We start from the raw sequence: 51,552 nt of genomic DNA, 5'->3' as shown, positions 1-51,552 counted from the left end.
GCAGATTTCATTCTCCTCACCCTACACTGATGAATTTCCAGCTTGATTATATCGGGTGAGGGAGAATCAGGGAATTCGTGTTCAAGATTATTTCGTGTTTCTTGTTAATTTTATTTTAGCGGTTACATGCTGGCCTGGCAGCATCGGCAAAGCACGGACGTGCGTTCGCTCGGCGGCCTGTTTTATTTGCTTTGTGACGAAATCGGCGCGGTGGACTGGGTCGCAGCGTTACAGCAATTGGTCGATTTGATCCATGAAGTCGCTGCAAAAGCAGGCAAAAAGCTTTCGGCGTTTATTCAGCGTCAACTCAAGGAGTGGATTGCTGCTCTGCCCAATTACATCAAGGCTTATCTGCCTATTTCATGCTGCGAAAGTTGAGTCATAAACATATAAATCTTTTCTCGGGGTTTCTGAAATGCGCTGATTGTGGTCATGGTATGGTTGCTCTTAACAAGGAGGGCAAACATAAGTCCTACATCTGTGGGACTTATAGGAGAGTCGGTAAAATTGCCTGTTCAACGCACTACATCTTGGATCGTACTCTTGTGCCTGCAATTAAAGCCCATCTTACTGTGCTTCGATAAAAGTTATCAAGCGCAATCGCGGCGTTTGATGCTAAACTGAAAGATCGCGTTGAACGAGAAGATAATTTTGAGGTATCCTTAAAGAGGTTAAATAAAGAACTTCAGCAACTTTCAGATGAACTCAAAGTTACATTGTCGCAAAAAATTAAGGACATTGCCAAAAATCCTGACATGGCGGATATTATCTCTGAAACCTACGCTGAGCTAGAAGCTGAAAAACGCCAACATATTAATACTGTTTCAAAGCAGATTGAGGAATTGACCGCTGTTAGAGAGAAGTCGAGTATGTTCAAGGAAGGCGCAAGAACGGATGATATCATAGCAAAGGATACACTAAATCGTAAAGACCTTGAGATCCTTATTGACAAAATAATCGTCAGTAAAGATGGGGAACCTACAATATACTTGAAAGCCAATATTGAGCAATTACTTAATTACGATGGAGGTGATGATCTAGATGGTTCCGGTGGCGGGGACAACAAAGCCACCGTTACCTACAAGGCAGGGGCTGTGACGAAATCATTCGTATCAATTGTAGCTATGGAGAATAAAGCGGGGCATTCTGCTACGGTAATGTCAATAAATGGTGGTTTTCATCCCTCAAAAGAACCATTTAGCACTACAAAGCAGGCGCTTACGGCATCCAGGGACTGGCCGCCGGATTCGTGGAAAGAATCGAAGGCTGTTACTTCAATGTCGTCGGTCTGCCGCTTTCGCTGCTTGGCGACCTGCTGGCCGAATTCGGTGTGGAGACCATTTGACGTCAAGCTGCGGCCGGTTCGGCATTGACGGAGGGTGCAGCCCAAGGAGGATTTGAATCACATGGACTCACGTGTCATTCTGCTGCGCGACGTCCCCAAGGAAGACCGGCCGAGAGAGCGCATGATGATCGATGGGGCGGAAGCGCTGAGCGATGCGGAACTGCTTGCGATATTGCTGAGGACCGGAACGCGCAATGAATCCGCCATCAATCTCGCAAACCGGATTTTGCGCGAATGCGGGGGCTTAAGGCAGCTGGTCGACATGAGCATCGCCGAGTTGACCAACATCCACGGCGTCGGTCCGGCCAAAGCCGTGCAGCTCAGGGCAGGCATCGAGCTTGGCCGCAGGCTGGCGCGCAGGGCCGCATCCGACCGGCCGGCGATCCGGAAGCCGGAAGACGCGGCGAAGCTGGTGATGGAAGATCTCCGCTCCGAGCTCAAGGAACATTTCGTCTGCCTTTTTCTGAACACGAAGAACCAGGTCCTCGCGCGCGAGACGCTTTCCGTCGGCACGCTCAACGCGTCGCTCGTCCATCCGCGCGAAGTGTTCCGGGCCGCGATCAAGCGGGGCAGCGCGTCGATCATCTGCCTGCACAATCACCCGAGCGGCGATCCGACGCCGAGCCCCGAGGACATTGCGCTGACCAGGCGCCTGCACGAAGCGGGGGCGCTGATCGGCATCGACGTGCTGGACCATATCGTCATCGGCGACGGACGGTTCGTCAGTTTGAAGGAGCAAGGATACCTGTAATATAATGAGAAGGATTGTCTGACGACAGAAGGGAGCAAGACGATGTTCGGAACGAAAGATCTGGGCATTGACCTGGGAACAGCCAACACTCTGGTCTATGCCCGCGGCAAAGGCATTGTCGTCAGGGAACCTTCCGTGGTCGCCCTGCGCACCGATACGAAGACGATCGAAGCGGTCGGCGAACAGGCGAAACGGATGATCGGTCGGACGCCGGGCAACATCCGGGCGGTCCGGCCGATGAAAGACGGGGTTATCGCCGACTTTGACACCACCGCGACGATGATCAAATATTTCATCCGCCAGGCGCAGAAGAAGCGCTCGATCTTCTCGCGCAATCCGAATGTCATGGTCTGTGTGCCTTCGGGCATTACGGCCGTCGAGAAACGCGCCGTCGAAGACGCGACGCGGCAGGCGGGCGCGCGCGAAGCCTATACGATCGAGGAGCCGTTCGCCGCGGCGATCGGCGCCGATCTTCCGGTATGGGAGCCGACGGGGAGCATGGTCGTCGACATCGGCGGCGGCACGACGGAAGTCGCGGTTATTTCGCTCGGCGGCATTGTGACGAGCCGCTCGATCCGGGTCGCCGGCGACGAGATGGACGAAGCGATCATTCAGTATATCAAGCGGACTTACAATCTGCTGATCGGCGAGCGGACGGCGGAGCAGCTCAAGCTGGACATTGGCTCGGCGCTGCCGCTTGATCATGAGCAATCGGTCGAGATCCGCGGACGCGATCTCGTTACCGGGCTGCCGAAGACAATTCCGATCTCGTCCAATGAAATTACCGAGGCCCTCACGGATACGGTCGGTTCCATCGTCGATGCGGTGAAAGTAACGCTTGAGCGGTGCCCGCCCGAGCTGTCGGCCGACATCATGGACCGCGGCATCGTGCTTACGGGCGGCGGCGGTCTGCTGCGCAATCTGGACAAGCTGCTGGCGCGCGAGACCGGCATGCCGGTCATCGTGGCCGAGAACGCGCTCGATTGCGTGGCGGTCGGAACCGGACGCGCGCTGGAGAACATCCATTTGTTCAAATCCCGCGGCTCGGCGGTGGCGCGTTCCAGCCGTTAACGACGGCCAACCGGACGAGAACCGGATACACGGATGGGGCGGGTGAGCGAACTGTTTCGCATATTTCGCAACAAAAAGCTGTTCGTTCTCTTGATCGTCCTGATTGTGTTCGCCGCGATCATGGGATTCTCGCTCGGACAGCGGGATAAATTGACATGGCCCGAAAATTTTGTCGGCGATACGGTCACCTTTGTGCAGCAATGGTTCTACAAGCCCGCCGGTTACCTGGCGGGCTTGTTTGAAGACATTCGCAAGATGCGCGAAATTTACCGGGAGAACGAGGAACTGCGCACGACCGTCGCACGGTATGCCCGGGACCGGGTGACATACAACCGGATCGAACTGGAGAATGAAAGGCTCAAAGAAGCGTTGGAGTTCAAAGAACGCCAGAAGCGGATGTTCGACTATGAATATGTGATTGCGCAGGTCGTGGCCGTCAGCCAGGACCCGCTCAATCCGACGTTCAAAATCAATCTGGGGTCGACCGACGGCATCAGGCCGGACATGGCGGTCGTCACGACGGACGGTCTGGTCGGGCTTGTGAGCCGCGTGTTCCCGCTCTATTCAACGGTGATGCCGATCACGCAGCTGGACAGCGAGTCCAGCGGGGCGCGGGCCATCTCCGCGACGGTCATGGAGCACAAGGAATCATTCGGCGTTATCGAAGATTATGATACGCAGCGGGGCATGCTGGTCATGAACCGGATCGCGGAGAACGATCCGCTCTCCAAGGACGACGTGGTCATCACATCCGGACTCGGCGGCGTCTACCCGTACGGGCTGGTCATCGGGACGGTGGAATCCCGGCAAGTGGGCGATTTCGGCCTGACACATACGGCGTATATCAAACCGGCTGCCGATTTCGACCGGCTCACCGAAGTGTTCGTCGTCGTGCCTCCGGATATCGAAGAGGCGGCACCATGAACAAGAAGCTGGTCATTCCGCTGATGGTGCTGCTGTTCATGCTGGAGACGACCGTCGTGCCGTGGCTCATTCCGGAGCCGATGTACGGACGGATCGCTCCGCATTTCGTTTTCGTCGCTGCGTTGTATGCCGGCTTGTACGCAGGCCGGCATCAGGCGTTGCTCCTTGGATTTTTCTTCGGCTTGGTGCAGGACATCGTGTTCTACGGCCACCTGCTCGGCGTCCACTCGCTCCTGATGGGCGTGATCGCCTATCTGACGGGCCTCTTGCTTGAAGGCAAGCGCATTCCGATGCTGGCGGCGCTCGCCGTCATCGGTCTGGCCTGCTTCCTGTACGATGCGGCCGCATACGGCGTCTACCGCATTTTCCGTGTCACGCACGAAACGTTCGAATTCGTCCTGCTGCACTCCATCGCGCCGAGTCTGTTCCTGCAGATCGGATTTGCGCTCGCGGTGTACGTGCCCGCCCGCCGGCTTTTCGAAGCGAAGGCGAAGAAAAATGCGGATGAAGCAGAATAACGTCCGCCAGGCAGGATTTCGGGCTGTCGAAACCGAATCGTTTAAGGCAGCCCCTTTCGGGGAGGGAACGGCTTGACCGGCAAGCAACGAATCGTGATCAAAGGCGTGAAGGACGGCCTGGTGTTCCTGCTCGACGACCGCTGCGGGATGGACGAACTGCTGGCCGAGCTGAACGACAAGCTGGAACGGTCCCATCACAAGCTGCTCACGGGGCCGCTGGTGCACGTCAAGCTCAAGCTCGGCAGCCGGCGCATTTCGGAAGCGGACAAGGAGCGCCTGGTTGACGCCATCAGGCAACGAGGCAATCTGATCGTGCAATCGATCGAAGCGGATCCCGACCCTGCCGAACAACCGGCCGGCGCCGGCAACCTGCACGTCATGACCGGCGTCATCCGTTCGGGCCAGACGGTTGAACGGGACGGACATCTGCTGTTGCTCGGCGATGTCAACCCGGGCGGGTCGGTAAGCTGTACGGGCGACATTTTCATCATGGGCGCACTTCGGGGAACGGCGCACGCGGGCTGCCGGGGCAATACGGATGCCGTCATCGCGGCTTCCCTGATGCGGCCGACCCAGCTTCGCATCGCGGACTGCATCAGCCGGCCGCCGGAGGAATGGATGACGGATGACGCCCAGATGGAATTCGCATACCTGGAGGATGGCCGGATGAGGATCGACAAGATTTCCCGGCTGAGCCGCTTCCGTCAAGATCCGATCGTGTTCAAAGGAGTGTAAGGCATGGGAGAAGCGATAGTCGTAACTTCGGGGAAGGGCGGCGTCGGCAAAACGACGACATCGGCGAATCTGGGCACCGCGCTCGCGCTGCAGGGCAAGAAAGTGTGCATGGTGGACACGGACATCGGTCTGCGCAACCTCGATGTCGTGATGGGACTCGAGAACCGCATCATCTATGACATCATTGACGTCGCGGAGGGCAGGTGCCGGCTCGCGCAGGCGCTGGTCAAGGACAAGCGCTTCGACGAGCTGTACATGCTGCCGGCTGCCCAGACGAAAGACAAGCACGACATCTCGCCGGATCAGGTGAAGCAGATCATAGGTGACCTGAAGCGGGATTTCGACTATATCATCATCGACTGTCCGGCCGGCATCGAGCAAGGATTCCGCAACGCGGTGGCCGGCGCGGATGCTGCGATCATCGTGACGACGCCGGAGAACGCGGCCGTGCGCGACGCCGACAGGGTGATCGGGCTGCTTGAACAACACCGCATTCCTGCGCGGCTCATCATCAACCGCATCCGCGCGAACATGGTGAAATCCGGCGAGATGCTGGATGTCGACGAGATCGTCCAGGTGCTCGCCGTCGATCTGCTCGGCATCGTGCCGGATGACGAGAAAGTCATCAAGGCGGCGAACTCCGGCGAACCGACCGTCATGGACCCTTCATCCCGCGCCGCGATCGCCTATCGCAACATTGCGCGCCGCGTGCTCGGGGAGAAGGTGCCGCTCATGCAGCTGGACGACAAGACCGGGATGATGCAGCGATTCCGCAAGTTTTTCGGAATAGGATGAGTGCCGTGTGCTGAACAAGCTGAAGCGAATCGACTTTGGCATCATGCTCATATTGGGGCTGCTCATGGTCATCAGCGTCCTGGTTGTCCGGAGCGCGACATACGGCAACCCGATGTATCCCAATTATGACCTGAAGCAGCTCATTTTCTTTCTGGCCGGATTTGCCGTTGCGGTCTTCGCAACGCTGTTCGACTACCGGTTTTTCCTGAAATACTGGTATGTGCTCTACGGCTTCGGCGTTCTGCTGCTGGTGCTCGTCTATTTCTTCGGCGTAGAGATCAACGGCGCTCGGAGCTGGTTCAAGCTGGCGGACGGATTGCTGTTCCAGCCGGCCGAATTCATGAAAATCCTGCTGATCATGACGGTGGCGAGCATTCTCGCCCGCCGGGACGGCGATCCGCTCTCGTTCAAGTCCGATCTCCTGCCGGTCGCCGCGATCTCGCTGCTGCCGTTCGCGCTCGTCATGATTCAGCCTGACCTGGGCAACGCGATCATCTACATCGTCATCTTGCTCGGCATGCTCTGGATCGGCCGGGTCAAATATTGGCATGTGCTGACCGGCATTGCCCTGATGGTCGTCAGCCTCATCCTGTTCGTGGCAATGTTCAACACGTACAATGAGGAGATCGAACAATTCCTGAGCGACAAAGGAAAACATCACTGGTACGAGCGCATCAATACGTTCATCAATCCGGAGACGGCATCGGACGACGCGAAGCACCAGTCGGAGAAATCGCTGATCGCGATCGGCTCGGGCGGGCTCACCGGGGACGGGTACATGAAGGGCGACATGAAGAACCGGCGGTTTATTCCGTATCCGTATTCGGATTCGATCTTCGTCGTCATCGGAGAGGAGTTCGGGTTCCAGGGAGCCGCGCTGCTGCTGCTCCTGTACTTCCTGCTGATCTACCGTATGATCATGATCGCGTTCCAGTGCACCGATCTGAAAGGTTCATACATCATCGTCGGGATCGTGTCGATGTTCGTGTTCCAGATCTTCCAGAACATCGGCATGATGATCGGCCTGATGCCGATCACCGGCATCACACTGCCGTTCATCAGCTACGGCGGCACGTCGCTGCTCATCAACATGGTCTGCATCGGACTGGTGTTCAGCATCCGGGCGCATCAGCAGGATCCCGAACAGGCAACGTGAAGAAAATTGAACGGGCTGTTTACCCAAAGCCGCTTGCGGCTTCTGTGGGAAACAGCCCGTTTCGCGTTTCAGGCGAGCAAGCGGAGCGTAATCACGCCGCCGACCGTGAGCAGGATGCCGGCCGCCTCGCGCGGTGAGAACCGCTCGCGGACGACGATGCGGGTGTACAGCAGGATGAGCAGCACGTTCAACGCGACGATCGCCGAGACCAGTCCGGTGATGCCGGTCTCGAACGCCGTGACGATCAAGATCATGCCGACGGCGTTCGTCAGGCCGACAAGCATGCCGACGCCGAACGTGCGCCGTTCGGTCCATGCATTGGCTGGTGGTTCCGCACCCGCGGGACGGACGAGCGCATCCGCGGAGCGCCGCTTCCCGGCCCGGCGGGACAGGAGGAACAGCACGGTGCCCGTGCCGAACATGCAAGCGAGCACCGGGTACAGGTCGGCGCCAAGCATCGTCGACCATTTGCTGGACAGGTCGTTGAAGCCGAAAAACAGCATCGTCACGAGCCCCCATTTCGCGCTGTTCCAATGGGCGAGCGTGAAGTCCCGCGCATACCGGATCAGCACGACGCCGGCGACGATCAGCAGAAACGCCGCTGACTGTCCGAAGTTCAGCCGCTCGCCCCAGAGCAGCCACGCGACGAGCACCACAACGACCGGAGGCAGCGCGGACAGGACGGCGACGATCGACGGCTTCCCGGCGGCAAACCCCCGGTACATGGCCATGTTCGCCACATACGAGCACACCCCCATCTGAATGCCGACGGCCGTTTCGATCTCCCATGCCTGCCCATTCAGGAAGGCAAGCGTGAGGGAGATCAGAAATCCGGTAAAGAAAACGCCTGACAGCAGGACGTTCCGGTCAAGCGGAAGCGGCGAGAGCCGCTGGTACAAAATGCCGCGCAGACCGAATGCCACGGCGGAACAAGCCGCATACACAAGCCACATTTCCGAACAGTCCTCCTCGACCGCGAGCGGCCGCAAGCCGCGATGTTCAATCACACCTTACTATATCACCGGTCCGAACGGCTGTCTGCCGTATTTTCAAAGACGGCATATTCGCTTGCTCCCGCTCATAACGTGGTAGTGAACAAGCCTGCCGGGCATCGGAACCGGCCGGATGATGCGCATCGGGGAGGAATCGTCATGGCAAGGGTCAGCGGCGTCAAGCGCCGAAGAGCGGAACGGATACGCGCCATTCTGGAAGCGAATCAAAGCGAAACGGATGCGGACGGCATCCGGCCAGCATCGGTGAATCCGGACGGCATTCCCGTGACCGGGGGCGTCACAGGCGACCGCGTCTCCGTGCACGGGAGCGTCTCCGGCGGCCGCGCCTCGGCGCCGCGCCCGGCGGCTCTGCCGCAAGACCGCGCGGAACGCGATCCGGAGACGGAATGGAAGCAGCGCTCCCGCGAATGGCTGGCTGCGTCGGGACGGGGCCGCGCACCCGGTCTGATCGACGGGGAGGAACCGCGGCAGCGCGGCGGAATGATCCGCAGCCTTATGGTGAGACTTGCGGTTGCGGCTGTGCTGTTTGCGGCGGTATGGGGACTGTTCCGGCTGGACGAGCCCTGGGCTTCGGCGCCGCAGCGGCTGATCGCGCGGGCGCTGACGGAGGATATGGATACGCGGGCCGCGGCGGAATGGTACCAGAGAACGTTCACCGGGTCGCCTGCCTTTATTCCCATTTTCGGACAGGAGGGTGAGCGGACGGAGGTCGGCCCCGGCCTTCCTGTCGCCGCGCCCGTGGCGTCGGGCGAGATCGTCCGCTCGTTCGCGGAGACGCTTGCCGGCATCGAGATCGCGGGTAAGCCCGGATCGATCGTGACGGCGGCGGAGACCGGCCGGGTGACCCATGTGACGGGCGGCGAGAACGAAGGCTACAGCGTCGTCATCCGGCACGCCGGCAAACGGATGACCGTCTACGGCCGGATGAAATCGGTCTTCGTCGCGCCGGACGACTGGGTGGAAGCGGGCGACCGGATCGGCGTGCTGCCGGAGACGGAGGACGGATCGCGGAGTCTGCTCTACTTCGCCGTGCGGGTCGACGGCAAATATGTCGACCCCGCGGACGTGGTTCCGCTTGATTAGGTGCTTCGGCATCCGGTGGACCTTCCATCCGCTGTTCGTCTTCGTCATGCTCGCCTCCGCGGCCACCGGATACATCAGAGAACTGGCCGTCCTGTTCACGATCGTCATCGTCCATGAACTCGGCCACGTGATGGCGATGCGGGCCTTCGGCTGGCGCGTCCGGGAGATCCGTCTTCTCCCGTTCGGGGGAGCGGCCGAGACGGAGGAAGCGGGCTCCGTCCCGGCGGCAGAGGAAGCGGTCGTGGCGGCCGCCGGTCCGCTCCAGAATGTCTGGATGGGGACGGCGGCGCTGCTCTGCACGCGGTTCGAAGGCATCGATCCCGGATGGGCGATATACATCGCGCACGCGAACGCGATCATCGCTTTGTTCAATCTGCTGCCGATTCAGCCGCTCGACGGCGGCCGGCTGCTGTCGGCATGGATGACCGCCAGGATGCCCTACCAGTCCGCGCTGAAATGGAGCGTGCGGATCGGACTCGCGCTCAGCCTGGCGATGGTAGCCGTGGCGTGCATCCCGTTGTTCGGCGGCGTGCAGCTCAACCTGCTGCTCGTCGGATTGTTCCTGCTTGCTTCGAATTGGCGGATGATGCGGGATATTCCCTACCTGTTCATGCGTTTTCTGGTCAGGCGCGAAGCGGACTCGGCCAGGGACAGGGCGAAGGGGACGCTTGCGCTGCCGATTGTCGTACAGCCGGCCTGCCGGGTGGGGGACATTCTGCGCCTTTTTCGCAAGGGGCGGTATCATCTCGTCTATGTTTTGGGCGAAGGCGGACGCATCGAGGGCGTCGTGCCGGAGGAGCGTGTGATCGGGACCTATTTCTGTTCCGGCGGACAAAATCGTGCAGTTTCCGAGCTTTTCGGGTAAAATGGAACGGCAGGGTGCAAACATTTACGTTCCGGGCAGGTGATGATGCAGATGAAAGAGATCCTGGTCCACGTCGGCCGCCAGACGATCGAGACGGCGGTCATGGCGGACGGTCGGCTGATCGAGTACGACATCGAGGAAGCCGCGGGAGGCAAGCTGGCCGGGAACCTGTACCTCGGCCGGGTCGAGAACGTACTCCCCGGCATGCAGGCGGCTTTTGTCAATATCGGCCTGGCCCGGAACGCTTTTCTGTATATCGACGACGTGCTGCATCCGCACCTGGAACGTCAGCCGAAGATGAAGCCGTCCATTGCGGAGCTGCTTCGCCCGGGACAGGAGCTGATCGTCCAGATCGCCAAGGAGCCGCACGGCGGCAAGGGCGCCCGCGTGACGACGCATTACACGCTGCCCGGACGGTATTTGGTTTATATGCCCCATGCGGACTACGTCGCCGTGTCCAAGAAAGTGGCGGACGACCGGGAGCGGGACAGGCTCAAGGAAGCCGGCGAACGCATCCGCCAGGGCGAAGAAGGCATCATTTTGCGGACGGCGGCCGAAGGGGAATCTTATGAACGGCTGCGCGAAGACGTTGAATTCCTGCGCGGGCTCTGGCGGGAGATTGAAGTGAAGGCGTCAGCGGCGGCCGCGCCTTGCGAATTGCACCGCGATGCCGGCCTGATGTACCGGCTCGTCCGCGACATGCTGGACGCCGGAACGGACCGCATCTGGATCGACAACGCGGCCGCACTCGAGGAAATGCGGGCGTTGATCGGGAGCATGGCGCCCGCGAAGCTGGAATGCGTCAGTCTGTACGGTTCGCGGGAGAAAGGATTGTTCGAACAGCACGGCGTGCGGGTTCAGCTGGAGCAGGCCTACGGACGGGAAATCCGGCTCCCGAGCGGCGGATCGCTCGTGTGGGACCAGACGGAGGCGCTCACGGTCATCGACGTGAACACCGGGCGCTACGTCGGCACGACGGATCTGGAAGACACGGTGTTTGCGACGAATATCGAGGCGGCCGAAGAAATCGCCAGGCTGCTCAGACTGCGCGATACAGGCGGCATCATTCTGATCGACTTCATCGACATGGGGGATGAACGGCACCGGACGCAGGTCGCGGAGCGGCTCGAAATGCTGGCGCGGCAGGACCGGACGGCCTGTCACGTGCTCGGCTGGACCCGGCTCGGGCTGATGGAAATGACGCGCAAGAAGGTGCGCCGGGACGCGACGCTCCGGTTGTATGAGCCTTGCGCCGCGTGCGGCGGCCGGGGCGTGGTCTACGCCGGCGCCGGTCGCATGCGGGACGGTGGCTGACGGACGTCAAAGTCCCGGATGACGGATAAGTGAAGCGATTGAAATCGGCGGAAATGGCGAGAATAAGCGAAGCATTTTCTTCTGTTTCGGAGGGTTTGCCCCGACTTTCCGGATTGGAGGAAAAATCTTCGCTTGTTTGCTTCGGTCACGGTCTGGCCGCAGCACGGTCGACATCGCCGCCGGCCGCCTGCACCGCCGGGCAATTACATCCCTGTTGAACTGCGGCCGAAAGTATGCTAGAATCACTTCATGTGTGTCCTTCCTGCGACACACCGGCTACAACCGCTCGGAACGGGCTGGCAAGCGCGCCCGCGGATGCGGACGCCGCCTGGTTCAGGCGAGTCTTAGATCAGGGAGGTGCAGGAAATCCATGTACGCGATCATCGAAACTGGCGGCAAGCAATACAAGGTGCAAGAAGGCGACGTCATCTACGTTGAGAAGCTGGACGCGAATGAAGGCGACAGCATCACGTTCGACCGCGTTCTCGCCGTATCCAAGGATGGCGGTTTCGTAACGGGCACGCCCGTCGTCGCCGGCGCCAAGGTGACGGGAACCGTCGAGAAGCACGGCAAGGGACGCAAGATCATCGTCTTCAAGTACAAGCCGAAGAAGAACTACCGCCGCAAGCAAGGCCATCGCCAGCCGTACACGAAAGTGACGATCGGCAAGATCGAGGCGTAAGACCAAAGCCATGATTACGATCACGATCGTCCGGAGACCGTCCGACCGGCGGATTGTCTCGTTCGCGGCCGAAGGCCACGCGAACTACGCGAAACGCGGCGAGGATATCGTGTGCGCCGGCGTGTCCGCCGTGACGGTCGGCACCGTCAACGCCATCGAGACGCTGACGGGAATCCGGCTTCCGTATTCGATGCGGAACGGATGGCTTCAATCGGCGATCCCGGAGACGGGAACGCCAGCCGCTGACGACAAGGTTCAGCTTCTGCTCGAATCCATGGTCGTCATGCTGGATACGATTCAACAATCATACGGCAAATATGTCGTTGTTCGGGAAACCTGTGAAGAAGGAGGGAAACAACATGATTAGACTCGATCTTCAGCTGTTCGCCTCCAAGAAGGGCGTAGGCTCGACGAAGAACGGCCGCGACAGCGAATCGAAACGACTCGGCGTGAAGCGTGCCGACGGCCAAACGGTCAAAGCCGGCAACATCCTGGTGCGTCAGCGCGGCACGAAAATCCACCCGGGCCGCAACGTAGGCATCGGCAAGGACGACACGCTGTACGCCAAAATCGAAGGCGTCGTGAAGTTCGAACGCTGGGGCCGCGATCGGAAGAGAGTCAGCGTATATCCGGTGGAAGTTGCGCCTGTGGCGGCGGCAGCAGAGTAATGTACAATCCCGGTCTGGCGACAGGCCGGGATTTTTGTTAACGGGAAGAAGAACTTGCATTTGAACGGTTTACCGCAAAACGGATGCGTCGGCAGGACGAGGCGGCGCGGGACGTTTTGCTTGAAAGACTTGAAAGATAAGAACGTATAAGTATCGGGCTTATACCGGCTTATCTTTCGACGCAATCGGACATGCCGCTGGGATAAGGCGGCATGAACCGTTTTACTTGTGCCGGGAGAGAGGACGGTCACATGAATCGCTATCGCATGGCGAAGATTTACGGCGCGGCATCCGTCGTGCTGCCCGCGGCTGCCGTATGGATCTGGCGGACGGAATGGTGGGCGCATCTCGTATTCATCCTGTGGGTTGCCGCGGCTGCGCTGTTCTGGGTGCTGATCGACCGGAAAGAACGGGAGACGGGTCATGAGCGGATGATGCGGACGCTGCAGTGGACGGCCATCCGCACGCTCAATCATCACCGCCACGATTGGATGAATGACTTGCAAGTCTTGTACGGCTACATCCGGATGAACAAACCGGATAAGACCGTGGAATGCGTGGAGAAAATAAGACAGCGCATGCAAGAGGAAAGCCGGATCGCCAAGCTCGGGGTTCCTTCTCTCATCCTGTACGCGCAGTCGTTCAGGACGGCGCCCGGTCCGATCACGCTGCATCTTGAGCTTCCGGATGAACTCAACCTGGCCGAACTGCCGTTTGATGCGGAGGCCGCGGCCGCCGCACTGATCGATGTCATCAACGTTTACCGTTACGGCGCGAAACCCGGTGCGGAAGAGCCGGCGCAGCTCACCGTGCGGCTGGACCGGGAAGAAGCGGCCCTTAAGGCCGTGCTGAAGTTCGACGGCGAGTTCATCCAGACGAAAGATGCGCACGACAGGATTCGCCAGCGGCTGAAGCGATCGCCATTCCGTGCGGAACGGCTTGAGCCGGAGCTGACGGAAGTGATGCTGGCCGCCGATCTCGGGAGCTGAAAACGGAGGAAGACATGTTTGTCGACAAAGCGAAAATCTATGTAAAAGGCGGCGACGGCGGCGACGGCATCATCTCGTTCCGGCGCGAACTGCATGTGCCGGACGGCGGTCCGGCCGGCGGCGACGGCGGCAAAGGCGGAGACGTCATCTTCCGCGTGGACGAAGGGCTGCGCACGCTGGTCGATTTCCGCTATCAGAAACATTTCAAGGCCGCGCGCGGCGAGAAGGGCAAGCCCAAGGGCATGCACGGCGCCAATGCCGAGCCGCTGATCGTCCGCGTGCCGCCAGGAACGGTCATCGTAGATGATGATACGGGGGAGATCATTGCGGACCTCACCCGCCACGGCCAGGAAGTGGTCGTCGCCCGCGGCGGCCGCGGCGGCCGCGGCAACATCCGCTTCGCCACGCCGCGAAATCCCGCGCCGTACATTGCGGAGAAAGGCGAGGAAGGCGAGGAGCGGTGGGTTGTCCTCGAGCTCAAGGTAATGGCCGACGTCGGTCTGGTCGGCTATCCGAGCGTGGGCAAGTCGACGCTGCTGTCCGTCGTGTCGGCGGCGAAACCGAAGATCGGCGCTTATCACTTCACCACCCTGACGCCGAATCTCGGCGTCGTGTCAGTCGAGGAAGGGCGGAGTTTCGTTCTGGCCGACTTGCCGGGGTTGATCGAGGGGGCCGCCGAAGGCGTCGGCCTCGGACATGAGTTTCTGCGCCACGTCGAGCGGACGCGGGTCATTATCCACGTCGTCGACATCTCCGCCTCGGAAGGCCGCGATCCGTACGAGGACTGGAAGACGATCAACGCGGAGCTTGCGAAGTACAACGAGAAGCTGGCGCAGCGGCCGCAGATTATCGCGGCGAACAAGATGGACGTGCCGGGAGCGGAGGAGAACCTCGCCTCGTTCCGGGAGCGGATTGAAGCGGAACTGGGAGAGAACGCACCGGAGATCGTGCCGATTTCATCCCTGACGAAGCAGGGCGTGCGGGAACTGATGTTCAAAGCGGCGGAGCTGCTGGACAGCGTGCCGGAGACGGTGTCCGCCCAGGAGCTGAAGGAGACGGCGGACCGCGTCGTATACAAGTTCGAAGAGAAGGATGACGACGCGTTTGCGGTGCGCCGCGAGGATGACGGCACGTATGTCGTCGAAGGCGCCCGGATCGAACGGTACGTCAAGCGGATGAATATGAATTCCTACGATGCCGTCATGCGGTTCGGGCGCGTCATGCGCAACATGGGCGTGGACGCTGCGCTGCGCAAAGCCGGCTGCCAGGACGGCGATACGGTTCGGATCGGCGACTTTGTGTTCGAATTCTTCGAAGGCGCCGATTATGTCGAAGAATGAAGGAGCCGCCCGGCGGCTCTTTTTCTTTGGCAAAGTCCCGCTTCATGCATGGAGCCCCCGCCCCGCAGGATGTGCTGTCTTATTTTTCGCGGAAAACAGTCAAATCTCACTTGCGGGCGGCGTACCGATCCTGTATAATGTCCGCTATAGGTGAACATTTGTCTTCGCAGGGAGGACGTTTCATGGCGGAACGTTATTTTGTCGTTCGGGAGGATCTCCTGCCGGAGGCGATCGTCAAGACGTTCCGGGTGCTCGACATGCTGAAACGCGGCGAGGCGGAGACCGTTCACGAGGCGGTGGAGCGGGTCGGCCTGTCGCGCAGCGCGTTCTACAAATACAAGGACGGGGTTTATGCGCTCGACCAGATCGAGCGGGAGCGGATCGTCACGATTTCCATGGATCTGGAGCACCGTGCGGGCATTTTGTCGAAAGTGCTCGCTTACGTGGCGGAGTGCGAAGGCAACGTGCTGACCATTCACCAGAGCATCCCGCTGCAGGGACTGGCCAATGTCGTTATTTCCGTCGATATATCCGGCTTGTCCGCGCCGCTTCCGGTGCTGATCGACGGCATACGGAAGCAGGACGGCGTCCGGCGGGCGGCCGTCGCGGGACAGGGTTGACAAGAGAGATCATGGCAGTGGAGGAGAGACGTATGAAACCGGTAAAAGTGGGGCTGCTCGGACTCGGTACCGTCGGAACGGGCGTGGTGCGCATCGTCGAAGGCCACCGCGAAGACCTGATCGGGCAGGTCGGTTCGCCGATCGAAATCGCGCGGATTGCCGTCAGACAGCTCGACAAGCCGCGCGCCGTCGCGATCGAATCGGCGAAACTGACGGACGATCCGTGGGAAGTCGTGCGCGACCCCGAGATCGACGTCGTGGTGGAAGTGATGGGCGGCGTCGAGCCGACGAAGGCCTACATTCTCGAAGCGCTGAAGCTCGGCAAACACGTCGTCACCGCGAACAAGGACCTGATGGCGCTCTGCGGCTCCGAGATTCTGTCCACGGCGCGCGAGCACGGATGCGACGTCATGTATGAAGCGAGCGTCGCCGGCGGCATCCCGATCATCCGGACGCTGATCGAAGGGTTCTCGTCGGATCGGATCGACCGGATCATGGGGATCGTGAACGGCACGACCAACTACATTCTGACGAAGATGAGCCAGGAGGGGGCTTCCTACGAAGAGGTGCTCAAGGAAGCCCAGCAGCTCGGCTACGCCGAAGCCGACCCGACCTCGGATGTCGAAGGTCTCGACGCGGCGCGCAAGATGACGATCCTGGCGACGATCGGATTCCGGATGAACGTGGAGCTTTCGGACGTCGAGGTGCAAGGCATTTCGAAGGTGACGAAGGAAGACATCGCCTGCGCGAAGAAGCTCGGTTACGAGCTCAAGCTGATCGGCATCGCCGACCGGCAGGACGACCGGATCAGCGTCAGCGTGCAGCCGACGATGGTGAAGCGCGATCATCCGCTCGCGTCGGTCAGCGGTGTCTTCAACGCCGTCTTCGTGCGCGGCGAGGCGGTCGGCGAGACGATGTTCTACGGCGCCGGCGCGGGCGAGCTGCCGACGGCGACTTCGGTCGTGGCCGATCTGGTGGCCGTCGCGAAGAACCTGAAGCTCGGCGTGAACGGCAAGCAGTCCGCGGCCGTCTTCAAGGAGAAAATTTTGAAGTCCGAAGCGGAAGTGGCGTATAAAAATTTCCTGCTGCTCCGCGTCCAGGACCGCGCCGGCGTGCTTGCGCAGATCACGCAGGTGTTCGCCGAACACGAGGTCAGCCTGGAGTCGCTTCTGCAGCAGCCGACCGCCTCGGATCAGACGGCGGATCTCGTCATCATCACGCACGATGCCAGCCGGGCCGCCATGAGGCGCGTCCTGCAGGCGTTCGAATCGCTGGATGTCATCAAGCAGATCAAGAGCGTCTATCGGGTTGAAGGATAAAACTTGCAGCCCGAGTCAGGTCAATCCCATTTGCGCGAGAGGAGTCCATCATCCTGTTATGCTAGGTCAAGACAACCCGCACATGCCGGGCGGGAACTGCCCGTCGGAATCAGTCGGCGCTTCTGCAGCAGGTGAGCGATGATGCGCCGCGTACTGGCGAAGGTGCCGGCCAGCACCGCCAATCTCGGCCCCGGGTTCGACGCGCTCGGCATGGCGCTGTCGCTCTATTCCTGGATCGAAATGGCGGAGGCCGATGACGGCAAGGCCCGCCTCGAATTGTTCGGCAAGGAGCTCGCCGGCCTTCCCGCCGGCCGTGACAATCTGATCTACAAGGCAGCGCAGCTTGTGTACGCCGAAGCCGGCGTGCCGATGCCGGAACTGCATATCGCGGCATACACCGATATCCCGCTGGCGCGCGGCCTCGGCAGCAGCGCGGCTGCGATCGTCGGCGGACTTGCGGCGGCGAACGCGCTGATCGGCTCGCCGCTGCCCAAGACCCGGCTGCTGGAAATCGCATCGGATCTGGAAGGCCATCCCGACAACGTCGGCGCCTGCCTGTTCGGCGGCATCGTGGCCGCATCCTGGGACGGCAACCGGGCGAAGCATGTCCGGCTGGATCCTCCGCCGAATCTCGAAGTGCTCGTTGCGATTCCGTCGTTCCGTCTGCCGACCGAACGCGCGAGACACGCGCTGCCCGATTCGTACAGCCGCGGCGACGCCGTATTCAACATCGGCCGCAGCTCGCTGCTCGTGGCGGCGCTGGCCGCCGGCCGGCTCGATCTGCTCGGGTTCGCCATGCAAGACCGGCTGCATCAGCCGTACCGGGCCGCGCTCATCCCCGGCATGTCGAAGATTCTCGCCGAAGCGCCCGAGCACGGCGCGCTCGGCGCGGCGCTCAGCGGCGCGGGACCGACGATGCTCGCGTTCGTCGACAGCGAAAGCACGCGCAAGGCGGAGCTGGAGCGCTTTCTGCTCCGGACGTTTGCCGCGGAGAACATTGCGGCGGAGACGCTGTGGCTGAAGCCGGCGTCCGCCGGACCGGAAATCGTCGAACCCGGCGCGGACGCCGTCCGGGTGCCGCTCTTCGAACGGATCAAAGGAGAAGTACGCGCATGATCAAGGTTGCATTGCTCCCCGCGGGATCGACGTCGGACGAAGCCGCGCGGCATCTGTTTGGCGACACCCCCGTCGAATATCGCTATTATAGTGTGATCGCGGACGTCTTTCTCTCGACCGCGTCCGGCGAGACCGATTACAGCGTCATTCCGATCGAGAACACGATCGAAGGATCGGTAAGCCTTCATGCGGACTGGCTTGTCCACGAGGTCGATCTGCCGATCCAGGCGGAATGGGTTTATCCGTCCATCCAGAACCTGATCGGCCGCCTGGCCGAGACGGCCGGACCGGACGGCAGCCCGGATTTCTCGAAGATCACAAAGGTGTTCAGCCATCCGGTGGCGATGGCGCAGTGCATGAGGTTTCTGAGGGAATATCTGCCGCATGCCGAACGCGAGACCGTCGGCTCGACGACGGAAGGCATCCGGATCGTGAAGGAGAATCCGGGCAACGGCTGGGCCGCGATCGGCACGTTGGGCGGCGCCCGGCTGCACGGTCTGGACGTGCTGCGCGCGCAAGTGACGGATCACAACAACAATTACACCCGTTTTCTGCTCGTCGGCCGCGAGCCGTTCACGCTGCGCCGTTCGGACAAGGCGAAGACAAGCATATTGGTCACGCTGCCGGAAGATTACCCGGGCGCGCTGCATCAGGTGCTGTCCGCGTTCGCCTGGAGGCGGATCAATCTGTCGCGCATCGAGTCGCGTCCGACGAAGAAGAAACTCGGCAGCTACTACTTCTTCATTGATTTGGAGATGTCGCTCGAAACGGTTCTGCTGCCTGCGGCCATTGCCGAGATCGAGGCGATCGGCTGCCAGGTTCGCATATTGGGCAGCTATCCCAGCTTCGCATGGGAGACGTAACCCGGAACTAAGCAACGAACTCTTAGTGGAGGTGCAAACGCACGCATGGCACAGCAGTGGATTTACCTGAACGGCGACTTCGTCGCGAAAGAGGATGCCAAGATTTCGGTCTACGATCACGGTTTCCTGTACGGCGACGGCATTTTCGAGGGGATCCGCATCTATGACGGCAACATCTTCCGGCTCAAGGAACACCTCGACAGGCTGTATGATTCGGCCAAATCCATCCAGCTCGACATTCCGTTGACCTACGAAGAAATGCAGGAAGCGGTCGTGGAGACGGTGCGGCGCAACGAGCTCCGGAACGGTTACATCCGGCTCGTCGTCTCGCGCGGTCCCGGCGACCTGGGGCTCGATCCGCGCCGCTGTCCGAAGGCTTTCGTTATCATCATCGTCGAACAACTCGCGATCTATCCGGAAGAAGCGTACCGCAACGGGCTCGTGTCGATCTCCGTCTCGCCGCGGCGCAACATCCCGGACGCGCTCAACCCGAAGATCAAGTCGCTCAACTATTTGAACAACATCCTCGTGAAGCTCCAGGCGAATCTGGCGGGCGTCGGCGAGGCGATCATGCTGAACGCGCAAGGGTATGTCGCCGAAGGTTCGAGCGACAACATCTTCATCGTGAAGAAAGGCGTCGTCTACACGCCGCCGTGCTGGGTCGGCGCGCTTGAAGGCATTACGCGCGGCGCGATCATCGAGCTGTGCGGCAAGCTCGGCTACCCGCTGCGGGAAGAGCCGTTCACGCTGCATGACGTTTATACGGCCGACGAAGTGTTCTTCACCGGCACGGCGGCGGAAGTCATCGCCGTGCGCGAGGTCGACGGCCGCACGATCGGCGCCGGCAAGGCGGGCCCGATCACGACGCACCTGCTTGAGGAATTCCGCAAGATCGTTACGGTGGACGGCGTTCAAGTTTACAAGTGAAGCTTCAGATTGGCGGTCTGCTCCGTCGGATCCGGCTTTGGGCCGGACAGGCGTGGCAGATTTTTTTTGCCCTCGATTGGGGACACCCGCCCAGCGGATGCATAGGATGTTAACGACAGGCAGCGGGGACGCCTGCCCATTAGCCAATCGCCGCTGCGCATGAAGAACGTGACAGGAGGTCATACGGTTCGTGAAGATCTATACGGTCAAAAAAGGCGACACGTTGTCCGGTATTGCAGCCAAACACGGCGTGACGGTCCAGGATCTGCTGGAATACAACCCCGGCATCCAAAATCCGGATGTCATTGACGTCGGCATGAAGATCAAGATTCCGGCGAAGAAAGCGCCCGCTCCCGCCGGCAACTGGATGCATCAGCACAAGGTCGTCCAGGGCGACACGCTGTGGAAGCTGTCGAAGGCTTGGGGCGTACCGCTCGCGGATTTGATCAAGGCGAATCCCCAGCTCAAGAACCCGAACGTCCTGATGACCGGGGAGATCGTCTATATCCCGAAACCCGGCGGATACGCGGCGGACGGCGGCAAGCACGGCGGCCATTCGCATGAATATCCGCAGGAGTTGCACCATATTGGTGCGGAAGGTCCGATCCCGGGTAAAGCGTTCACCGGCGTCATCCCCGGCAAAGCGCCGACGGCGCCGATCGAGCAGCCGAAACCGATCGATTTGTCGAAGCTGCAGCCGGCCGCCGAGGCCAAGATGGAACCGCCGAAACCGATCGAGCAACCGAAGATGGTCGAGTACCCGAAGAAGGTCGAGTATCCGAAGGAGGTCGAGAATCCGAAGACGGTCGAGTATCCGAAGGAGGTCCATTATCCGAAGCCGGTCGATTGGACGAAGCTGCCGAAACCGGTCCCCCTTCCGATGCCGGAGCCGATCCATCAACCGATGAAACCGTATTGTCCCGAGCCGCACCATGCGGTATATCCTGAGCACCATGCGGCTTACCCGCCCCACGGTGCAGACTTCCCGGACAAGGCGAAGCATCCGTTCCAGCAAATCCAAATGCCCGCGCTCGAGACGTTCGCACAGCCCGGGGCCATTGCCGGAACGGGTTATCCGCCTTACGGCATGGCGGGTCATCAGGATGTTCCGGGCTACGGAATGGGCTATGGGGTTCCGTATCCGGGCATGGCGGCAGCCGGTACGGACTGGCCGATGCCCGGCGCAGCAGCCGGCGCGCCCTGGGGCGCGGATCCGGTCTGGTCGGGCCACGGATATGAATGGCCGGTGCAGGCCGCAGTCCATGGCCAGCCGGGCTGGCCCGGCCTGTCGGCTCATGCCCATGTCGGCGGTGCCCCGTACGGCGCGCACGGGCACGGCATGGCAGGCCCGGACTGGGGGCCCTGTCCGCCGGCCTGGCCCATGCCGTATCCGCACGGCATCGGCGATCTGCCGTATGCGGACTGCCGCAGAGGGGCTGCGCCCGAAGATTCCGGTCAGGACGACGGCATAGCCGAGACCGCGGAGACGGCCGTCGAGCACAGTGCGAAACCGGCGGAACGCAAAGTGAAAAAAGCATCCATTCGCTCCGTCTCCGGCCGCACACAGCGCCGGCCGAAGCAGCAGCAGGCGCCGAAGAAACGCTCGGGATTGCCGTGGATCAACAACAGATAGAATGGTGCAAAGCAGGCGCGCCGGCTTTGACGGTCGATCGGGATTTCGGTCCCGGCCGGCCGCTTTGTTTTTAGGGGACCCGGCCTGGATAAGCGAAATCTATTCCTCTGTGCGTCTGGCCAAGCCAGGCATCGCTAGCTGGTGCAAGTCCAGCCGGGGTAAAGGCCAAGCTGCCCCGTAGCTAGCAGGCAACTTAGGGCGAAATCCGTGGGTTGAAGCCCTGCGAAAAGCATGCCAGAAGCATGTGAAGCAACTCCGCAGGCCGTAACATGAAGTGAATCCTGCCGCATCGTCAATTTTAACCCGAAAGGGACAAGAGGGTGCCGAGCGCCGAGGCGAAGCGCGAAGGCCACGGAACGTGTGAAGAACTTGGAGCAGCACGGAAGAACCCTCCGGTGTATGGGGATCGGCATGTGGAGACCGTGATGTCTGGAACCAGGGAGGCCCTCCAGCGAGCCCCGTACCTTGCAGCCAAGGAAAAGCCAACGAGGCGGTTCCATGCGCTGTATGACAAGATCTGCCGCGAAGACATCATGACCTGCGCGTGGAAGCAGGTAAAGGCCAACAAAGGAAGCGTCGTGAACAATGGTCAGGTGTACTGGGTGGTGGACGTCGACATCAAGGGGTACTTCGACAACATCTCGCATGAGAAGCTGATGAAACTTGTGGAGATGCGGGTGTCAGACCGGAAGGTGCTCAAACTGATTCGCGGGTGGCTGAAAGCGGGGGTCATGAAAGATGATCAGTTTCATGAATCCGAGATCGGGAGCCCGCAGGGCGGTGTCATTTCGCCGCTGTTGGCCAATATCTACCTGAACTACCTCGATACCATCCGGGCAAGGCGATTCGCCCATTTGGGAACATTGGTGCGATACGCGGATGATCTGGTTGTGCTGTGTCATCGGAAAGCGGAAGCGATCGAGTCGATCCGGGTTCTGAAGGCGGTATTTCAGAAACTGGAATTGACGATGAACACGGAGAAAAGCAGACTGGTGAACCTATGGACGTGTGAACGAGATCAGGGATTCGACTTCTTGAGCCGCCACCTCCGCCGGATGCCGGTGATGCGCAAAGGGGGAAAGGAGGCGCGCATCCTTCGGTGCTTTCCATCCAGGAAAGCCATGAAGAAGATGCGGGCGAAGGTGAAAGAAGCAACGGCCTCCCGTACCTTGCTGAGGAAGCATCTCAAAGAGCTGGTAAAGACACTCAATCCGAAAATCATCGGATGGAGGAACTGCTATGCAACGGTGGATGGAAAGACGGCCAACCGATGATCTTCAGCCGGAAGAAGTACAAGAAGTGGAACCTGAGGAAGTCTCGCTTCCACGAAATCCTGAGGGAAGCCAGACTGCGGTCCGTTACCACGTGGCGAAGTACGTATTGCGCAAGGTGAAGAACGTCGGAAAGCCGTATGCGGGAAAACCGCACGTACGGTTTGATGAGGAGGGGCTGGTCCCCCAGCCCTTTACTCTACGTTTCGCAAATCCGGTCCCGAAAATCGAAAGTAGAGGAAAAAATTTCGCCAATTCGGGAATGCTCACGGGTTCCGCCCAAGTACACCGCTCCAACACGCTCAAAAGCATCGCTCAAAAGCATTCCGCCTCTCCAACGCGCAATACCGCAGCCGCACGAATGTGCATCCCTTGGCCAGTGTCCGGAACGTACCTGCACCGCTTTCCCGGGTATGGCCCTTTTGCCCGCCGTCCGGATCATGCCTGTTCCGATTTGCGGAACGGCTGGCGGTTTATGCGCACCGCGGGCGGGCGGAATAATCGCGACCAGGGTAGGGACAATAAGACAAAGTATTGCTTGGGAGGTTTCGCGGATGGGATTCAGCCTGTGGAAAGAGCTTCGCAGACGGCTGAGGCGCGGCATGCGGCCGGGCGGACTCCGGCTGGCGGTCTGGTTGGCCGCGGCAGTCTGCGCCATTATGACCGCCGTCCCTGATGCCGCCGCGGCGGCGCCGCAAGCCTCAGGTATCGACGCAGCGGATGCCCGGCGGTATGAAGCGGTGCGCGCGGCCGGATCGCCGGTCGACGTGACGCTGCGCCGAAGGTTCGTTTGCGGCGAAGAGACGCAGCTGCTCGGCAGGATGACCGCCGCGCAGGCGATCGACCTGCTGCGCCGCCATCCGGAATGGCGGGCGGTGACAGCCGGCAGCGGCGCCGTCATCATGGAAGAGCGGATCAACGACCTGTCGCCGGCCTGCAAAGAAAGCGCGGTGTTCGGCATCGATGCGGACGGAAGGCTGTCGTTGTTCGACGGACCGCCGGATGGCGGCAACGTGCTGCGGTCCTTCTATCAACTGAACATCCGCTACATGGAGAGCAGTCTGCCGAAAGAACGGTTCAACGCGTTGGTGCGGGGCATCCGCGTTTCGGATCTCGATGAATACAACAGCGTGCTGTCCTCGTTCAGCGAATATGCGGCGCCGGATGATGCCGGCGCATTCGGCGTTTCCTGAACGCGTGGGCGCGGCCGGGGCCGTCCCGTCATCCGGAAGGATCGGGGCGGCCCCGGTCTGTCTTCGGGGCCGGGGCCGGAAACGTCTGTTCTCATGCGTCCCGACATTTGCTATAATGGGATGAAGCTTCAATAGGTTTTTGCAAACGGGGAGAGAAACGGCGTGCGGGTAATGGGGATCGATCCGGGCATTGCGCTCGTCGGATTCGGGATCATCGACAGCATCGGGAACCGGCTCGTTCCCGTCCAGTACGGCTGCATTGAGACGGAGGCCGGAACGCCGCACGACATCCGCCTGAAACAGGTGTACGAAGCGGCCGGCGCCTTGATGGACAAGTACAAGCCGGACGCCGCGGCGATCGAGAAACTGTTCTTCAATCGCAATGTCACGACGGCGTTCACGGTCAGCGAAGCGCGGGGCGTCATCGTGCTGGCGGCGGCGCAGCGCGGCATCGCCGTCGCGGAATATACGCCGATGCAGGTGAAGCAGGCGATCGTCGGATACGGCAAGGCCGAGAAGCGGCAGGTGCAGGAAATGACGCGCATGTTTCTGAACCTGCCCGCGGTGCCGAAGCCGGACGATACGGCGGACGCGCTGGCGGTCGCGGTCTGCCATGCCCATTTCGCCGTCCTGCTGAACCGGATGAACGGAGTGAACCGGACATGATCGACTACATACGGGGACCCGTCGCGCACATCGAAGAGGAATGGATCGTCGTCGACGTCGCGGGCGTCGGGTACCGCGTTTTCACACCGAATCCTTATGCGTTCGCGGCATCCGGCGAGCCGGTGACCGTGTACACGCATCATCATGTGCGCGAGGATGCGATGCTGCTGTTCGGCTTCGCGACGCGCGAGGAGCAGCGGCTGTTCCGGGCGCTGCTCGAGGTGTCCGGCATCGGACCGAAGGTCGCGCTCGGCGTCCTGGCGGGCGCGCGTCCGGAAGCGATCGCGGCCGCCATCCGGCAGGAGAACGTCGCGTTTCTGACCAAGCTGCCGGGCATCGGGCGCAAGACCGCCCAGCGGATGATTCTGGACCTGAAGGACAAGCTGGACCGCGGCACCGGTATCGGACTCGCGTCCGGCATGGACGATCTGCCCGCGGAACCGGCCGCGGCTGGCGGCCAGGGCGCGGGCACCGTCTGGCCGGAGGCGCGCGAAGCGCTGGCCGCGCTCGGCTATACGGCGGCGGAGATCGACCGCGTATGGCAGACGATCAGCGGTTCGGTGAGCGGAGAGGAGACGGCGGACGCCCTCGTGAAGCGGGCGCTGACGCTGCTCTTCAGAGGTTGACGGAAGGAGGGGAGGCGCCATGGACGAACGGATCGTATCCGCCCGGCTGATGATGGAAGACCAGACGGCGGAATACAGCCTCCGCCCCCGCTACCTGTCCGAGTATATCGGGCAGGAGCGGGTGAAGGAGAACCTGAAGGTGTACATAGAAGCGGCGAAAATGCGGAGAGAGGCGCTCGACCATGTGCTGCTCTACGGTCCTCCGGGGCTCGGCAAGACGACGCTGTCCGCCATCATCGCGAACGAACTCGGCGTCAATATGCGGACGACCTCCGGTCCCGCCATTGAACGGCCGGGCGATCTGGCGGCGATTCTGTCCAATCTGCAGGAAGGCGATGTGCTGTTCATCGACGAGATTCATCGCCTGAACCGGACGGTCGAGGAAGTGCTCTATCCCGCGATGGAAGATTTCGCGCTCGACATCATGATCGGCAAGGGCCCGAGCGCGCGGTCCATCCGGCTCGACCTGCCGAAGTTCACGCTCGTCGGGGCGACGACCCGCGCCGGGCTGCTGTCGGCGCCGCTGCGCGACCGGTTCGGCGTCGTCAGCCGGCTCGAATATTACGAGGTCGATGAGCTGGCGTTCATCGTCTCGCGGTCGGCCGACATTCTCGGCGTCGGCCTGATCGGCGAGGCGGCGCGCGAGATCGCGATGCGCTCGCGCGGCACGCCGCGCATCGCGAACCGGCTCTTGAAACGGGTGCGCGATTTCGCCCAGGTCGCGGGCGACGGCATCATCACCGCCGATCTGGCGCGCGAGGCGCTGGAACGGATGCAGGTCGACCCGATGGGACTCGACCAGATCGACCACAAGATGCTCCGCGCCATGATCGACCATTTCCGCGGCGGTCCGGTCGGTCTGGACACGATCGCGGCGACGATCGGCGAAGAGAGCCAGACGATCGAAGATGTCTACGAGCCGTATCTGATGCAGATCGGGTTTCTGCAGCGGACGCCGCGCGGCCGCGTCGTGACGGTGTCGGCCTACCGGCATCTCGGCCTGCCGGTGCCGGGCGACCGGCACAAGGATGAGCCGGAGGAGGGGCTGCTTTTCTGATCGGCCGGAAAGACGGAATCCGCGGCGGGAGGGTTGTCCATGCCGGACAAGCGAAAGCGCAGGCAAACGCTGTGCGTCGTGTACGATGCGGAATGCGCGCTGTGCACCGGCGCCGTCCGGCAGCTCGCCGCCGTCCGCGGCGCGCGGGCGGAGCTCCGCTTCGTGCCGTTGCAGGCGCTGGAGGCGCAGGCAGCGGGCGCGCGTGACGGCGGCCGCCAGGAACCGTCCGGCCTGCCGGATCTGACGCGCCTCGATGCCGCTGCGCTGCGCGCGCAGCTGCACGTCGTGCAGGCGGACGGCGCCGTTTTCGCCGGAGCGGAAGCGGTGGTACGGATCATGCGCGAGCTGCCGGGATGGCGGCTGTTATCCTGGCTGTACCGCGTTCCCGGGTTGAAGCGGGCTGCCGACGCGGCATACCGGTATGTCGCCCGGCGCAGATATGATTGGTTCGGCAGGGCGGACGAAGGATGCGCGAGCGGCGCCTGCGCGCTTCACCGGAACGCGGACGGCGCCGGAGCGTCCCGCCCGCGGCCGTCAAGTACCAGGGAGATGGAGGAACGATAACGGATGGCGAAGGCTATCGTTGCAAGCGAAGGCTTGCCGGCCCAGGGAAGCGCCGCGGGGGGCACAAGGCTGCCCCGGCTTCGCCGCTTCCTGGCCCCGGCAATCGTGCTGATGCTGCTCAACGCCGTGCTGACGACGAACCTGTCGTTCGGCGCGGTGCCGACACTGGATACGATCCGCGTGGCCATATTCATCGATTTGCCCGGCAAGTATCAGCTGCGGACCGCCTCCGCGACGTTCTCGTCGGCGGCCGGCCTGTCGGTCGGCATGCGGCAGCCGGACGGCGTCCTTCCCGTGTTGCATGCCGGCGCGGGCGAACCGGTTCGGGTGAGCCTGGACGGATACAGAGTCCGCCTGCTGACGACGGAGAGCGCCGCGGCGGCTTCCGCCCTGTTGCAGAAGCTGCAAAGTCTGTCCGGCAGCGGTTCGGCCGCAATGCTGCAGTTGTCGGGCAAGACGGTCTATGTGGTGGAAGAAGGCGCTTATCCGACGGTCACGGAAGCGGAAGCCGCGCTGGCGAAATGGCGCTCGAGCCCCGATCTGCAGCCGCTCCTCGGCGGCGCCGCGCCTTCGCTGGCCGGTCCGGCCCACCTGGATGCGGGAAGCTATGCGACGCTTGAAGAAGCGCGGAAGGCCGCGCAGGCGCTCGCTGACGCGGGGCTGGAAGCCTATGCGGCGGTAGCAGCGGGGGCCAAATCCGCGGAGTACAGGGTGCTCGTCGGCGCGGCGAACGGCGCGGCCGGCCTCGAAGCCGTGCAGGCGGCCGCCGGAGGCTCCCTCGCGCCGTTCACGCCGGACAAGCCTTATCTGCTGCTGCGCGACGGCTATGAAGCGGGCGGCACGCGGTCGAGGCATATTCTTGTCCCGGTTGACGGCTCCGTCAAGGTGTGGCTGCAGCCGTCCGGAAACGGCACCGGCATCAAGCTTGAGGAACGCTATGGACGCACCTATCGGGGCGCATTCGAAGCGACGGCCCTCAATCAGCGGCTGGCGGTCGTGAATGAGCTGCCGTTCGAAGAGTACCTGTATTCGGTCGTCGGCGCGGAAATGCCGGCTTCCTGGCCGGCCGAAGCGCTCAAGGCGCAGGCCGTCGCCGCGCGCAGCTATGCGCTCTTCCAGGGGTTCGGCTTTCAGATTGCGCACGTAGTCGACAATACATACAGCCAGGTGTACGGCGGCATCGGCACGGAGAAGCCGCAGACGAGCGCGGCGGTCGACGCGACGCGCGGCGAGGTGCTCATGCATAACGGGCGGATCGTCGAGGCGCTGTTCTCGTCGAGCGCAGGCGGTGTGACGGCGGATGCCGCCGAGATCTGGGGGAACAGCGTCGCGTATCTCGGCAGCGTGCCGAGCCCGGACGAGCTGTCGGAGAACGGGCTGTATCGCTGGCATCGCGTTGTCCTGCCGGACGGCCGCAACGGATACGTCCGGGAAGATCTGGTCGCGGACACCGGCGAGCGGACGACCGCGGGCAGCAAGGTGCTCCGGGTCACCGGCGACGGCGTGGCGATCCGGCCGATACCGCTCATTCAGAGCGACGTCGAGCCGGTTGCCCGCGTCGATGCGGGAACGCGGGTGGTGCTGCTTGAGACCGTCGTGCAGTCCAACGAGATGTCGTGGATCAGGGGACCGTTCACGCCGGCGCAGCTGGCGGAGTCGATGAAGGGCAGGTCCGCGACGCCGATCGAAGGCGAGATCCGCACGCTCGAAGCGTCGAAGCGCGGCCCGTCCGGACGCGTCACGGAATTGCTCGTGAACGGCAAACGGTATGATGTCCGCACACCGGACACGCTTCGTTCGGCGCTCGGGGGACTTCCGAGCACCCGGTTCGAGATCGACGAGACGGGCCGCGTGGCCATGCTCGGCGCAAGCGGAGAGCTGCGCGAGCGCCCGTTCGAGAACGGCGCGGTCTACATGACCGGCGCTTCGGGCGAGACCGTCAAGCTGGACACGAACAATATGTACATCCTGAGCGGAGACGGCACGATCCGCGCCGCCACCGCCGAGCCGGCGTTCCGCTTCACCGGCACCGGCAACGGCCACGGCGTCGGGCTGTCCCAGTGGGGGGCGCGCGCGCTTGCCGAGCGCGGGTATGACTATCAATCGATTCTGAAATACTATTTCAAGAATGTCACCATCGAGAAGGAAGGTTAACGCGGTGTTCGCGCACGAATTCGATTTTGAACTTCCCGAAGAACTGATTGCGCAGACGCCGCTGCCCGAACGGACGGCTTCCCGGCTGCTCGCGCTCGATCGCGAGACCGGAAGGATCGACCACGGCACGTTCACCGATTTGAAACGTTACCTCATGCCCGGCGATACGCTCGTGCTGAACGATACGCGCGTATTGCCGGCGCGTCTGCACGGGATCAAACCGGAGACCGGGGCCCGCGTCGAACTATTGCTCTTGAAGCAGCTGGAAGGCGATCGGTGGGAAACGCTGGCCAAGCCGGCGAAGCGGATGAGGCCCGGCACCGAGCTGGTCTTCGGCGAAGATGAAAACGGTGCTCCGCTGCTGCGGGCCGTTGTGCTTGAAGCAGGCGAATCGGGTTTTCGAACGGTCGAGTTCCGTTATGACGGCATTTTTCAGGAACTGCTGGACCGGCTGGGCGAGATGCCGCTGCCGCCTTATATCCGCGAGCGGCTGGACGACCGTGAACGCTATCAGACCGTCTACGCCAGGCGGGAAGGATCGGCGGCCGCGCCGACGGCGGGGCTGCATTTTACGCCCGCGTTTCTGGACGAACTGCGCGCAGCCGGCGTCCGCACCGCGTTCCTGACGCTGCATGTCGGCCTCGGCACGTTCCGTCCGATGACGGCCGAGCGCGTCGAAGATCACGTCATGCACGCCGAGTATTACGAGATCGGCGCGGAGACCGCCGCGCTGCTCAACGAGACGCGGGAGCGGGGCGGGAGGATCGTTGCGGTCGGCACGACGTCCGCGCGGACGCTCGAGACGGCGGCCGCCAGGTTCGGCCCCGGAAAGATCGAGGCGTGCAGCGGCTGGACGGACATTTTTATTTATCCCGGATACAATTTTCTAATGGTTGATGCGCTCCTGACGAACTTCCATCTGCCGAAGTCGACGCTGGTCATGCTCGTGAGCGCTTTTGCGGGTAGGGACAAGATTATGGAGGCGTACCGCGAGGCGATCGAGCGGAAATACCGGTTCTTCAGCTTCGGCGACGCCATGTTCATATACTCGAATGGGAAGCGATAACGTGGCAATAAAGTACGAACTGATCAAAGTCTGCAAACAATCCGGCGCCCGGCTCGGCCGGGTGCATACGCCGCACGGCTCGTTCGACACGCCGGCGTTCATGCCGGTCGGCACGCAGGCGACCGTCAAGACGGTGAGTCCGGAAGAACTGAAGGCGATGGATGCGGGAATCATCCTGAGCAACACGTACCACCTGTTCCTCCGTCCGGGCCACAAGCTGATCGAGCGGGCGGGCGGTCTGCACCGGTTCATGAACTGGGACCGCGCCATTCTGACCGACAGCGGCGGATTCCAGGTGTTCAGCCTGAGCGCGATGCGCAAGATCAAGGAGGAAGGCGTCGAGTTCCGCTCGCATTTGAACGGCGACCGCCTGTTCCTGTCGCCGGAACTCGCGACCGAAATCCAGAATGCGCTCGGTTCCGATATCATGATGGCGTTCGACGAATGCCCGCCGTATCCGGCCGACTATGACTACGTCAAACAGTCGGTCGAGCGGACGAGCCGCTGGGCCGAGCGCTGCCTGAAGGCGCATGCCCGTCCGGACGATCAGGGGCTGTTCGCCATCGTGCAGGGCGGCATGTACGAAGATTTGCGCCGCCAAAGCGCGGCTGATTTGACATCCCTTGATTTCCCGGGGTATGCTATTGGAGGGCTGAGCGTAGGGGAACCAAAAGATGTCATGTACGAAGTGCTTGACTATACGGTTCCGCTGCTGCCGGCCGACAAGCCGCGGTACCTGATGGGCGTCGGTTCGCCCGACGCGTTGATCGAGGGCTCGATCCGCGGCATCGATATGTTCGACTGCGTGCTGCCGACGCGCATTGCGCGCAACGGGACATGCATGACAAGCCGCGGCCGGCTGGTTGTGCGCAACGCCCGATACGCGGAGGATTTCGGTCCGCTCGATCCGGCCTGTGACTGCTACACGTGCCGGAACTATTCCAGAGCCTATATCCGGCATCTGATCAAGGCGGACGAGACGTTCGGCATCCGCCTGACGACGATTCACAATCTTCATTTCCTGTTGAAGCTCATGCAGGACGTTCGGCAAGCGATAATGGAAGATCGGCTGCTCGATTTCCGCGATCGGTTTTTCGCCGAGTACGGCCTGTTTGACAATGACAAAGGGTTCTAGAGAGGAGGAGCGGTTATGTGGTTGGCCACGACTTCCAATACCGGGGGCGGCAGCATCTGGGGGCTTATCTTGCCGTTCGTGCTGATGTTTGCGGTCTTTTATTTCCTGCTGATCCGGCCGCAGCAGAAAAAGCAGAAACAGCGCAATCTGATGCTCAGCCAATTGAAGAAAGGCGACAAGGTCACGACGATCGGCGGTCTGCATGGCACGATCGTCGAGCTGACGGACGACACGGTCGTGCTGCGCGTCAACGATACGGTCAGAATGACGTTCGAGCGCAGCGCCATCAATACGGTCGTCGAATCGGCGCCGTCGGCTGACTCCTGATACCGGCGTACATCATGGCGAAACCCTCTGCCCGCACGGCAGAGGGTTTTTTCATGACAAGGAAGAGGTCGGCGATTTCCCGGATGGCGTCTATTTCCCGGGCAATGGTTCGGCAGACGCAAAGCAACAGCCCTACGAAACTGTGCGAACGGACTATCGTCGGGTGCCGACGCCGAACATGCCGCCGATCGTTCCGGCGCCTGCCGCGGCCGCCAACAGGTACAGCGATTCCAGACTGAGCGGCGCGTCCGCTGCGAGAAAACCGATCACCAGCACGATCAGCGCATAGACAACACCGAGCAGGAGGCCGCTGTACCAGCCCTTTTGCCCGGCTCGTCTTCCCGTCGTGAACCCGCCGGCCAGCGCGGAAATGCCGTGTACCAGGAGTGCCAGGGTCGGCAGCGCCGTTTCCTTGAGCCCGCTGTAGCGGAGCAGGAGCGAGAGCAGCAATGCGCCCGTGCCCAGCCAGAGGATCGACGCGAACAAGCCGTAGAGCAGCGGCAGCCGGCCGCCGGACCGCGTCACCGTTCGGATCGGTTCCATCGTTCATCCCTCCCCGGACCGTCATCTGCGATTCTGCACAGTTTGTACACTTTATGCGGGACAAGCGGAAATAGAACATGGATTGTCGTTTTTGATCTGGAAGAAAGAGGATGCGAGCGTGGACGAAACAGGAAATGTTGCGTTATAATCGATGGGATTTCGGCTGGATGAACAGGGGGGAACCCGATTGGTTCAACAAGTCGCGTCTGAAACGGCCTTCACGCCGGGTTGGCAGGTGATCGCGGCGGTCGTCGTATTTCTTGTCGTCTATGCGGTCATTATTACAGAGAAAATGAGCCACGCGGCCGTCGCACTGACCGGAGCCGTCATCGCGGCGCTTCTCGGCGTCGTCGGTCTTGAAGAGGCTTACAGCGTGCATGTGTCGTGGAGGATGCTGTTTCTGCTGGTCGGCATGATGCTGCTGTCCGGCATGGCAAGCAGGTCCGGTGTCGTTCAATTTGCGGCGATGAAAGCGGTACAGCGGGTAAAAGGGTGCCCGCTCAAAATGCTGGTCATACTGACCGTTGGGACAGCCGTCGGCTCGGCGCTGCTCGATAATGTGACGACCGTGCTGCTCATCGTGCCGCTTACGTTCTTGGTCACACGCGTGCTGAAGGTCAGTCCGATGCCTTACCTGACGGCGGAGATCATCGCCGTCAATGTCGGCGGCGCCGCCACGATGGTCGGCAGCCTTCCGAACATGATGATCGGCGGGGCGAATCCGCACCTGACGTTCAGTGACTTTCTCGTTCATGCCGGACTTGTATCGTTGCTGATTCTGATTCTGACGGTGTCTCTGCTGGCCTGGCTCTATCGCAAGCAGCTTTCCGCCGGCAATGCGGAGCGGAAGGAACTGCTCGCGATTGACGCCGCCGGCGCCATTCAGGACCGCAGGCTGGCGCTGAAGACGGTGATCGTGCTCGGCCTGACGGTCATCGGGCTCGTGCTGCACGGACCGCTCTCCGCATGGACGGGCGTGCGCATCGAGGCAGCGACGGTGGCGATCGCGGGGGCGACGTTGCTCATGCTTGCCGGCCTGAAGGGCAAAGCCGTCGATGAAGCGCTGGACAACGTCGAATGGCGAACCGTCGTGTTCTTCGCCGGCCTGTTCGCGGTGGTCGGCGGCCTGGTCGAGACCGGCGTCGTCGGAAGGCTGGCGACGATGGCGCTGCAGCTCGCATCGGGCGACATCGGCTATTTTTCGATTCTGGTGTTGTGGTTGTCGGGCATGGTGTCCGCGACGGTCGACAACACGCCGTTCGTCGCGGCCATGATTCCGCTGGTGCAGGAGTTCGGCGCCCAAATGAATCTGACGGATCCGGAGGCGCTCAATCCGGTCTGGTGGTCGCTTGCGCTCGGCTCATCGCTCGGCGGGAGCGGCACGCTGATCGGCGCGGCGGCCAACGTCGTCGTGGCCGGCATGGCCGCCCGGGAAGGAAAGGAACTTTCCTATCTGGACTACCTGAAGATCGGTGCGCCGGTTGCGCTGCTGTCGCTGGCCGTCTCCACCGGCTATATCTGCCTTTTCCTGTTGTAACGTCAGGCGGGGCATCCACATATTGAACCCCCTGCTTCCGCATGCGCGTTCCGGCAGAGCGCGCATAATACGGATACCGATCGGACGGGAAGACGGATGCGGGGGGAGGAGCGGCTGCCGTGCAGGAACTCGGCCATATCGTGCTGCGAACCGTGATAATGTATTTTGTCGTGCTTGCGGTGATGCGGATCATGGGCAGTCGGGAGATCGGCAAGCTGTCGGTCTTCGACTTTGTCGTCTCGGTCATGATCGCCGAGATCGCGGTCATCTCCATAATAGAGCCCGACAAAGCGATGATGCATGCGCTCGTGCCGCTGGCCGCGCTGCTAACCATTCAGGTCGGAACGTCGCTCATTCTGCTGAAGTCCAGGAAACTTCGGCTCATGTTCGACGCCAAGCCGCAGATCGTCATCGAGAAAGGGCGGCTCAACCGCGATGTGATGCGGAAGCAGCGCTATACGCTCGACGATCTGATGGTGCAATTGCGCGAGCAGCAGATCGCCTCGGTCGGGGATGTCGAGTTCGCCGTCCTGGAGCCGAACGGCAAGCTGTCGGTCATCAAGAAGCAGGAAGCGGAAGGCGGCGGGACGGAGCCGGGCACGGAGAAGCAGGAAAAGGCGCAGCAGGACCATGCGTCCGGGACGGTGCGGTTCCCGCCGAAATATCGGTTCGAGACGCTGCCGGTTCCGCTCATCATGGACGGACAAGTGCTCGAGGAAAATCTGGAGAAGCTCGGGAAGAACCGGTTCTGGCTGCGGAGCGAGCTGCGCTCGCGCGGCATTTCGGACGTCAAGGACGTCTTCCTGTGCACGCTCGACCATCGGGGCCGGCTGTTCGTCGACGCCGCCCGGAAGCCGCAGCCGTAGCAAGCGGGCGGCGGTACGCCATCGGCATCAGATTTTTCATGCGGGCCTTGAGGCGGCGGCCATCAGCGGAAAATACGGCCGATGAACGGAATGCGGACAACGTCATGCCGGTCGATCATCCGCATCAGAACCATGAGCAGCAGGTAGACGACGGTGCCGGCGGCGAGGGCCAGCAGCAGGTTCATCCATTCGGCGGGCAGCAGCCAGCGCTTCATGACGAACAGGGAAGCGGCGCCCATGACGGTCATGGCGGACCCGACTTTTACGAAATCGGGCAGCTTCATGGTGAACCCGATCGCCCGGGCGACGCCGATGCCGTGAAGCGCGGTGACGAGCACGATGTTGACGATGATGGCGATGAGCGCGCCGTAGATGCCGAGATCCGGCCGCGATGCGAGCAATACGATCAGCGTCAGTTTCACCGCTGCGCCGATGAAGGTATTCGTCAGCGCCACGCCCGGCTTGTCGAGCGATTGAAGGGCGGCTTGCAGCGGAGCCTGGAGATAGATGAACAGGGCGGCGGGAGCGAGCATCCGCAGCATCGGCGCGATCTCCGCATGATCGTACAGCAGCCGGCAGATCGGTTCGGCGAACAGATACATGGCGACGGCGAACGGCGCCCCGGCGACGAGGGCGATCCGTGTCGACTGGTGCAAACGTTTGTGGATGAGCGCCCGGTCTCTGCCGGCCGCGGCTTCGGACAACGAAGGGACGAGCGAGACGGCCAGCGAATAGGTGAGCGCGGTCGGCAGCAGCGCGACCGGCATGATCATGCCTTGCAGCGCGCCGTACTGGGCGGTCGCGATGCCGGTCGCAATGCCCGCCGCCGCCAGGCTCCGCGCGGTAAAAATCGATTCGAACAGGTAGGAGAGCGAGCCGACCAGCCGGCTGCCGGTGACCGGAACGGCCAGGCCAAGCAGCCTGTGCAGCGCCGGGAACGGACCGCCGGCGACGGCGCCTTCCGGGGCGCGTCCGGCTTGCCTGCTCCGTACATACTGGACCAGAAGCACGACCAGGCCGAACGCTTCACCGGCCACGACGCCCATCATCGCGCCGGCGGCAGCCCATTCGAGTCCGTAAGGCAGCAGCGCAGCGGACAGAAGCAGCACGAACGCGATGCGGACCACCGTCTCGGCCACCGTCGATACCGCCGTCGGCATCATGTTGTGACAACCCTGGAAGTAGCCGCGAAACACGGCCGACACGGCCGTGATCGGCAAGACCGGCAACATCCACATGAAGATGGTGTACACGCGCGGATCGGTGAGCACCCGGGTCGTTACCCACGGCGCGGCCAGTGCGGCAAGGCCGGCCAGCAGCGTGGACAGTACGATGGCGAGCGTCATGGCGGTGCGGAAAATTTTTCGTTCACCGTGGATATCGCCGATCGAGCGCGCTTCCGCGACCCATTTCGCGACGGCCAGCGGAATGCCGCCGGTGACGATCGTGACGAGCACGGACATGAACGGATAGCCGAGCTGATACAGCCCGACGCCTTCCGCGCCGATGATGCGCGGCAGGGCGATGCGGGGAATGAAGCCGAGAATCCGGTTGATGATGCCGGCGGCGAGCAGAATCATGGCGCCTTGAATGAACGTTTGCCTTGTCACATGAGCATCCCCCTCTGCATGCGGCGAGTCCCTTGCGGACTGGCCCTATTCCATATCTATGCGGCCTGTCCGGCGGCATGCCTGAAGCCGATCGGCCGCATCCGGCAGGAATTCGGGGACGCGGGGGCGAATAGATGTTGTAACCGCGAGCGTGGCGACAGGGAGGTACGGCACATGACGGAAGATGAACTGAACGCGATGATCGAGAACCTCTGCCAGAGCAAGGCGGAGGAATTCCGCATGCTGGGCTATGAGGATGTGACGGGCCGGGACATCTGGGAATGCGTGAGCGAGAACTATCACAAGACGGGCCAGCCGCCGCTTCATCGGGTGGTCAACGATATTTTGTCGCTGAAGGTGACGCAGTTCATGAATTACGTCACGCTGGGCGCGTACCGCGGAATGCGTTTCTGAGAAAGAGAACATGCGAATCGATGATGGCTCCCGCGCAAACGGCGGGAGTCTGCTGCTTGGTGGACGGGAAGGGACGCCTCCCGGAGCGGGCCATCCGGCCCGGGAGACGGCCCGTCCGTTTTGACTTTCCAAAATCGGCATCGCTATAATGGGGATGTCAATGCGCAACAAGATCCATGAGGGCCGAATCGGCCGCTCCATGACGGAAGGGTGACGAAGTGTGGGAGAGCCGGTATTCGGCAGACGTAACGCGGCAGGAAGCGGCGTCCGCTGGACCGCTTCCGCGGTGGCGCTGATTGCGGCGGCGGGGGGGCTGGCGGCCGGAAGCCACGCGCTGCTGGCCGAAAGCCTGCGGCAGGCGGCCGGATCGGCGGCTTCGGCGCTGCAGTCCGGCGGGCGGCCTGCCCGTTCCGGAGCGCCGGCGACGCGGCGCGACGCCGCGGTTGTGCTGCTGCCGGTTGTCGCGGCGGTTGCCGGCATTGAACTGGTTCTTTCGGCGATCCGCATCGTGCGGGAGGACGCGTATGCCGCGCCGCATTGGTCTGTCCTGATCGCCATCCCGATTTTGTGGGCGATCCGGGCGGCGTTGGAAGTGCCCGGTCGAAGGCGGGCATATGACGCGTATCTGTCCGCTCTCGCACTGCTCGGCTCGGCCGCCGCAACAGGCAGCATCCGCCTGGGCGAACCGGCGCTGGCGGTGATGGACGAAGCGGCGGGATGCGCAATCGGCGCCGCGATGGCCCTGCAAGGTTTCCGCAGCGCGCTGCGCGCGCTCGGCAACAGCGTGCAGTCCGGGTTGGGCGAAGCCCAGCTTGCCGCGATGCGGGCCGCCGTGCGCAGCGTGGACGGCGTGATCGAAGTGGAATCGTGCCGGACGCGGGAGCACGGGCATTATGTGATGGTGAACCTGACGATTCGGGTGAATCCGTTCATCACGGTGTACGAAGGACAGGAAATCGGCCGCCGCGCCCGGGAAAGACTGCTTGCCGCGTTCCCGTATGTGCTGGATGTGCGGGTCAAGGTGGAGCCGTATGACCGCGGCTATCCCTACAAGGTGCACGGCGATGCGCGGCAGGACAATGTGCCGACGCTGCTGCAGTAATGCGGGCGGACAGCGAAAAATCCGGCGGCGGTATGCTGCGAACTGGAAAGCGGGAATGATGAATGCTGAAATCAATGAGCCGCTGGATTGTGGAGCGGCTCGCCCATGAAGACGAAGCGGCCGCGCAGCGAATCGCTGGCGCCCTTGGATTGAAACCGCTTGCGGCGCGGCTGCTGGTCAGACGCGGCTTGCGGGACGCGGACGCGGCGCGCGCGTTTCTCGAAGGCGGTCCCGAGACGCTTCATGATCCGTTCGCGATGAAAGGGATGCGGGAAGCGGCGGAGCGGGTCCGCCTTGCCGTCAGCCGCGGCGATCGGATCCGGATTTTCGGCGATTACGACGCGGACGGGGTGTCGTCCACCGCGCTCGCTTCGCTGCTGCTTCGGGAACTGAACGCCGAATTTGACCATGTCGTGCCGCACCGGACGCTGGAAGGCTACGGACTCAGCGTGCCGGCGGTCGAAGCGGCCGCGGCGGCCGGGATCGGCCTGATTCTGACGGTGGACAACGGCATCAGCGCGAATGAGCCGATCGCTCGTGCGAAAGAGCTCGGCATCGACGTCGTCGTGACAGATCACCACGAACCGCCGCCGACGCTGCCGGAGGCCGCTGCCATCGTCAATCCGAAGCAGCCGGGCTGTCCCTATCCGTTCAAGGGACTGGCCGGTGTCGGCGTTGCGTTCAAGCTGGCGCACGCGCTGCTCGGGCGTCCGCCGCTCGAATGGACGGAATTGGCGGCGCTCGGCACGATTGCGGATCTGATGCCGCTTGTGGACGAGAACCGGTTCATCGTGCGCCACGGACTTGAGCGGCTGCGGCGGACGGACCGGCCGGGGCTGCGCGCGCTGGCTTCGGTGTGCGGATTCGATCCGGTGACGGCGACCGCCGAATCGATCGCATTCGGCATGGCGCCCCGCATCAATGCCGCGGGCAGGCTCCGGCACGCGGATCCGGCCATCGTGCTGCTGCTGACGTCCGACGAATCGGAAGCCGCCGCCTGCGCGGCGGAACTGGATGCGCTGAACCGCGAGCGGCAGCGGCTCGTGGACAGAATGGTCGAGCAGGCCGAAGCGATCTGGGCGGACAAGGTCCGGACGGCGGAAGCGGCCGGGAAGGACAAGCCGGGCGTCATCATCGCCGCGGCGGAAGGCTGGAACATCGGCGTCGCCGGCATCGTCGCCTCGAAGCTGATCGAGCGGCATTACCGGCCGGCGATCGTGTTCGACATCGATCCGGAGACCGGCACGGCCAAAGGCTCGGCACGCTCGATCGCCGGCTTCGATCTGCACGCCGCGCTGACGGCTTGCGCAGATCTGCTGGACCACTACGGCGGCCATCAGGCGGCGGCCGGCATGACGCTTCAGGCGGACCGGCTGCCGGAGCTCGAGGCTCGGCTGGACGGGCTTGCCGCCGAATGGCTGACGGCGGAGGATTACATACGCAAGACGGAGATTGATCTGGTCTGCGCCATGGACGAGGCGACGCTCGCGGCGGCCGAGCAGTTGAAGCTGCTCGAGCCGTACGGCCACGGCAATCCGCGCCCGACGCTGCTGATCGCGGACGTTCCGGTGCGGAGCGCGCGGACCATCGGCAAGGACGGGCGGCACCTGCATATCACGCCGCAGGGTCCGCCGGGAACGACGTTCGAAGCGGTCGGCTTCGGACTCGGCGAATGGGCGGCGCGGATCTCGGACACGGCCCGGGTGGATCTGGTCGGCGAGCTGAACATCAACGAATGGAACGGCCGCCGCAAGCCGCAGCTGCTCGTGCGCGATCTGCGCGTGAGCAACGTGCAGCTGTTCGACGGCCGCGTCCGGCGGGCCGGGGCGGGCGGCACGGCCGGCAGGCTGGACCGGCTGATGGAGCTCGGCACGCGCGGCATCGCGGCGGAACCGGCGGCGGTGTTCACCGCCGATCCGGCCTTGCGCGAAGCGGCCGCCGCGGGCGCGGCGGACAGAGCCGGCGCATGGATCGTCCGCGGCTACGACGACGGGGACGAGGCCCTCGGCGAATGCCGTTCGATCGTGCTGATTGATCCGCCGCCGAGCGAAGAACGGCTGGCCGCGATTCTGGAGGCGTGCCGGGAGCCGGCCGCGGTCTATGCGCTGTACGAAGTGCAGGATGCGCACGATCCCGACCGCAGCGCATTCACCGCGGCCTACCGGCTGCTGCGCGATACGATCACGGAACCGGTCCTGCCGGAGGAAGCCCGCGCCCTGCTCGGACGGAAGCTGGCGTTTCCGCCGGAGCTGGCGGATCTGGTGCTGAACGTGTTCGGCGAGCTGGGATTCATCGAGTCCGAAGGAAGCCGAATCCGGCTCGCGATGAATCCGGCGAAACGCAGTCTGGAAGAATCCGCGGCCTACCGGGAGGCGGTTCGCGCCGCCGAAGCAAGACGGTTCTGGTCTGCGCCGGCCGCGGAGCTGGCCGCGTGGATCGAGCGTAAGGCACCGGCATGCCGGGAATTTGGACAGGAGCCGAACATCCGGCTGCAGCCGGCCGGAGCGGCAATTCCACAAGGAGGATAAACAAAACATGAATTTCAAGGACTACATTCGCGTCATACCCGATTTCCCGCAGCCGGGCATCCGTTTCAAGGACATCACGACGCTGCTGAAGGACGCGGAAGCTTACCGGAAAGCCGTCGAGACGATCGCCGACAAGGTGCGGCATCTGAATGTCGATCTGATCGCCGGTCCCGAAGCGCGCGGTTTCGTCGTCGGCGCGCCGCTTGCGCTCATGCTCGGCGTCGGCTTCGTGCCGATCCGTAAATCAGGCAAGCTGCCCGGCGAGACGGTCGAAACGTCGTACGATCTCGAGTACGGCAGCGACAAGCTTGCGATTCACAAGGACGCGATCAAGCCCGGCCAGCGCGTGCTCGTGGCGGACGACCTGCTGGCGACCGGCGGCACGATCGCGACGACCGTCAAGCTCGTCCGGATGCTGGGCGGCGAAGTGGCCGGCGCGGCGTTCCTGATCGAGCTCGGCTATCTGAACGGACGGGAGAAGCTTGAAGGGCTGGACGTTTACTCGCTCATGACGTATTGAAAAGATGGTACCCCCGCATTCCGATGAACAGGCGGCGACACGGCTTCCGGCCGCATCAGCGGAACGGGGGTTTTTTCTTTGCGGGGGTTTTTTTGGCAGTCGTCCGGCATCCGGATCCGCATCCGCCCGAGCCGCAGTTGACGGGGCAAGCCTCCGGGGTCATAATGTAAACTAACGTACCGCACGGGCAGACCGCGGCGCACGGAAGAAAGGGACGATTCATGGGCATCGAGTCGCTGATCGAGAAAGCTTCGACCTACATGAAAGAATCGGATATCGCGAAGATCCGGGATGCTTATCAGTTCGCCGCCGAGGCGCACAAGGGACAGGTCCGCAAATCGGGCGAGCCGTACATCGAGCACCCGGTCGCCGTGGCCGAGATTCTCGTCAACATGCAGATGGACGTCACGTCTGCCGTGGCTGCGCTTCTCCACGATGTTGTCGAGGATACGAACGTGACGCTGGACGATCTGCGCGAACGGTTTGGCGAGACGCTGGCGATGCTGGTCGACGGCCTGACAAAACTGGAGCGCATCCAGTTCCGCTCGAAGGAAGAGCAGCAGAACGAGAACTACCGCAAAATGTTCGTCGCGATGGCGCAGGATATCCGGGTCATCCTGATCAAGCTGGCGGACCGGCTGCACAATATGCGCACGCTCAAGTTCCAGTCCGAGGAGGCGCAGCGCCGGATCGCGCACGAGACGCTGGAGATTTACTGCCCGATCGCGCATCGCCTCGGGATGTCGGCCATCAAGTGGGAGATGGAAGACATCGCGCTCCGCTATCTGAATCCGCAGCAATATTACCGGATCGCCAACCTGATGCAGAAGAAGCGGGCCGAGCGCGAGCAGTACATCGCCGACGTCATCGAACGGATCCGCGAAAAGCTTGCGGAGATGGGCATCCAGGGCGACATTTCCGGCCGGCCGAAGCACATCTACAGCATTTACAAGAAAATGACCGAGAAAAACAAGCAGTTCAACGAGATCTACGACCTGCTTGCGATCCGCATCATCGTCGACAACGTGAAGGACTGCTACGCCACGCTCGGCATCATTCATACATTGTGGCGGCCGATGCCCGGCCGGTTCAAGGACTACATCGCCATGCCGAAGGCGAACATGTACCAGTCGCTCCATACGACCGTCATCGGCCCGAACGGCGAGCCGCTCGAAGTGCAGATCCGCACCTGGGAAATGCACCGGACGAGCGAATACGGCATCGCGGCCCACTGGGCTTACAAGGAAGGACAGACGAATCCGAACGCCGGCTTCGGCGAGAAGGTGAAATGGTTCCGCGAAATTCTGGATCTGCAGAACGAGGCGCGCGACGCCGCGGAATTCATGGAATCGCTGAAGATGGATTTCTTCTCCGATCTCGTCTTCGTCTTCTCTCCGAAGGGCGAAGTGTTCGAACTGCCGGCCGGATCGGTGCCGCTCGACTTCGCTTACCGCGTGCATACCGAAGTCGGCAACCGGACGATCGGGGCGAAGGTGAACGGCCGGATCGTGCCGCTCGACCACAAGCTGAAAACGGGCGACATCGTCGAGATTCTGACGTCGAAGCATTCGTACGGTCCGAGCCAGGACTGGCTGAAGATCGCCCAGTCGTCCCATGCGCGCAGCAAGATCAAGCAGTGGTTCAAGAAGGAGAAGCGCGAGGAGAACGTCCAGCGCGGCCGCGAGGCGATCGAGCGCGAGCTGAAGCGGCTCGGCCTCGAGCCGTCCGAATGGATGCAGGAAGACAAGCTGCAGCCGGTCGCGGCGAAATTCGCGTTCAACGACATCGAGGACATGCTGTCCGCCGTCGGCTTCGGCGGCATCACGGCGGCGCAGATCGTCACCCGTCTGACGGAGAAACTGCGCCGCGAGGCGGAAGAAGCGAATCAGATCGAGCTGTCGACCGAGGTAAAGGAAGTGAGGCCCCCCGCGTCCGCGGCGGTCGGTCAGCGGAGGCGATCGGCCCAGGGCATCCGGGTCAAAGGCGTCGACAACCTGCTCGTCCGGTTTGCGCGCTGCTGCAACCCGGTGCCGGGCGACGAGATCGTCGGGTACATCACGCGCGGCCGCGGCGTATCGGTCCACCGGTCGAACTGCAACAACCTGCCCTCGCAGGAGAGCGGCGAAGAGGCGGCGCGCGTCATCGAGGTGGAATGGGAGCAGTCGGTCGACGCGAACTACGCGGTCGACATCGAGATCCGCGGCCATGACCGCAAGGGGCTGCTGAACGAGGTGCTGTCCGTCGTGGCGGAGAGCAAGACGAACATCGCGGCCGTGTCGGGCCGCTCGGACAAGAACAAGCTGGCGCTGATTCATATGACCATTCTGATCCGCAACATCGAGCATCTGCAGTCCGTGGTGGACAAAATCAAGCGGGTGCGCGACATTTTTTCCGTGCAGCGGATCATGCAGTGACCGTTACGAAAGGCTGGAGCAAAAGGCATGAGAATTGTGGTGCAGCGCGTCTCTTCCGCATCCGTCGCCGTCGGCGGCGAGACCGTCGGCGAGATCGGCCGGGGGCTTCTGCTGCTCGTCGGCGTGACGCATGACGATACGGAAGCGGACGCGAAATGGATGGCGGACAAGATCGCGGGCCTCCGCATTTTCGAGGATGATGCCGGGAAGATGAATCTTTCCGTCCTCGATACCGGGGGAAGCATCTTGTCCGTCTCGCAGTTCACGCTGTACGGCGATTGCCGCAAGGGCAAGCGTCCGAACTTCATGGAGGCCGCAAGGCCCGAACAGGCCGAGCCGCTCTACGAGATGCTGAACGCGTATCTGCGGGAGCAGGGGCTCGCCGTCGAGACCGGACGGTTCGGCGCCATGATGGAGGTTCGTCTCGTCAATGACGGACCGGTGACGCTCATATTGGACACCCGGGACCGGGTGCGCTGAAGACGGCGGGCGGAAGACGCGCCGTCGTGCGGGGCGCCGGGTGCGCCGGGTTAAACTGCCGCCGGACGGGCCATACTAGCGGACACGGGCTGCTGGCAAGCCACGTTCTGAGGAAGGAGCTGGGCGGCAGTGCGGCAATCGCCGACGCAATGGCAGATGGCGCGCGCCTCTGCCATGCTGCCGGGCGCGGAACGGCGGGAAGCGGCCGCCGTGCTCGGCCAGGAGGACGGGATCCACGGGCGGCATCCGGACATCCGGACGGCGCCCGTCCGCGGAAGGAGCGGAGCGGCGGAACCCTGACGCGGCGGATCCATGAGGGGAGAGCGGAATGCGGATACACATTCGAATCGAAGAGATGGCGTTTGAGCGGTCGCTGGCGAACATCGCGGCGCTGTTCGACGAGGATGCGGCCGTCACGGCCGGCCCGGGTGACGCGGCGGACGCGGAATGGACGATCGCCGTGGGCGTTGAAGATCTGGACGGCGGCGTGCGGGCCCGGGCCGTTCTGACGGAAGCGGGAGGCGGTGCTCCGATCGAGGCGGAGCAGGTTCGCGCGGTGCCGGACGGCGCATCGAACGAAGAGCGCCGGGCCGTCCGCCGGCAGGCGGCGGGAGCCGCGCTGCTGGACGCGCTCGAGCGCCGCACGGGGATCGTGCAGCCGTGGGGCATCCTGACCGGCGTGCGGCCCACGAAGCTGCTGCACGACCGGAACCTGCGCGGGATCAGCCGCGAGGAGACCCGGCGGGAACTGCGCGATCTGTATCGGATCAACGACGGAAAGATCGCGCTCATGGAGCGGATCGTGGACCGGCAGCTCGCCGTCATTCCCGATCTGTATCATCTGGGCCACGAAGTCAGCCTGTACATCGGCATACCGTTCTGTCCGACGAAATGCGCCTACTGCACGTTTCCCGCTTACGACATTAACGGTCGGCAGGGGTCGGTGGACGGTTTTCTTTACGGGCTGCATGAAGAGATGCGGGCGATCGGCGATTGGCTGAAACGGAGCGGCGTGGGCGTCACGACGATCTACTACGGCGGCGGCACGCCGACCAGCATCTCCGCGGAGGAGATGGACGCGCTCTACGCGCTGATGTACGACGCAATTCCGGGCATCGACCGGGTGCGGGAGATCACCGTCGAGGCGGGCCGGCCGGACACGATTACGCCGGAGAAGCTCGAGGTGCTGCGAAAGTGGAAGATCGGCCGGATCAGCATCAACCCGCAGTCGTACACGCAGGCGACGCTCGACCGGATCGGCCGCTGGCACACCGTCGAGGAGACAATCGAGAAGTTCCAGCTGGCGCGGAAGCACGGCATGAACAACATCAACATGGATTTGATCATCGGTCTGCCGGGCGAAGGACCGGAGGAATTCGCGTATTCGCTGGCCGAGACGGAGAAGCTGATGCCGGAGTCGCTGACAGTGCACACGCTTTCGTTCAAGCGGGCGTCGGAAATGACGCGGCACAAGGGAGACGGCAAGTACCGCGTCGCGGGCCGGGAAGACATTGTGCAGATGACGGCGATGGCGATGGAGTGGACCGAGGCGCACGGGTATGTCCCGTACTATTTGTACCGGCAGAAAAACATCCTCGGCAACCAGGAGAACGTCGGGTACGCGAAGCCGGGCGCGGAGAGCCTCTACAACATCCTGATGATGGAGGAAATGCAGTCGATCATCGGCATCGGCTGCGGCGCGACGAGCAAGTTCATCGATCCGGTGACGGGCGAGATTACGCGGCATGCGAATCCGAAGGAGCCGAAGGCGTACATCGAATCCTGGGAGCGCGCCGCGGAGACGAAGATCGAAGCGCTGGACCGGGTGTTCCGCGCCGGAGCGGCGTCGGTTTGACCCGCGGCTTCCGCGCCGCGTCCGCTGCTTTGCTGCTTTGTAATACAATTGTAATCTTTTTCACATATTCCTTTAACCTTGCGCGCCTATAATGAGACTTGACCCCCTTTATTGATAGAGCAACCCTTTCAGCCTGCAACGCTGTTGCAGGCTTCTTTCTTTTTGTCGGGCGCGAATCCGGAAGGCGGAAGCGGGTGCGGGGCGGGATCGCGGCTTTGTAATCGTGGGCACGGGCTCGGCTTGGGATCGTGGGGCACGGGGCTCGGTATCGTTTGTCCGCTTTGTCCGACCGGAGCGGCTAACGAAATGGAGTGTCGTTAAATAGTTGCGCAGGTGGCTTATTTTGACATAACAGCACGAAATGCCGTTAATTGGTCCCGCAGGCATACTCGGGCGAGCAATAACGGCACCAGATGCCGTTATTGGCCGACATCGGGCGTGCGCGGCGGTTGCTCCGTTCAAATAACGGCACTTGGTGCCGTTAACAGGCCGTGTCGACATGCCCTCGCAACCATTAACGGCTCGAAATGCCGTTAATGGCCGGCGCTCGGTTGACAGGGGAAAACGCGCATATTACAATTAGGAGCAATGATCTCTGACATGACCAGAATCGATGACGGGAAAGAGTAATCCGGAACCGCATCCGCAGAGAGGGCGGCCGTCGGCTGCAAGCCGCCTGTTGACGACCGGATGAAAGACCTCCCCGAGATTTCCGTGCGAACGGCCCGTGCATCCGTGCAGCGGCGCCCAGTAGTGCGGAACGCGGCCGGGCGTTAACCGGAGGCAACGAGCAAGTGCGATCTGCGGGTTCGGCGAGCCATGCGGCGCATTGAGCGCGCATGGGCAGCGGGAATGCAGGCATGCGCACGCACTTGGAAACTGGGTGGCACCACGGGAGCGGAGGCTCTCGTCCCTGACGGGACGGGGGCCTTTTTTTGATGGACGGGGAGCCTGGACAATCGATCTTGAAATCAGTACTGACAGACGGGGTGATCCTATGGCATTTCAACGGCCGCCGGGAACGCAGGACATTCTGCCCGGCAGCGCGGCGATCTGGCAGCGCGTCGAGGAAGCGGCGCGCAATCTGTGCCGCCGGTTTAACTACCGCGAAATCCGCACGCCGATCTTCGAGATGACCGAACTGTTCCGGCGGGGCGTCGGCGAGACGACCGATATCGTCGAGAAAGAGATGTACACCTTCGAAGACCGCGGCGGACGGAGCGTGACGCTGCGGCCGGAAGGGACGGCCGGCGTCGTGCGCGCCTATGTCGAGAACAAGCTGTACGGCGAGCCGGACCCGGCGAAGCTGTACTACATCGGTCCGATGTTCCGCTATGAGCGGGCGCAGGCGGGGCGATACCGCCAGTTCCACCAGTTCGGCGTAGAAGCGATCGGGTCCGTCGATCCGGCGCTGGACGCGGAAGTGATCGCGCTCGGCGCGATGTTCTACCGCGAGATCGGCCTGTCCGGAGTGCGCGTCGAGATCAACTCCGTCGGCACGCCGGCCGTCCGCGCGGCGTTCCGCGGCAGACTGCTCGAATTCCTCGAGCCGCTCAAGGACCAGCTCTGCGAAGACTGCCGCAAGCGGATGGAACGCAACCCGCTGCGCGTGCTCGACTGCAAGGTCGACCAGGACAAGTTCGGCGGGGCGCCGTCGATCCTCGACAGTCTGGACGAGGAGTGCCGGACGCATTTCGAGAAGGTGCAGCAGTTCCTCACGGCCATGGACATTCCCTTCGCGATCAATCACCGGCTCGTCCGCGGCCTCGACTACTACACGCACACCGCCTTCGAGTACAAAGCGGAAGGGATCGGCGCAATCGACACGATCGGCGGCGGCGGTCGTTACAATGGCCTCGTGCGGGAGATCGGCGGTCCCGACCAGCCGGGCGTCGGCCTCGGCATCGGGCTGGAGCGGACCGTGCTGCTGCTCGAGCAGCAGCAGGAAGCGGCCGGTGAGACGATCGATGTCTATCTCATCGGGCTCGGCGAAGCGGCGGAGCGGGAGACGGTCCGGCTGCTGCACGCGCTGCGCCAGGCGGGGCTCAAGGCGGAGCGCGACTACGCCGGCCGCAAGATGAAGGCGCAGCTCAAGGCGGCGGACCGGCTGAACGCGCGGTTCGCGGCCATCCTCGGCGACGACGAGCTGGCGCGCGGCGAGATCACGCTGAAGGAAATGGCGAGCGGCGACCAGCGCTTCGTGAAGCTTGACGAGCTGGCGGCAGCGATTCGCGAACAAGGGTAAGTCCGACCGTCGCAAGACGGGTCAACCCATCAAAAACAAGCAAAGGGAGTCGAAGAAAAATGACGCTCAGAACCCATCAATGCGGCACGCTGACGAAAGCGGACGTTGGCAAAGAGGTGACGCTCAGCGGCTGGGTGCAGCGCTACCGCGACCTCGGCGGCGTCCTGTTCATCGACCTGCGCGACCGGACCGGCATCGTGCAGATCGTGTTCAACCCCGCTTTCTCGAAGGAAGCGCATGAAATCGCAGACCGCGCGCGCAGCGAGTATGTGCTCACCGTGCGGGGCGAAGTGGTGCACCGCGATCCCGAGACGTACAACCCGAACATTCCGACGGGCGAGATCGAGGTGCGCGTGAAGCACGTCGAAATTTTGAACCCGGCGAAGACGCCGCCGTTCCCGATCGAGGACGGCATCGACGTCGACGAATCGGTGCGGCTGAAATACCGCTATCTCGATCTGCGCCGGCCGGAAATGCAGAAGACGCTGATGCTCCGTTCGAAAGCGGCCAAGGTGTTCCGCGATTTTCTGGACGAGAACGGCTTCATCGAGATCGAGACGCCGATCCTGACGAAGAGCACGCCGGAAGGGGCGCGCGACTATCTCGTGCCGAGCCGTCTGCATCCGGAAGAATTCTATGCGCTGCCGCAGTCGCCGCAGATCTACAAGCAGCTGCTCATGGTCGGCGGGCTCGAGCGGTACTATCAGATCGCGCGCTGCTTCCGCGACGAGGACCTGCGTGCGGACCGTCAGCCGGAATTCACCCAGGTTGACATCGAGACGTCGTTCCTGTCGCGCGACGAGTTGCTCGAGATGATGGAGGAGCTGGTCGTCAAGCTGTTCAAGGAGACGATCGACGTCGATATCCCGCGTCCGTTCCAGCGCCTCTCCTATCAGGAGGCGATGGACAAATACGGCTCCGACAAGCCGGATCTCCGCTTCGGCCTCGAGATCGTCGACATTACGGACATTGCGAAGGGCAGCGACGTGCAGGTGTTCGCTTCAGTGGCCGCGCAGGGCGGCGTCGTCCGGGTGCTGAACGCGAAGGGCTGCGCGAACTGGAGCCGCAAGGAGCTCGACGATCTGAAGCCGTTCGCCGAACGCTACGGCGGCAAGGGGCTGGCCTGGGTCACGGTGAAGGATGGCGAATGGCGCGGTCCGATCGTGAAATTTTTCAAACCGGAAGAAATCGCGGCGCTCACGGAGCGGCTCGGCGTGGAGGAAGGGGACCTGCTCCTGTTCTCCGCCGACAAGAAGAAGATCGTCTGCGACGTGCTCGGCAATCTGCGCCTGAAGGTCGGCCGGCAGCTCGGCCTGATCGACGATTCCGTGTTCAAATTCGCCTGGATCGTCGATTTCCCGCTGCTCTCGTGGGATGAGGAAGCGAAGCGTTACGTGGCGGAGCACCATCCGTTCACGCGGCCGAGGGACGAGGATCTGCATCTGTTCGACAGCGATCCCGGCGCGATCCGCGCGCAAGCCTACGACCTCGTGTTGAACGGCTATGAAGTCGGCGGCGGTTCGATGCGGATCTACAAGCGGGACGTGCAGGAGAAAATGTTCAAGGCGCTCGGCTTCACGATGGAGCAGGCGCGCGAGAAGTTCGGCTTCCTGCTCGACGCGTTCGAATACGGTACGCCGCCGCACGGCGGCATCGCGTTCGGCTTCGACCGGCTGATTATGCTGCTGGCGGGCCGGACGAACCTGCGCGAGACGATCGCGTTTCCGAAGACGGCGAACGCTTCCGATCCGATGATGGACGCGCCGTCGCGCGTCGAGCGCGAGCAGCTTGCGGAGCTGCACATCCGCACGGTGCCGAAGCCGGGCGCGAAGCCGCAACAGCCGCAGCAATCCGGGCAGCAGCAAGAGCTGCAGCCGCAGGCCGAGTAAGGGAGGACGTCGCCGTATATGCTTCACCAGTTTTCGCGAACCGAACTGGCCATCGGACCGGAAGGGCTCGAGGTGATGAAGCGGAGCACGGTCGCCGTGCTCGGCGTCGGCGGCGTCGGCTCGATCGCCGTCGAGGCGCTGGCGCGCACGGGAGTCGGCCGGATCATCATGATCGACAAGGACGTCGTCGACATCACGAACGTGAATCGTCAGGTGCACGCCCTGACGACAACGATCGGGCAGCCGAAGGCGGAGCTGATGCGCGACCGGATCAAGCAGATCAATCCGGAGTGCGACGCGATTGCGCTGCGGATGTTCTACACGGAAGAGACGAGCGAAGAACTGTTCAAGTACGATCTCGATTACGTGCTGGATTGCTCGGACACGATCACCTACAAGATCCTGCTGATCAAGGAGTGCCTGAAGCGGAACATTCCGATCATCTCGAGCATGGGCGCAGCGAACCGGATGGATCCGACGAAGTTCCAGGTTTCGGACATCTCGAAGACCCACATGGACCCGATGGCGCGCGTCATCCGCACGAAACTGCGGGAAGCCGGCATCCGCAAAGGCGTCAAGGTCGTCTTCTCGACCGAGCCGCCGATCAAGCCGCGCCGCGACGTGACGGAGAAGATTGTGCCGGAGAACGCGCCGAACATCCGCAAGGCGCAGCAGCCGCCGGCGAGCAATGCCTTCGTTCCGCCGGTTGCCGGACTCATCATGGTCAGCGTCGCCGTGCGCGACCTGCTCGCCGCCGGCGGCGTGCGGGTCTAGAACCATACAAGCCAATCGGCCGCCAGGCTTCCGCGCCGGCGGCCGATCTTTTTTGCTTGCGACGTCAAATGCCCTCCTTCGCTTCCGCAACCAGCTCAACAGGCGTCGCCCACGGCGGCCAGCACCGGCCGCAGCTTGATGTTGTACTTTTCCGGATGCGCCACCACATCCCGCACGTCCATGACGACAGGGATGACATCGTCTCCTTTGTAGAATGTTTTCGGTCCGAGTGGGGTCATCGGGGGATGGTACAAAATCTTGATCGCGCGGCAGAACAGCGGCTCGAGCAGCGTGACGAACCAGCGAATGCCGTGCTCCCTGGCGACCAGGACGGCGGCCGCCACGAGATCGTCGACATATTTGCCGCGGTGTTCCGGAAGCGCCGCGTACTTATCGATCTCCGCCACCTGCCGGCGATCGCTGGCATCCGGCCCATGTCCGCGACCGTTTCGAAGGCGCTGACCCCCGGCAGGAACGGCTTGAATTCGGCGGTGCCGACAGGCTGGCCTTCGGGCGTCAGGACGAGCCAGCGCTCCAGCACGACCGGCGAAAATTCGAAATCATATCCCTTCTCTCGCCATGCGGTCATCCAGATGAAGTTGTAGTACGCCAGATCCTGTTCCGTCGTGACGCGCTTGAGCATGCGGTTCTCTCCTTTCATTTCTTTGTGTGCCATTAATTTACTTAATTAACTTGCAACGACATTCTATCAAATCCGTTCAGCGCACCAAATCAAACCATAAGCCTATTTCCCATGGTTCAAGAGGACGAGGATAAATCGAAATCCGCCGTCGAACTCTGTCAATTTAATGCAAGCGAAGTTGATTATTGGCCTTCATCCGGCGAAAAAGTGACCCGCGGGCGTTAGAGTAAAATTAGCGTTGGGGTAAAGATTGGAAAAAGCGGACATAGAAAGAGAGCCTCTCCTTTGGTAGAGTGGAATTTGGCAAAAAAACACCCTCAAAGGAGGAGGCTCCTATGCAGCACTT

The 51,552-nt window shown here is 62.4% G+C and carries 49 protein-coding genes, 2 pseudogenes and 1 other annotated feature; of the genes and pseudogenes, 47 read left to right on the top strand and 4 right to left on the bottom strand.

Features of this window, described 5'->3' with window-relative positions:
* Positions 1–114: 114 nt before the first annotated feature.
* The 10 genes and pseudogenes from C6W55_RS15005 to C6W55_RS14965 form a co-directional block, all read left to right on the top strand.
* Positions 115–378, top strand: a pseudogene (locus C6W55_RS15005) (IS4 family transposase); the annotation flags it as partial.
* Positions 363–584: a recombinase zinc ribbon domain-containing protein gene (locus C6W55_RS18175; RefSeq protein WP_083883232.1), complete on the top strand. Its 222-nt coding sequence runs from the start codon at positions 363–365 to the stop codon at positions 582–584. The pseudogene C6W55_RS15005 and the gene C6W55_RS18175, both read left to right, overlap by 16 nt.
* Positions 585–1,207: 623 nt before the next feature.
* Positions 1,208–1,345: pseudogene (locus C6W55_RS15000) on the top strand (Maf family protein); the annotation flags it as partial.
* A 61-nt stretch (positions 1,346–1,406) separates the two neighbouring features.
* Positions 1,407–2,096: a RadC family protein gene (radC, locus tag C6W55_RS14995; RefSeq protein ID WP_015255393.1), complete on the top strand. Its 690-nt coding sequence runs from the start codon at positions 1,407–1,409 to the stop codon at positions 2,094–2,096.
* 42 nt (positions 2,097–2,138) lie between these two features.
* Complete coding sequence (locus C6W55_RS14990; protein WP_015255392.1) at positions 2,139–3,167, top strand: rod shape-determining protein; 1,029 nt, start codon at positions 2,139–2,141, stop codon at positions 3,165–3,167.
* A 33-nt stretch (positions 3,168–3,200) separates the two neighbouring features.
* A complete protein-coding gene (mreC, locus tag C6W55_RS14985; protein ID WP_015255391.1) occupies positions 3,201–4,091 on the top strand; it encodes a rod shape-determining protein MreC in 891 nt (296 codons plus the stop codon).
* Positions 4,088–4,609, top strand: coding sequence for a rod shape-determining protein MreD (gene mreD, locus C6W55_RS14980; protein WP_286893557.1), 522 nt, complete (start codon positions 4,088–4,090; stop codon positions 4,607–4,609). The genes mreC and mreD overlap by 4 nt, the downstream gene beginning before the upstream one ends.
* A 72-nt stretch (positions 4,610–4,681) precedes the next feature.
* Positions 4,682–5,344, top strand: coding sequence for a septum site-determining protein MinC (locus C6W55_RS14975; protein ID WP_015255389.1), 663 nt, complete (start codon positions 4,682–4,684; stop codon positions 5,342–5,344).
* Between the two features lie 3 nt (positions 5,345–5,347).
* On the top strand, positions 5,348–6,139 hold the full coding sequence (minD, locus tag C6W55_RS14970) for a septum site-determining protein MinD (RefSeq protein ID WP_015255388.1): 792 nt from the start codon (positions 5,348–5,350) through the stop codon (positions 6,137–6,139).
* Between the two features lie 7 nt (positions 6,140–6,146).
* On the top strand, positions 6,147–7,295 hold the full coding sequence (locus C6W55_RS14965) for an FtsW/RodA/SpoVE family cell cycle protein (protein WP_015255387.1): 1,149 nt from the start codon (positions 6,147–6,149) through the stop codon (positions 7,293–7,295).
* Positions 7,296–7,363: 68 nt separating this feature from the next.
* Here C6W55_RS14965 and C6W55_RS14960 read toward each other — a convergent pair whose 3' ends face one another.
* Positions 7,364–8,248 carry an EamA family transporter gene (locus C6W55_RS14960; protein WP_015255386.1) on the bottom strand — a complete coding sequence of 295 codons (885 nt, stop codon included), beginning with the start codon at positions 8,246–8,248 and terminating at the stop codon, positions 7,364–7,366.
* A 198-nt stretch (positions 8,249–8,446) separates the two neighbouring features.
* Between C6W55_RS14960 and C6W55_RS14955 the strand changes: the two genes are divergently transcribed.
* The 24 genes from C6W55_RS14955 (at position 8,447) to yajC (ending at position 31,786) form a co-directional block, all read left to right on the top strand.
* Complete coding sequence (locus C6W55_RS14955) at positions 8,447–9,391, top strand: M23 family metallopeptidase (RefSeq protein ID WP_015255385.1); 945 nt, start codon at positions 8,447–8,449, stop codon at positions 9,389–9,391.
* A complete protein-coding gene (locus tag C6W55_RS14950; RefSeq protein ID WP_015255384.1) occupies positions 9,384–10,256 on the top strand; it encodes a site-2 protease family protein in 873 nt (290 codons plus the stop codon). The genes C6W55_RS14955 and C6W55_RS14950 overlap by 8 nt, the downstream gene beginning before the upstream one ends.
* 51 nt (positions 10,257–10,307) lie before the next feature.
* The gene (locus tag C6W55_RS14945; protein ID WP_041854429.1) at positions 10,308–11,570 is read left to right on the top strand and encodes an Rne/Rng family ribonuclease; all 1,263 of its coding nucleotides are present in this window, start codon (positions 10,308–10,310) and stop codon (positions 11,568–11,570) included.
* A gap of 270 nt (positions 11,571–11,840) precedes the next feature.
* Positions 11,841–11,925 (top strand) — a sequence feature (ribosomal protein L21 leader region).
* Positions 11,926–11,940: 15 nt separating this feature from the next.
* A complete protein-coding gene (gene rplU / locus C6W55_RS14940) occupies positions 11,941–12,252 on the top strand; it encodes a 50S ribosomal protein L21 (RefSeq protein WP_015255382.1) in 312 nt (103 codons plus the stop codon).
* Between the two features lie 10 nt (positions 12,253–12,262).
* Positions 12,263–12,619 carry a ribosomal-processing cysteine protease Prp gene (locus C6W55_RS14935; protein ID WP_015255381.1) on the top strand — a complete coding sequence of 119 codons (357 nt, stop codon included), beginning with the start codon at positions 12,263–12,265 and terminating at the stop codon, positions 12,617–12,619.
* A complete protein-coding gene (rpmA, locus tag C6W55_RS14930) occupies positions 12,612–12,920 on the top strand; it encodes a 50S ribosomal protein L27 (RefSeq protein ID WP_015255380.1) in 309 nt (102 codons plus the stop codon). Before C6W55_RS14935 ends, rpmA begins: the two co-directional genes overlap by 8 nt.
* Before the next feature lie 251 nt (positions 12,921–13,171).
* Positions 13,172–13,909, top strand: a complete 738-nt coding sequence (locus C6W55_RS14925; RefSeq protein WP_015255379.1) for a Spo0B domain-containing protein — start codon at positions 13,172–13,174, stop codon at positions 13,907–13,909.
* Between the two features lie 14 nt (positions 13,910–13,923).
* Positions 13,924–15,249: a GTPase ObgE gene (gene obgE, locus C6W55_RS14920; RefSeq protein ID WP_015255378.1), complete on the top strand. Its 1,326-nt coding sequence runs from the start codon at positions 13,924–13,926 to the stop codon at positions 15,247–15,249.
* Positions 15,250–15,431: 182 nt separating this feature from the next.
* Positions 15,432–15,869: an ACT domain-containing protein gene (locus C6W55_RS14915; RefSeq protein WP_015255377.1), complete on the top strand. Its 438-nt coding sequence runs from the start codon at positions 15,432–15,434 to the stop codon at positions 15,867–15,869.
* 32 nt (positions 15,870–15,901) lie between these two features.
* Entirely contained in the window at positions 15,902–17,188 is a 1,287-nt protein-coding gene (locus C6W55_RS14910) for a homoserine dehydrogenase (RefSeq protein WP_015255376.1), read from the top strand.
* A 141-nt stretch (positions 17,189–17,329) separates the two neighbouring features.
* Entirely contained in the window at positions 17,330–18,304 is a 975-nt protein-coding gene (gene thrB, locus C6W55_RS14905) for a homoserine kinase (protein WP_015255375.1), read from the top strand.
* Positions 18,301–19,167 carry a prephenate dehydratase gene (pheA, locus tag C6W55_RS14900; RefSeq protein ID WP_286893551.1) on the top strand — a complete coding sequence of 289 codons (867 nt, stop codon included), beginning with the start codon at positions 18,301–18,303 and terminating at the stop codon, positions 19,165–19,167. Before thrB ends, pheA begins: the two co-directional genes overlap by 4 nt.
* A 45-nt stretch (positions 19,168–19,212) precedes the next feature.
* Positions 19,213–20,094, top strand: a complete 882-nt coding sequence (ilvE, locus tag C6W55_RS14895) for a branched-chain-amino-acid transaminase (RefSeq protein ID WP_213486539.1) — start codon at positions 19,213–19,215, stop codon at positions 20,092–20,094.
* Between the two features lie 190 nt (positions 20,095–20,284).
* The gene (locus C6W55_RS14890; RefSeq protein ID WP_286893550.1) at positions 20,285–21,727 is read left to right on the top strand and encodes a LysM peptidoglycan-binding domain-containing protein; all 1,443 of its coding nucleotides are present in this window, start codon (positions 20,285–20,287) and stop codon (positions 21,725–21,727) included.
* Positions 21,728–22,140: 413 nt separating this feature from the next.
* Positions 22,141–23,001 (top strand): reverse transcriptase domain-containing protein, encoded by an 861-nt coding sequence (locus C6W55_RS14885; protein WP_286893549.1) that lies wholly within the window; start codon positions 22,141–22,143, stop codon positions 22,999–23,001.
* Between the two features lie 551 nt (positions 23,002–23,552).
* Positions 23,553–24,191, top strand: coding sequence for a BofC C-terminal domain-containing protein (locus C6W55_RS14880; RefSeq protein WP_286893548.1), 639 nt, complete (start codon positions 23,553–23,555; stop codon positions 24,189–24,191).
* Positions 24,192–24,353: 162 nt separating this feature from the next.
* The gene (gene ruvC / locus C6W55_RS14875) at positions 24,354–24,857 is read left to right on the top strand and encodes a crossover junction endodeoxyribonuclease RuvC (RefSeq protein WP_015255369.1); all 504 of its coding nucleotides are present in this window, start codon (positions 24,354–24,356) and stop codon (positions 24,855–24,857) included.
* The gene (gene ruvA, locus C6W55_RS14870) at positions 24,854–25,483 is read left to right on the top strand and encodes a Holliday junction branch migration protein RuvA (protein WP_286893547.1); all 630 of its coding nucleotides are present in this window, start codon (positions 24,854–24,856) and stop codon (positions 25,481–25,483) included. The genes ruvC and ruvA overlap by 4 nt, the downstream gene beginning before the upstream one ends.
* 19 nt (positions 25,484–25,502) lie before the next feature.
* Complete coding sequence (gene ruvB / locus C6W55_RS14865; RefSeq protein WP_213486552.1) at positions 25,503–26,540, top strand: Holliday junction branch migration DNA helicase RuvB; 1,038 nt, start codon at positions 25,503–25,505, stop codon at positions 26,538–26,540.
* Positions 26,541–26,579: 39 nt separating this feature from the next.
* Positions 26,580–27,104: a thiol-disulfide oxidoreductase DCC family protein gene (locus tag C6W55_RS14860; RefSeq protein WP_286893546.1), complete on the top strand. Its 525-nt coding sequence runs from the start codon at positions 26,580–26,582 to the stop codon at positions 27,102–27,104.
* Between the two features lie 3 nt (positions 27,105–27,107).
* A complete protein-coding gene (locus C6W55_RS14855) occupies positions 27,108–29,258 on the top strand; it encodes a SpoIID/LytB domain-containing protein (RefSeq protein WP_286893545.1) in 2,151 nt (716 codons plus the stop codon).
* Positions 29,259–29,262: 4 nt separating this feature from the next.
* Positions 29,263–30,324 carry a tRNA preQ1(34) S-adenosylmethionine ribosyltransferase-isomerase QueA gene (gene queA / locus C6W55_RS14850; protein WP_015255364.1) on the top strand — a complete coding sequence of 354 codons (1,062 nt, stop codon included), beginning with the start codon at positions 29,263–29,265 and terminating at the stop codon, positions 30,322–30,324.
* Positions 30,311–31,459: a tRNA guanosine(34) transglycosylase Tgt gene (gene tgt, locus C6W55_RS14845; protein ID WP_041853897.1), complete on the top strand. Its 1,149-nt coding sequence runs from the start codon at positions 30,311–30,313 to the stop codon at positions 31,457–31,459. Before queA ends, tgt begins: the two co-directional genes overlap by 14 nt.
* Positions 31,460–31,474: 15 nt before the next feature.
* Positions 31,475–31,786, top strand: coding sequence for a preprotein translocase subunit YajC (gene yajC / locus C6W55_RS14840; protein WP_015255362.1), 312 nt, complete (start codon positions 31,475–31,477; stop codon positions 31,784–31,786).
* Positions 31,787–31,939: 153 nt separating this feature from the next.
* Here the strand turns inward: yajC and C6W55_RS14835 are convergent, their stop codons facing one another.
* Entirely contained in the window at positions 31,940–32,329 is a 390-nt protein-coding gene (locus tag C6W55_RS14835; RefSeq protein ID WP_015255361.1) for a TIGR04086 family membrane protein, read from the bottom strand.
* A gap of 187 nt (positions 32,330–32,516) precedes the next feature.
* Between C6W55_RS14835 and C6W55_RS14830 the strand changes: the two genes are divergently transcribed.
* Together C6W55_RS14830 and C6W55_RS14825 are read left to right on the top strand one after the other, a co-directional pair.
* Positions 32,517–33,866, top strand: coding sequence for an ArsB/NhaD family transporter (locus C6W55_RS14830; RefSeq protein ID WP_286893539.1), 1,350 nt, complete (start codon positions 32,517–32,519; stop codon positions 33,864–33,866).
* Between the two features lie 119 nt (positions 33,867–33,985).
* On the top strand, positions 33,986–34,732 hold the full coding sequence (locus tag C6W55_RS14825; RefSeq protein WP_015255359.1) for a YetF domain-containing protein: 747 nt from the start codon (positions 33,986–33,988) through the stop codon (positions 34,730–34,732).
* A gap of 62 nt (positions 34,733–34,794) precedes the next feature.
* On the opposite strand, the gene spoVB is transcribed toward C6W55_RS14825, so the two are convergent.
* Positions 34,795–36,342 (bottom strand): stage V sporulation protein B, encoded by a 1,548-nt coding sequence (spoVB, locus tag C6W55_RS14820; protein WP_286893537.1) that lies wholly within the window; start codon positions 36,340–36,342, stop codon positions 34,795–34,797.
* A gap of 174 nt (positions 36,343–36,516) precedes the next feature.
* On the opposite strand from spoVB, the gene C6W55_RS14815 reads away from it, so the two are divergent.
* The 11 genes from C6W55_RS14815 to C6W55_RS14765 all read left to right on the top strand — a co-directional run bounded on the left by C6W55_RS14815 (position 36,517) and on the right by C6W55_RS14765 (position 50,563).
* Entirely contained in the window at positions 36,517–36,756 is a 240-nt protein-coding gene (locus tag C6W55_RS14815) for a post-transcriptional regulator (RefSeq protein WP_015255357.1), read from the top strand.
* Between the two features lie 220 nt (positions 36,757–36,976).
* Entirely contained in the window at positions 36,977–37,858 is an 882-nt protein-coding gene (locus C6W55_RS14810; protein ID WP_015255356.1) for a cation diffusion facilitator family transporter, read from the top strand.
* Positions 37,859–37,920: 62 nt separating this feature from the next.
* Positions 37,921–40,386: a single-stranded-DNA-specific exonuclease RecJ gene (gene recJ / locus C6W55_RS14805; protein WP_286893536.1), complete on the top strand. Its 2,466-nt coding sequence runs from the start codon at positions 37,921–37,923 to the stop codon at positions 40,384–40,386.
* A gap of 7 nt (positions 40,387–40,393) precedes the next feature.
* Positions 40,394–40,906 carry an adenine phosphoribosyltransferase gene (locus tag C6W55_RS14800; protein ID WP_015255354.1) on the top strand — a complete coding sequence of 171 codons (513 nt, stop codon included), beginning with the start codon at positions 40,394–40,396 and terminating at the stop codon, positions 40,904–40,906.
* 221 nt (positions 40,907–41,127) lie between these two features.
* Positions 41,128–43,320 carry a RelA/SpoT family protein gene (locus C6W55_RS14795; RefSeq protein ID WP_286893533.1) on the top strand — a complete coding sequence of 731 codons (2,193 nt, stop codon included), beginning with the start codon at positions 41,128–41,130 and terminating at the stop codon, positions 43,318–43,320.
* A 27-nt stretch (positions 43,321–43,347) separates the two neighbouring features.
* On the top strand, positions 43,348–43,800 hold the full coding sequence (gene dtd, locus C6W55_RS14790; RefSeq protein WP_015255352.1) for a D-aminoacyl-tRNA deacylase: 453 nt from the start codon (positions 43,348–43,350) through the stop codon (positions 43,798–43,800).
* Between the two features lie 129 nt (positions 43,801–43,929).
* The gene (locus C6W55_RS14785; RefSeq protein ID WP_015255351.1) at positions 43,930–44,100 is read left to right on the top strand and encodes a hypothetical protein; all 171 of its coding nucleotides are present in this window, start codon (positions 43,930–43,932) and stop codon (positions 44,098–44,100) included.
* 28 nt (positions 44,101–44,128) lie between these two features.
* Positions 44,129–45,655 carry a coproporphyrinogen III oxidase gene (locus C6W55_RS14780; protein ID WP_015255350.1) on the top strand — a complete coding sequence of 509 codons (1,527 nt, stop codon included), beginning with the start codon at positions 44,129–44,131 and terminating at the stop codon, positions 45,653–45,655.
* A gap of 997 nt (positions 45,656–46,652) precedes the next feature.
* Positions 46,653–47,900: a histidine--tRNA ligase gene (hisS, locus tag C6W55_RS14775; RefSeq protein WP_015255349.1), complete on the top strand. Its 1,248-nt coding sequence runs from the start codon at positions 46,653–46,655 to the stop codon at positions 47,898–47,900.
* A gap of 59 nt (positions 47,901–47,959) precedes the next feature.
* The gene (aspS, locus tag C6W55_RS14770) at positions 47,960–49,789 is read left to right on the top strand and encodes an aspartate--tRNA ligase (RefSeq protein ID WP_286893530.1); all 1,830 of its coding nucleotides are present in this window, start codon (positions 47,960–47,962) and stop codon (positions 49,787–49,789) included.
* Positions 49,790–49,807: 18 nt separating this feature from the next.
* Positions 49,808–50,563, top strand: coding sequence for a tRNA threonylcarbamoyladenosine dehydratase (locus C6W55_RS14765; protein WP_286893528.1), 756 nt, complete (start codon positions 49,808–49,810; stop codon positions 50,561–50,563).
* A gap of 95 nt (positions 50,564–50,658) precedes the next feature.
* Here C6W55_RS14765 and C6W55_RS14760 read toward each other — a convergent pair whose 3' ends face one another.
* Positions 50,659–50,970, bottom strand: coding sequence for a hypothetical protein (locus C6W55_RS14760; protein WP_286893526.1), 312 nt, complete (start codon positions 50,968–50,970; stop codon positions 50,659–50,661).
* Between the last annotated feature and the right edge of the window lie 582 nt (positions 50,971–51,552).

The organism is Thermobacillus sp., from assembly GCF_003390775.1.
Classification (GTDB): domain Bacteria; phylum Bacillota; class Bacilli; order Paenibacillales; family Paenibacillaceae; genus Thermobacillus; species Thermobacillus xylanilyticus.
The sequence above is the reverse complement of the archived record's forward strand: the minus strand, read 5'-3'. Positions and strand labels throughout refer to the sequence as shown.

Excerpts from the sequence above, each read along its gene's own strand:
- C6W55_RS14955 (WP_015255385.1), top strand. The coding sequence starts at position 8,447 with ATGGCAAGGGTCAGCGGCGTCAAGCGCCGAAGAGCGGAACGGATACGC.
- C6W55_RS14800 (WP_015255354.1), top strand. The coding sequence starts at position 40,394 with ATGAATTTCAAGGACTACATTCGCGTCATACCCGATTTCCCGCAGCCG.
- minD (WP_015255388.1), top strand. The coding sequence starts at position 5,348 with ATGGGAGAAGCGATAGTCGTAACTTCGGGGAAGGGCGGCGTCGGCAAA.
- C6W55_RS14860 (WP_286893546.1), top strand. The coding sequence starts at position 26,580 with ATGCCGGACAAGCGAAAGCGCAGGCAAACGCTGTGCGTCGTGTACGAT.
- C6W55_RS18175 (WP_083883232.1), top strand. The coding sequence starts at position 363 with ATGCTGCGAAAGTTGAGTCATAAACATATAAATCTTTTCTCGGGGTTT.
- radC (WP_015255393.1), top strand. The coding sequence starts at position 1,407 with ATGGACTCACGTGTCATTCTGCTGCGCGACGTCCCCAAGGAAGACCGG.
- C6W55_RS14795 (WP_286893533.1), top strand. The coding sequence starts at position 41,128 with ATGGGCATCGAGTCGCTGATCGAGAAAGCTTCGACCTACATGAAAGAA.
- ilvE (WP_213486539.1), top strand. The coding sequence starts at position 19,213 with ATGGCACAGCAGTGGATTTACCTGAACGGCGACTTCGTCGCGAAAGAG.
- thrB (WP_015255375.1), top strand. The coding sequence starts at position 17,330 with ATGCGCCGCGTACTGGCGAAGGTGCCGGCCAGCACCGCCAATCTCGGC.
- rplU (WP_015255382.1), top strand. The coding sequence starts at position 11,941 with ATGTACGCGATCATCGAAACTGGCGGCAAGCAATACAAGGTGCAAGAA.
- mreD (WP_286893557.1), top strand. The coding sequence starts at position 4,088 with ATGAACAAGAAGCTGGTCATTCCGCTGATGGTGCTGCTGTTCATGCTG.
- aspS (WP_286893530.1), top strand. The coding sequence starts at position 47,960 with ATGACGCTCAGAACCCATCAATGCGGCACGCTGACGAAAGCGGACGTT.
- C6W55_RS14910 (WP_015255376.1), top strand. The coding sequence starts at position 15,902 with ATGAAACCGGTAAAAGTGGGGCTGCTCGGACTCGGTACCGTCGGAACG.
- ruvA (WP_286893547.1), top strand. The coding sequence starts at position 24,854 with ATGATCGACTACATACGGGGACCCGTCGCGCACATCGAAGAGGAATGG.
- C6W55_RS14935 (WP_015255381.1), top strand. The coding sequence starts at position 12,263 with ATGATTACGATCACGATCGTCCGGAGACCGTCCGACCGGCGGATTGTC.
- yajC (WP_015255362.1), top strand. The coding sequence starts at position 31,475 with ATGTGGTTGGCCACGACTTCCAATACCGGGGGCGGCAGCATCTGGGGG.
- dtd (WP_015255352.1), top strand. The coding sequence starts at position 43,348 with ATGAGAATTGTGGTGCAGCGCGTCTCTTCCGCATCCGTCGCCGTCGGC.
- tgt (WP_041853897.1), top strand. The coding sequence starts at position 30,311 with ATGGGAAGCGATAACGTGGCAATAAAGTACGAACTGATCAAAGTCTGC.
- C6W55_RS14855 (WP_286893545.1), top strand. The coding sequence starts at position 27,108 with ATGGCGAAGGCTATCGTTGCAAGCGAAGGCTTGCCGGCCCAGGGAAGC.
- C6W55_RS14945 (WP_041854429.1), top strand. The coding sequence starts at position 10,308 with ATGAAAGAGATCCTGGTCCACGTCGGCCGCCAGACGATCGAGACGGCG.
- C6W55_RS14780 (WP_015255350.1), top strand. The coding sequence starts at position 44,129 with ATGCGGATACACATTCGAATCGAAGAGATGGCGTTTGAGCGGTCGCTG.
- C6W55_RS14990 (WP_015255392.1), top strand. The coding sequence starts at position 2,139 with ATGTTCGGAACGAAAGATCTGGGCATTGACCTGGGAACAGCCAACACT.
- C6W55_RS14915 (WP_015255377.1), top strand. The coding sequence starts at position 15,432 with ATGGCGGAACGTTATTTTGTCGTTCGGGAGGATCTCCTGCCGGAGGCG.
- C6W55_RS14925 (WP_015255379.1), top strand. The coding sequence starts at position 13,172 with ATGAATCGCTATCGCATGGCGAAGATTTACGGCGCGGCATCCGTCGTG.
- ruvB (WP_213486552.1), top strand. The coding sequence starts at position 25,503 with ATGGACGAACGGATCGTATCCGCCCGGCTGATGATGGAAGACCAGACG.
- mreC (WP_015255391.1), top strand. The coding sequence starts at position 3,201 with ATGGGGCGGGTGAGCGAACTGTTTCGCATATTTCGCAACAAAAAGCTG.
- pheA (WP_286893551.1), top strand. The coding sequence starts at position 18,301 with ATGATCAAGGTTGCATTGCTCCCCGCGGGATCGACGTCGGACGAAGCC.
- recJ (WP_286893536.1), top strand. The coding sequence starts at position 37,921 with ATGCTGAAATCAATGAGCCGCTGGATTGTGGAGCGGCTCGCCCATGAA.
- rpmA (WP_015255380.1), top strand. The coding sequence starts at position 12,612 with ATGATTAGACTCGATCTTCAGCTGTTCGCCTCCAAGAAGGGCGTAGGC.
- C6W55_RS14880 (WP_286893548.1), top strand. The coding sequence starts at position 23,553 with ATGGGATTCAGCCTGTGGAAAGAGCTTCGCAGACGGCTGAGGCGCGGC.
- C6W55_RS14960 (WP_015255386.1), bottom strand. The coding sequence starts at position 8,248 with ATGTGGCTTGTGTATGCGGCTTGTTCCGCCGTGGCATTCGGTCTGCGC.
- obgE (WP_015255378.1), top strand. The coding sequence starts at position 13,924 with ATGTTTGTCGACAAAGCGAAAATCTATGTAAAAGGCGGCGACGGCGGC.
- hisS (WP_015255349.1), top strand. The coding sequence starts at position 46,653 with ATGGCATTTCAACGGCCGCCGGGAACGCAGGACATTCTGCCCGGCAGC.
- C6W55_RS14815 (WP_015255357.1), top strand. The coding sequence starts at position 36,517 with ATGACGGAAGATGAACTGAACGCGATGATCGAGAACCTCTGCCAGAGC.
- C6W55_RS14765 (WP_286893528.1), top strand. The coding sequence starts at position 49,808 with ATGCTTCACCAGTTTTCGCGAACCGAACTGGCCATCGGACCGGAAGGG.
- C6W55_RS14835 (WP_015255361.1), bottom strand. The coding sequence starts at position 32,329 with ATGGAACCGATCCGAACGGTGACGCGGTCCGGCGGCCGGCTGCCGCTG.